Source organism: Stenotrophomonas maltophilia complex sp. Om-AH-Sm3, from assembly GCF_059337855.1.
Genome location: NZ_JBYBLQ010000013.1, coordinates 1 through 55,075, shown reverse-complemented (window position 1 = coordinate 55,075; position 55,075 = coordinate 1). Strand labels below are relative to the sequence as shown.

Genomic DNA, 55,075 nt, shown 5'->3' with positions numbered 1-55,075 from the left:
CGTTGCCGCCGTTCATGTCGGTCTTCACGTAACCCGGATGCACGGTGTTGACCTTGATCGGGGTATTGCGCAGTTCGTAGGCCAGGCTCAGGGTCCAGCTGTTCACTGCGGCCTTGGACGCGTTGTAGGCCGGAATCTTGAAGTCGTAGATGCCCGACGAGGGATCCGCGTGCAGGGTCTGCGAGCCGAGCATGCTGGACACATTGACGATGCGCCCGGACTTGGCCTGCTTGACCAGCGGCAGGAAGGCCTGGGTGACCGCCACCAGCGCATACACGTTGGTGTCGAAAGTGCGCTTCCAGGTATCGAGTGACTGTTCCGACGGTGCCTGCGCCGGGTTCTCGATCATGATGCCGGCGTTGTTGACCAGGATGTCGAGACGACCATGGCGCTGGCGCACCTGCTCGACCGCTTCGGCGATGCTGGCCGCGTCGGTCACGTCCAGTTGCAGGGCTTCGACCGGCAGGCCTTCAGCCTGCAGCTTCAGTGCCAGCTCCACGGCGGTCTCACGCTTGCGACCGGCCAGCAGCGTGTGCACGCCAGCCTGGGCCAGCTGGCGCACAGTTTCCAGGCCGATGCCACGGGTGGCGCCGGTGACCAGCGCGATCTTGTTCTGATGGGTGTTCATGGATGCATGCCTTGTGAGGGGAAAGCCGCCACCGGCCAATGACCGGCGGCGACGGGGTTCCATATCAGTGGTGGATGGTCGGCTCGCCGTGCTGCACCAGCTGTCCACCACCGTTGCGGGTGACGAACTTGCGCAGGGCCACGTAGAACACCGGGGTAAGGAACAGGCCGAACAGGGTCACGCCCAGCATGCCGGCGAACACGGTGATACCGGTCACCGAGCGCACTTCGGCGCCTGCACCGTGCGACAACACCAGCGGCACGGTGCCGGCGATGAACGCGATGGAGGTCATCACGATCGGGCGCAGACGCAGGCGGCAGGCTTCCAATGCCGCTTCAACGATGCCCTTGCCGCCCATCTCCAGCTCTCGGGCGAACTCGACGATCAGGATCGCGTTCTTGCACGCCAGGCCCATCAGCACCACCAGGCCGACCTGCACGAACACGTTGTTGTCACCACCGGTCAACCACACGCCGAACAGCGCGGACAGCAGGGTCATCGGCACGATCAGGATCACCGCCAGCGGCAGCGACCAGCTCTCGTACAGCGCGGCCAGCACCAGGAAGGCCAGCATGATCGCCACCGGGAACACGATGAAGGCGGCCTTGCCCTGGGTTGCCTGCTGGTAGCTCAGGTCGGTCCATTCGGTGGTCATGCCCACCGGCAGCACCTTGCCGGCGATCTCGGTCAGCTTGTTCATCGCCTCGGCGGAGGATAGCAGGCGCGGGTCGGCTTCACCGGCCAGGTCAGCCGCCGGATAGCCATTGAAGCGCAGCACCGGGTCCGGGCCGAAGGTCTGCTTGATGGTGACCATCGAACCGATCGGCACCATCTCGCCGCGGTCGTTGCGGGTACGCAGCTTGCCGATGTCCTCGACCGTCTCGCGGTACGGACCATCGGCCTGGGCGATCACCTGCCAGGTGCGGCCGAACTGGTTGAAGTCGTTGACGTAGGCCGAACCCAGGTAGGTCTGCAACGTGTCGAACAGCTCGGTGAGCTGCACGCCCTGTGCCTTGGCCTTGACGCGGTCCACCTCGGCATCGAGCTGCGGCACGTTGGCCTGGTAGCTGGAAATCGGGAAGGCCATGCCCGGGGTCTGCGCGACGGTGCCCTGCATGGCCTGCACCGCATTCTGCAGCGCGCCGTAACCCAGGTTGCCACGGTCCTCGATGAACATCTGGTAGCCATTGCCATTGCCCAGGCCGAGGATCGGCGGCGGCATCATCGCGAACGCGAAGCCTTCCTGCAGGCCGGCAATCTTCTGGTTGATCTCGGCATTGATCTGCGCCGCGGTGCGGCCATGGCGCTCGGCGAACGGCTTGAGCGGGATGAACGCCACACCGGTGTTCGGCGTATTGGTGAACTGCAGCGCGTTCAGACCGGGGAACGAGATGGTGTGAGCGACGCCATCGGTTTCCTGGGCGATCTTGGCGACCTTGCGCAGCATTTCATCGGTGCGGGCGATCGACGAACCTTCCGGCAGCTTCACACCGGCGATCAGATACAGCTTGTCCTGGGTCGGAATGAAGCCCGGCGGCACCAGCTTGAAGATCACGCCGGTACCGACCAGCAGGATCGCGTAGACCACGAACACCGCCCCGCGGCGGCCGAGGATGCGGGCCACGCCACGCTCGTATTTCTCCGAGCTGGACTTGAAGAAGCGGTTGAACGGACGGAACACCCAGCCGAACAGGCGGTCGATCAGGCGGCTCGGGCCGTCCTTCGGAGCGCCGTGAGCCTTCAGCAGGCGCGCGGCCAGGGCCGGCGACAGGGTCAGCGAGTTGATCGCCGAGATCACCGTGGAAATGGCGATGGTGACCGCGAACTGCTTGTAGAACTGGCCGGTGACACCGGACAGGAACGCCATCGGCACGAACACGGCACACAGCACCAGCGCGATCGCCACGATCGGGCCGGACACCTCGCGCATGGCCTGGTGTGCCGCGGCGGTGGGCGACAGGCCTTCCTCGATGTTGCGCTCGACGTTCTCCACCACCACGATCGCGTCGTCGACCACGATGCCGATCGCCAGCACCAGGCCGAACAGGCTCAGCGTATTGATCGAGAAGCCCAGCAGGTACAGCGCGGCGAACGTACCCACCACCGACACCGGCACCGCGATCAACGGAATGATCGACGCACGCCAGGTCTGCAGGAACAGGATCACGACCAGCACCACCAGGGCGATCGCTTCCAGCAGCGTGGAGACCACGGCCTTGATCGAGTCGCGCACGAAGATGGTGGTGTCATACACCGCTTCGTACTTCACATCGGCCGGCATGGTCTTCTGCATCTCGTCCATCGTCGAGATGACCTGATCGCGGATTTCCAGCGCGTTGGCACCCGGCGACTGGAAGATACCGATACCCACCGCGTTCTTGCCGTCCAGCTGCGAGCGCAGGGTGTAGTCGCCCGCACCCAGTTCCAGGCGGGCCACGTCGGACAGGCGCACGATCTCGCCATCGGTGCCGCTCTTGAGCACGATGTCGCCGAATTCCTTTTCGGTCTTCAGCCGGCCCTGGGCATTGATCAGGGTCAGGAACTTGCTATCCGGCAGCGGTTCGGCGCCGAGCTGGCCGGCCGAAACCTGCACGTTCTGCTCGCGCATGGCGCGCACCACGTCGCTGGCGGTCAGGCCGCGCGAAGCCACCTTGTCCGGGTCCAGCCAGGCACGCATGGCGTAGTCGCCGCCACCGAAGATCTGCGCATCACCGACGCCCGGAATACGCGCCAGCGCATCCTTGACGTGCAGGCGCGCGTAGTTGCGCAGGTACAGGGTGTCGTACTTGCCTTGCGGCGAGGTCAGGTGCACCACCATCAGGAAGGTCGGCGACTGCTTCTGCGTGGTCACGCCCTGCCGGCGCACGTCCTCGGGCAGCCGCGCCTGCGCCTGCGCCACGCGGTTCTGCACCTTCACCGCCGCCGCGTCCGGGTCGGTGCCCGGGCGGAAGGTGACGGTCATCTGCAGCACGCCGTCCGAGCCGGCCACCGACTTCAGGTACATCATGCCTTCGACGCCGTTGATGGCCTCTTCGAGCGGTGTGGCGACGGTCTCGGCAATGACCTTGGGGTTGGCGCCCGGATAGACCGTGCGCACGACCACCGACGGCGGCACCACTTCGGGGTACTCGCTGATCGGCAGGATTGGAATCGTGATCAGGCCTGCGGCGAAGATCACGATCGACAGCACCGCCGCGAAGATCGGCCTGTCGATGAAGAAACGGGAAAAGTCCATGGAGGAATTCCTGGGAAAGGCATTCGGCGGGCAACAGCCACCCTGCCCCTCGTCGATACGACGAAGGCAGGGAAGGCTGCCGCTGGCGCCGGCAGCTAAGCGGGGACGCGGATCAGGAGACGGCGGATCAGTGGTTCAGTGCGGCGGTGGCATCGCGGCCCGGTGCCGGCACGGCCTGCGGCTGCATTGCCACGGCCTTGGCCTGCACCGGCATGCCCGGCATGAAGACCTTCTGCACGCCGTCGATGATCACCTTGTCTCCTGCCGCCAGGCCGTGCTCGACGATACGCAGGCCTTCAGCGGTGCGGCCAAGCTGGATGTCGCGGCGCTGGGCCTTGCCATCCTTGTCGACCACGTAGACGTACTTGCGGTCCTGGTCGGTCAGCACGGCCTTGTCGTCGATCAGCAGCGCCTGGAACTGGCCGCTGCCAAGCAGCTGCACGCGGGCGAACAGGCCCGGCGTGAACTGGCGATCGGCGTTGTCCAGCAGCGCACGGACGCGGATGGTCCCGGTACTGCGGGCCACCTGGTTGTCGAGGAAGTCGACCTTGCCCGTGTGCGGGTAGCCTTCTTCACCGGACAGGCCGACCTTCACCGGCAGCGCGCTGTCACGCTCGCTCGGGCGCTCGCCCTTGCGTGCCATCTGGGCGTAGCGCAGGAAGGTGCTTTCGTCAGCATCGAAGTAGACGAACACCGTGTCCAGCGAGACCAGCGTGGTCAGCACGCTGGCGCTGTCGCCGGCGGTGACCAGGTTGCCGGCGGTGACCATCGCGCGGCCGGCACGGCCGTCGATCGGTGCCCGTACCTTGGTGAACTCAAGATTGAGGCGGGCTGCATCCAATGCTGCCTGCGCGGCCTGCACGGCGGCGCCGGACTGGTCGGCAGCCGCACGGCGCTGCTCGGCGGTCTCGGTGGAGATCGCCTGCTGCTCGGACAGCCGCTTGGCGCGCTCGGACTCGCTGCGGGCCAGCGTGGCCTGGGTACGGGCGCGGGCCAGTTCGGCGGCCGCCCGATCGTACTCGGCCTGGTAACTGCGCGCGTCGATGGTGAAGAGCACTTCGCCCTTCTTCACTTCCTGGCCTTCGACGTAGTTGACCTTGTCGATGTAACCGGACACGCGCGGACGCAGTTCAACGCTCTGCACCGCTTCGACGCGGCCACTGAACTCGTCCCACTGGCTGACCTGCTTGACCAGTACCGGCGCGGCGCTGACCTGCGGCGGCGGCGGTGCACCGCCTTCTTCGGCATGGCCGCCGCTGCAGGCTGCAAGCACGGCCGCAGCGAGGATCGACACGCCGGCCATCGCAATGCGATGGCCGAAACGATGTGGGGTGGTATTGGGGGAAGTCATGGCATGCATCCGTACGGAGGGGTGGTACAGCGATATGAGAACGTGTTGCAAAAATCGGCGGCGAATACTGCGACCTCAACCATGGTCGAGGTCAAGCGATGCCTGCGGTGTCGCGCCACAGCGGAGGAACTTCCAGGTGCAGCAGGCCACGCGGCAATTCGGCATCGCTGCTGTCGCAGCGGACGATGGCGCGGTTGTCGCGGCACCCGTCAAGCAGGGAGACCACACGACGACCGACCAGCAACGAGCTGGGCCACTCGATGCAGGCATTGGCCGCGTTGGCCGGGGTACACACCGGGCTGCAGACTTCCAGCATCTGCGCGCGCACGCCCAGCGCCTGCGCTTCCTGGTGCACCACCTGCGCGTACATGCGCAGTGCGGCGGTGGTGATCGAGGTCTCGCCGTAGCCCGCCCAGGGCTTGGCGTTGGCCGGGCTGCCGATCATCACGTAGCGGCGCGCATGCACGTTGTCCTGCAGCAGCGGCAGCAGGTGGCGCACGGCGTGCACGTGCGGCATCAGGTCGGCCTGCATCGCGCCCAGCAGCTCATCGCCGTTGCGGTCGATCACCCGGCCGCGACGGTAGGGGCCACCCATGGCCGCGATCACGGCGGCCAACGGACGCGGGCGCTGCGCGATGCGTTCGGCCAGCGCGCGTGCCGAGCCGTCATCGCTGAGCGAACCCAGCAGCGTCTCCAGTCCGGGCTCATCCGCGAACTGCTCATGCAGCGCGGCCAGCCGGCCCGGATCGCGGCCAACCACCAGCACCGGGCTGCCGGCTTCCAGCAACGCGCCGACCACGCCCTGGCCGACGGCACCGGTACCGCCAAGGACCAGGACTTCGGGCGTCAGTATCCCATTCACGGGACATTTCCTCCCAAATCCGGGATAGTCCCGATTCGACGCAGGCGGTCGCCCTTGTGCGGGACCAGGCGGATGGCACCGCCACGCTGCTGACGCATGGGCGCGGTAAACTCACGAAAGTCCTTGTGTACCAAGGAACTCGGACGGGCTTCGACGGTCATCGCCAGGTCCAGGGTGTTCTGGCCGGCGTTCCGGAGTCGAGCAAGAATGTTGCGCAGGCTCATGGCGGACGGGCTCCAATTAACGAATGGCGCCACGATAGACCTCAAACCTTTACTTGATTAGTCCTGATTAAGGGGAATAATCATCCCGCTCCCGGTCCAATCGTTCTGTCACGATTGTCCCATCCCCGACGTCCAGGATCCCCGACCATGTCCCACGATCTCAACGAGACGCTGATCTTCGTCAAAGTGGTCGAGCAAGGCAGCTTCATTGCCGCTGCCAAATCGCTCGGCCTGCCCAAGACCACGGTCAGCCGCAAAGTGCAGGAGCTGGAAACGCGCCTGGGCGCGCGCCTGCTGCACCGGACCACGCGCCGCCTCGGCCTGACCGAAGCCGGTTCGATCTATCACGAACATTGCCAGCGCATCGCACGCGAGCTTGAAGAGGCCGAAAGCGCGGTGAGCCAGCTGCAGTCCGGCCCGCGCGGCTGGCTGCGCTTCACTGTGCCCTACTCGATCGGCATCACCTGGATTGCGCCGCTGCTGGGCCAGTTCCATGCGCAGTATCCAGAGATCCGCCTGGACATGCACATGGGTAACGAGAAGCTGGACCTGATCGCCGGTGAAGCGGACCTGGCGCTGCGCGTGGGTGCCCTGCCCGATTCCAATCTGGTCGCGCGCAAGCTGGGCAGCCTGCGCACGCAGGTGTTCGCCAGTCCGGCCTACATTGAGCGCTATGGCGAACCGCTGCATCCGGAAGAGCTGCAGTTCCATCGCATCCTGGCAATGCGCAAGCCGTACCACACCGGCAATTCGCCGCGCTTCACCTGGCAGCTGGGCGAGAACGGCGGCGAGCTGCGCGATTTCCCGGTCACCCCGCTGATGACCGCCAACGACATGTCTGCGTTGAATGGTGCATTGGTCTGTGGCGAAGGCCTGCTGCTGACCGGTGATGTGATGGCCAAGCCGTTCGTCGAATCGGGCATGGTGCGCCGCGTGCTGGCCGGCTGGACCGGCCCGGAAGTGGACTTCAATGCCGTGTTCGCCGGCGGCCGCCTGGTCTCGCCGAAGGTGCGTGCGTTTGTCGACTTCCTGGTCGAGAAGCTCAACTTCGATGCCAACTACATGCTGGCGCAGTGCCCCGGCGCGAAGCTGGCACAGCAGCAGAAGGCACAGGAAGATGCCGCGCTGGAGAACAGTGGCAAGCGGATCCTGGAGAAGGTGGCCGCTTCGGCGGCGTAACCTGCAGCAAGAGCGCCTATCCATCTCCTGGTAGATGCCGACCTTGGTCGGCATGGCTTACAGAGGGAGTCGAGCGCGGCTCGACTCTGCATGCGCTGTCGGTGTGCCGAGCAACGCTCGGCACCCACAAAAATGCCGCCTGCAAGGGCGGCATTTTCGCTCCGGCCGATGGCCGGACCGGCTCAAGCAGTAACGCTACGCGTTATTGCTTGAGCGGAATCACGCGAATCTCGACGCGGCGGTTCTTGGCGCGGCCGGCATCGGTGCTGTTGTCGGCAATCGGGTACGCCTTGCCGGCGCCCAGCGTTTCGATACGCACGCTCTGCACGCCCTGGCCGATCAGGTACTGCGCGACCGAGTCGGCGCGTTCCTTCGACAGGCGATTGTTGACCGCGTCGCTGCCGATGCTGTCGGTGTGGCCAACCACCTCGATCATGGTCTGGTTGTACTCACGCAGCGTACCGGCCACGCCGTTGAGCGAGCCATAGAACTGCGGCTTCAGGGTCGCCTTGCCGAAGTCGAAGGTGATGCCGTCCGGCAGGTTCAGCATGATGTTGTCGCCCTGGCGCTGCACATCGATGCCGGTGTTGGCGGTGCGCTCGCGCAGTGCACGTTCCTGGCGATCCTGGTACTGGCCGACGGCGGCACCGCTGAGTGCGCCGATACCGGCACCGATCAGCGCGTGCTGGCGCCGCTCGGTAGCACTGTCGCCGGTCAGCAGGCCGGCCGCCACGCCGATGGCGGTACCGATCAGTGCGTTGCGGCCGGTCCGGTTCTGCTGTTCGGTCGGGTTGCCGTACTGGTCACTCTGCACATAGGAGCCGCCGGTGGCGCAGGCCGACAGGACGGCCGCACTCATCAGGGCCAGTGCGACGTTGCGGGTGGTGTTGCGGATCATGAGGTTCTCCTTGGTTTCCGGTCGGCCGGCGGCTTGCGGGCGCAGAGAGAATAAACAGCCGAATGCGATGTCGGGATGATGATCCGGTGCGCCGACAGGGCCGCGTTCAGCTAACTGACCGGATCGCTCGCGTCACCCTTTATCCCGCCCCCGACTGGCGGTATGCCGCCAGCGCAGCATCGCGGCCCTCTGCCAGGTCCACCATCGGCGTGCGTGGGTAGTCAGGCGCGTGTGCTGCCAGGAGCAGGGGATGCTGCCACGGCGCAAACCGCGCCTTCACCGGCAGTGCCGCCAGCTCGGGCACCCAGCGGCTGATGTAGCGGGCCTGCGGATCGAACTTCTCGGCCTGGGTGACCGGGTTGAACACCCGGAAGTACGGCGCGGCATCGGCGCCGGTCCCGGCCACCCATTGCCAGCCCATTGTGTTGTTGGCCAGGTCGGCATCGACGAGGGTGTCCCAGAACCAGCGCGCGCCATGCAGCCAGTGCGCGCGAAGGTGCTTGCACAGGTAGCTGGCCACGATCATCCGCACCCGGTTATGCATGTAGCCGGTGTGCCACAGCTCGCGCAGTCCGGCATCAACGATCGGCACGCCGGTGTTGCCGCGCTGCCAGTCGTGCAGTTGCGCTGCAGTCGGTGCCGCCCAGGGGAATCGGTCGAAACGCGGATTGAGGTTGTCCGTGGGCGTCTTCGGAAAGTGATGCAACAGGTGGTAGGCGAAATCACGCCAGCCCAGTTGCCGCAGATAGCCGTCGATGTCGGCATCGGTGCCGGCACTGCGCAGTCTTTCCAGCGCATGCGCGATGCGCCAGGGTGCGATTTCGCCGAAATGCAGGTGCGGCGACAGCCGCGAGGTGCCCACGCGGTCCGGCAGGTCACGCTGCTCGCGGTAACCGCGCAAGGCGCCGTCCTCGAACACCGACAGCGCCTCCAGCGCACCGGCTTCACCCGGCTGCCAGTACTCCCAGAAGCCGGTATCCCAATCCAGCGTCGGTGCAAGCTGGAGATCATCAAGTGCGAGGCTGTCGACCGCGTGCGGCGTCAGTGCCTCCGGTGCGGCCTGCAGTGCCGGCAGGCGCCAATGACTGAGCACGTTGCGCCAGTACGGCGTGAACACCTTGTACGGCTGTCCCTGCTGGGTGGCGATGTCCCAGGGCTCGAACAACAGGCTGCCATTGCAGCTCTGCGCGTCGACGCCCTGCTCGCGCAGCGTGCGCTTGATGGTAGCGTCGCGAGGCTGGGTGGCCGGCTCGTACTTGCGGTTCCAGTACACCGCCTCGGCGCCGGTCTGCTCGATCAGCAACTGCAGGGCCGGCAGGCTGTCACCACTGCGCAGCACCAGCGACGAGCCGCGCGCGCGCAGGTCCGCATCCAGCGCGGTCAGTGAACGGTGGCGCCACGCATCGGAGGCAGCACCCGGCACCCACTCGCCCTCCTCGTGCGGCGCGTGGACGTAGACCGGCACCACATCGTGGCCCGCGTCCAGCGCGGCCTGCAGGGCCGGATTGTCCTGCAGCCGCAGATCACGACGGAACCATACCAACGCTACCGACACAGGCAATGCCTTCGTTGTGGAAGGCGGCCATGATAGCCAGCGGTGGTGAAGGCGATGCGCGCAGACGCCGTCTGCTAGGCTGCATGGCCGCTGCCCGTTGGACTCTGACATGGATGATCTGCACGCCTCATTCGCCCGCTTCGGGCTGCTGCACGCCCAGCACGAGCGTGACTGGCAGGGCCCGTTCCCGCTGCCCCCGGTACTGGCACGCTTCTACGCGCAGGTCGGGCCGCTGGGCGAAGAGATCAATGCCCGGGTAGGCACCGCCGGCATCACCGTTCCCGGCCTTGATGTCTGGATACCGCCGCTGAAACGCCTGTGGAGCCATCAGGCCGGCTATCGATGGCATGGCATCAGCGGCGAACGGATCAACGACTGGCCCTCGAACTGGCTGGTGATTGCCGATCGCAGCGCTGATCCGTTCATCCTCGATCTGGACGACGGCCGTGTGCTGTTCAGCCATCACGGTGCCGGCCTGCTGGATGCCGTCGAAATGACTGCCGACGTGCCGACCCTGATGGCGGCTCTGGCTGCAGCGGGTACGGTGTACCTCGATGCCGGCGATGACCTCTACAACGACGATGACGATGGCGGCATCCGTCCTGAACACCAGGAGGCAGCCGTACAGGCGGTGGCCCGGGTACTGGGCGACCGCCTGCAGGCCGAATCGTTCATCGAGACGTTGCTGGACTGAATCCACGCATGGCGTGGATCTACCTTTCGAAGCGGTTCATCGCTTCGCTGATCAGCGCCCGCGCCTCGGCGGCGTTGCCCCAACCGTTGAGCTGGACCGGGTTGCGCCCGGCCGGCAGGTCCTTGTAGACCCGGAAGAACGCCTCGATGCGCTGTCTTTCGATCTCCGGCAGATCGGCCAGGTCGCGGATGTTGGCGTAGGTCGGGTCAACCTTGTCGGTCGGTACGCCGATGATCTTCTCGTCATGCTCGCCGCCGTCGATCATCTTCAGGTAGCCGATCGGCCGGAAGCGTACGATCACGCCCGGATGCAGGGGTTCACGGGTCAGCACCAGCGCGTCCAGCGGATCGTTGTCGCCAGCCAACGTGCGCGGCATCGAACCGTAGTTGGCCGGATAGGCGACCGGCATCGACTGGAAGCGGTCCACATGCACCAGGCCGTCTTCCTTGATCTCGTACTTGGTGAAGCTGCCGGCTGGAATCTCCACCGCCAGATTCACTTCCTGCGGGGCTTCCCTTGGTTGGGCCACCAGGAACGGATGCAGCACGGTATCGGCAGCGGTCACCGCTGTCGCGAGCAGGAGCAGGGCCCCGCCGATGGCAGCCATGGGGACAAGACGGCGTACGGTTTTCATCTGGATCTCCTCATTCCCAGCAGCGATCGGCGCGGCCCTTGGCAGTCTGCGCACGCGGGCAATCACGCGGCGTGATGCGGCCTTCGGTCAGCTCCATGCGCTGTTTTCCCCCCTTGGCATCGCGGCGCAGTTCGAAGGCATCGTAGAGACGTCCGGTCACGGTGCGCGCTTCATAACGCAGGCGCTGCGGGTCGATGTTCAACACCTGGAACAACTGGGTGTCTTCGGCCACTGGGTTCATCGTCCTGCGCGCTTCATCGGACAGGCGGTACTGCTTCGGTCCGGCTACAGTCACCACGTACTGCGGCGTTGCGGCCTGCCCTTCGCCACGGCGGCCATAGGTGTGGTCGTGGCCCTGCAGCACCAGATCGACGTTGTGGCGGCGTACCACCGGCAACAGCGCGTCACGCAACGCGGCGTTCTCGCGCCCTTCGCGCGGCGAGTAGAACGGCTGGTGCAGCAACACGATGGTCCACGGCTGCGGATTGCCGGTCAGCACCTTGTCCAGCCATTGTGCCTGTGCCGTAGCGGTGCCGAGGTCGAGTGCCGATGTGCCGTCTACCACGGCCACGCGCACGCCCTGCGAATCGAACCAGTAGCTGCTCTGCTGCGCAGCGCTGGCACCATTGCCCGGCAACGCGAACGTGACCGGCCAGTGGCGGCCCAGCACGCGGCGCTCCTGCGGGGTGTCCTCGAATTCCTCGAAGTACTCATGATTGCCTATGGCCGGCGCCACGAACGTTTCCTGCGCCAGCCAGCCGACGGCGGCAAACCATTCGCCCCACTCGCTGTCATCCACGTTGTCGCCGCCGCTGACCAGGTCGCCGGCAAACAGGCTCATGCGTGCCTGCGGTGCGGCCTTCTGCGCGGCACGCACCACGCGACTGACATGGCTGACGTTCTTGTTCTGGGTATCGCCGAAGTAAAGCAGGGTCAGCGGCTGGTCGGTGGCAGCCAGCGTGCGCAGCTGGTTCCATGCACTCCAACTGCCGTTTCCCTGCACACGGTAGACGTACTGGGTATCCGGCTGCAGGCCATCGATATCTGCACGATGGTGGTGCGACAGGCCGTTCTCGGTCTGCAGCGCGCGGGTCGTCGCACGAACCTGGCGGATGCCTTCGATGGCCGGCGAATCTGCGGCCATTGCGATCTCCAGCAGCGGCGCCTGCACGCTGCCATCGGTGCGCCAGGCCACTGCGAACCCATGGCTGGGATCGACCGCCGGCGAGGCGACGATGCGGTCCGGCACCGTCGTCGCTGCGTAGTGGCGGCTACCTGCCGGCACCTGGGTATTCGGTTCGGCCGCCGCGAACGACAGCGACGGCAGCGCCAGCAGCAGACCCAGGGCCAACGTGCGCATCACGCGCTGCCGGCTCATGCGCCACACTCCAGCGGCAACGCCAGTTGCTTGGCGATGCTCTCCCAGTCGAACGCCACCACGCCCTGGTCGTCATGCACGGCATACAGCGCACCGTGCGGGAAGCGCGTGCTGGCTTGCTGCATCATCCAGATGCCATCGGTGTTGGCCACGGTATTGCCCTGGAACGCGCCGACCGGCTTCAGCGTGTGCCGGTCGAACAGATGGAACACGCTGCGCTGCTTGCCCTGTTCGGTGGTGATCCACCAGCCATCCTTGCCGCAGGTGCGCAGGGCCACGCCTTCGGCCTGTGCCTTGAACACGTCGCGGCCGAAGGTGGTGCCGGTGAAGCGGCCCGCGAGGGTGTAGACCTTGAACTCGCTGGCGTAGCTCTCGTCCTCTTCGGCGATCAGCAGGCGGTCGTTCTCGGGATCGCCCCAGATCGACTCGACCACGCGCAGCGCACCAGTCTCGGTGGTATCGCCGATGCTGGCCACCAGCTTCGCGTCGACCTTCTCACCATTGCGGGTCACGTGATACTGACGCACGCGCTTGTCCAGCTCGGCCAGCGGCGGCAGGATGTCGCGCCCCTGTGCATCCTCGCCGTTGTCCCAGGAGTCGGTGACGTAGACGCTGTAGCCATCGGCACGGCGGTCGACCCACAGCCCGTAAGGCTTGCGCAGGTCGTCCGCCGCGAACGTCGCCAGCGGCGCGAAGTCCGGCAGGCGCAGTACCTGCACGCGGCGATTGTCGCGCTCCACGATCCACAGCAGGTCGTCGGTCACCGCGATGCCGTTTGGGCGGTCGAACTGCCCCGGTGCGGTGCCGCTGCTGCCGACGTCACGCAGGTGCTGGCCGGTGCTGCCGTCGTAGACCACCAGCTTGTCGGTGGCCTTGGCAGTGGCGATCAGCCACAGTACGCCGTCCGGCGCGCGCCAGGCCGCCGGCGAATCGATGTTGTCGGCCGGGGTCATCGGTGACAGGAACGCTTCGGCGATGGTGGCCACCTCGCGCTCGCCACTGGCGGCCGGCGAGGCCGCTCCCGCAACCGGATCGTTGCCGGTGGCCGGCGTGCAGCCGGCGACCAGCGTAGCCGCCAGCGCGGCGGCCAGGACAGTGACGCCACGCCCCATCACAGCGCCACCTTCAGGCCCAGCGCATAGGTGCGGCCGTACTCTTCCAGCTGCAGGGTGCGCGAACGGGTGCCCTGGTACAGCTCCAACGGCTTGTCCAGCAGGTTCTGCGCCTCGAAGTACACGCTCACGCGCGGGGTGAACTTGTAGTCAAGCGAGAAATCGAGCTGGGTGTTGGGTGCCACGTAGATGTCGAATGCGCGCCCCTTGCCGATGCTGTCCAGGTACTCGCTGCGGTACACGGCCGCCAGGCGCGTGCTTACACCATACTTTTCATAGCCGATGTGTGCGCTGTAGACATGCTTGGAAGCGCGCGGCAGCGTGAAGTCCTCGCCCGCACGGTCCTTGATGCCGGCATCGAACTTCGTATCCAGCCAGGTGCCACTGGCGCCGACCAGCAGGCCATCCAGGCCGTCCGGCAGGAAGGCCAGCTGCTGCTGCCAGTTGAACTCCGCACCACGCACGGTGGCCTTGCGACCATTGATCGGCTGCGTCACATCGAATCCACCGTAGGCCGGATCATTGGTGCGCACGGTTTCGACGATGTAGCCATCGATCGACTTGTGGAACAGGCCCAGCGAAACGATGCCGCTGCTGCCGATGTACTTCTCCACCGACAGGTCGATGTTCTTCGACTCGTACGGATCCAGTTCCGGGTTACCCAGGCGCACTTCCTCGTCACCACGGCTGTAACCCACGCGCGGCGAGACGTCGCCGAAGGATGGGCGCGATACGGTCTTGTTGGCCGAGGCGCGCAGCACCCAGTCATCAGCCGCGTCATAGCGCAGGTGCAGGCCCGGCAGCACGTTGGTGTAGCTGCTGTTGGCCACGCGCGGGGTGAGGGTGAAGCTGCGGCCGTTGGCGGCCACGTCCACCTGGTTGCCGGTCGCCTTGAAGCGGGTGTTCTCCACGCGCACGCCGCCGATGAGGCGCAGCGCGCCCACGTCCCAGGTACCCATGGCGTAGCTGGCGAAGATGTCTTCGCTGGCCACGTAATCCTCTTCCAGCGACGTCATCGCATTGCCGCCGACGTCCTGCGGGCGGGCGCTGTACTGGCTGCCATTGGCCGCCCAGAAGGCACGCATCGCCGCCGAATCCATGCCGTCGCCGAAATTGCCGTGGCGATGTTCGGGCGAGGAGGTGGTCCAGCCCGCCAGCGCCACCTTCGGGCCGACGCGCAGTTCGCGCTCATCCACATTCACGTCGCGGTCGCGCCAGCGGCCCAGCAGACCGAACTTGATGCTGCTGCTGTCGCCGTCGAAGCGCACGTTGACCTGCGCGCTGTGCTCCTTGTCGTTCACCTGCTTGGGCGATAGCACGAAGCGGTCGAACGCGTAGTTGCTGTTGTCCAGCCACTGCGGGTTGTCGAAGCTGTAGCTGGGCAGCCGGCTGCTCTGGTCCAGGCTGCCGTTGAACGCCTTGCCGTTGAGCTTGAAACGCGCCTCCATCTCGTCGTTCACGCGCTCTTCGGTACGGGTGTAGCCGATCCGGTAATCAACCACGGCGTTGGTCAACTTGTTCTCGCCGCCCAGGCTGGCCGCGAAGGTGTTTTCCTTCTTGGTGCGGTAGCGCATGCGCTTGTCGATCGAGTCCTTCGGCATGCCATCCAGGCGGTACTGGTCGGTGCCGGTCTTGACCATCTTCGCGTCGTCGAAGTTGAAGATCACGCGCTGGCGGGTCTCCGCATCGTCGAACTGGCTGTACAGCGTGCGCAGGTAGTACCTGCTGTCTTCGTCCGGCCGCCAGTCGAGGTTGAGGTTGGCGCCGATGCGCTTGCGCTCGATCTCGTACTTGCGGTGCTGCAGGTTGATCGCGGTCACGTCACCGGGGGCGGCATCGTCCTCGCCGTCGTACTCCACTTCGGTGTTGTCCGACTCGAACCGGCGCTTCTGGTAGTTCACGCCCAGCGCCACGCCGAAGGTGTCGTTGAACACTTCGCTGTAGTTGAAGGCCGCCTTCGGGCTGGTCTCCCCGGACAGCTGCTGGTGGCTGCCCTCGATCTTGCCACGCAGGCTGCGACCGTCGCGGTCGAAGGCCGAGGCCGATTCCACCAGCACGGCACCGCCGATGGCATCACCGGGCATGTCCGGGGTCGGCGACTTCACCACGCGCAGGCGTTCGGTGGAATCGGACGGGATCACGTCCAGCGGCGCGGCACGGCTGGAATCCTCCGGCGTGCCCACGGCGATGCCATCCACGCTGACGCTGTTGAGATTGGCGTCCAGGCCACGGATGACCACGAAACGGCCCTCGCCCTGGTCACGGGTCACGCTGATGCCCGGCAGGCGCTGCAGCGACTCGGCCACGTTCTTGTCCGGGTACTGGCCCAGGGCATCGGAGGACACCGCGTCTTCGATGGCGTCGCTGCCGCGCTTGAGGTCGACCGCGCGGATCTGCGATTCGAGCTGGGCGCGCACCTCGATACGGTCCAGGTCGACCGCGTCGGCCGCCACGGCGCCGGTGGCGGCTACCGCCTGCTGCCCGGCGGCCTGCAGCGGGGCGGCAGCCCCCATCGCCAGGGTCAGGGTGATGGCAACGGCCAACGGAGTCTTGATATGCACTGGGAATCCCCATTCCTGTTAAGAATGGGTCTGCACGGTATGTCCGCAAGGTTGCATGGCCGTGACATGCCTCTGCACATTTCATGTACAGCGGCCCCGGGCCCGGTTTGGGCTTCGCCCCGCCAATCCGGCAAAATGGCGGCCTCTCTCCCTATTCCCCTTCCCCGACCATGAAGATCGTCGAAGTGCGCCACCCGCTGGTGCAGCACAAGATCGGCCTGATGCGCAACGCTGCGCTCAGCACCAAGGATTTCCGCGAACTGGCCAACGAGCTGGGTACGCTGCTGGCCTACGAGGCCACCGCCGACCTGGATACCGAGCCGCACACCCTGGCCGGCTGGGCCGGCCCGGTGACGGTGCAGCGCATTGCCGGCGCCAAGATTACCGTGGTGCCGATCCTGCGTGCCGGCCTGGGCATGCTCAGCGGCGTGCTTTCGCTGATTCCGGCCGCCCGTGTCAGCGTGGTCGGCCTGCAGCGCGATGAAGAAACCCTGCAGCCGGTACCCTACTTCGAGCGCCTGACCGGCCGCCTGGAAGAGCGCGACGCACTGATCCTCGACCCGATGCTGGCCACCGGCGGCACGCTGATCGCCACCATCGACATGCTCAAGCGCGCCGGCGCCCGTCGCATCAAGGGCATCTTCCTGGTGGCCGCGCCCGAAGGCATCGAAGCAGTGAAGGCCGTGCATCCGGACGTGGAAATCTACACTGCGGCCATCGATGCCCAGCTCAACGACAAGGGCTACATCCTGCCCGGACTGGGCGACGCGGGTGACCGCATCTTCGGCACCCGCGTCGGCTGATCCGGCGAACCGTGGTCGGATCCCTCTCCGCAGGAGAGGGCTCTGACCCGACAACCGTTCGCCGGCCCGCTTCGCCGCGTCACGTGAACGCCCGTGGACGCGGGTGTGGCCGACGCGTGATTCTTCACGTGGCCTTACCGGTCGGAAGCGAATGCTCCGCGCACCCGCCACCGCTTGGAGCTCCCGATGAAAGCCTCTTTCCTGCTGGCCGCCGTCCTGCTGGTCGGCCTGCCCCTGACTGCGAATGCCACCACCCCGCAGCAGCAGCGCATGGCCGAATGCTCGGCCAAGAACAAGGGCTTGAAGGGGGATGCCTACAAGACCGCGCAGAGCTCCTGCCTCAGCGGTCATGCCGCCGAAACCAAGCCGGTCAATACGCAGCAGGAACGCATGCGCAAATGCAACGCTGACGCAGGCGCGAAGAAGCTGGCCGGCGATGCGCGCAAGACCTTCATGAGCAGCTGCCTGAAGGCGTCGTAACGACGAGTGATGTAGAGCCGAGCCCACGCTCGGCTCTGCCATTAACCCAGGGCGCGCGCCTTCAGCTCGCCCTGTTCGTGCAGGGTCACGAAACGTCCCTTGTCATCACGGCCCAGCTGCGCCAGCGCCACCTGCGGGTCGTGGGTGAAGAACAGCCGCACGTTGCGCGCCAGCTTGTCTTCAAGGAACTGCCGTTTCTCATCGATCAGCAATTCGGCATTGCGGTCATAGCCCATGGTGATCGGCACGTGCACCCATGAACGACCTGGGATGAGGTCGGCACAGAACACCACGCCACCGTGCGCATCTTCACCGGCATGCGCGTGGCCAACGATCTCGGCCAGCATCAGCCCCGGCGTATGCCCATCGCTGTAGCTGAAGCGCACGCTGCGGCCGAGCGCCTTCGAGTACTCCCCCTCCACTACTTCCAGGCGGCCACTGGCCTGCAGCAGGCCGGGCAGCTCAGGAATGAAACTGGCCCGATCGCGCGGGTGTGGCCGCACGGCGCGCTGCCAATGCTGCGCACCAACCACATAGGTTGCGTTGGGGAACAGCAGTTCGGGCTCACGCCCTTCGCTCCATGCGGCAAGCAGGCCACCGGCATGATCGAAGTGCAGGTGGCTGAGCACCACCACGTCGATGTCCTCGTGCTCGAAACCCGCTTCGCGCAGTGAATCGATCAGCACGTGCTGGCTTTCCTGCACGCCATAACGCTCGCGCATGCGCGGGTCGAAGAACGCACCGATACCGGTTTCAAACAGTACTGTCTTGCCTTCCAGCGGACTGGCAAGCAGCGCACGGCAGGCCAGCTCGATGCGATTGAGCTCGTCCGGAGCCGCCCATTTTTCCCACAACGCACGCGGCGCGTTGCCGAACATCGCGCCGCCGTCCAGGCGCTGCGAGTTTCCACGAATAGACCAGAGTTTCATGCGTCGATTATCGGCGCCGGACTGTTAAATAATCGCTAGAAAGGAAACAGGAAACCCCGCCGGTAGGCGGGGTCCTGGTGATCTGCCAGATTGCCGGCCAGTGGCCGGCACCGCCACATCAGTGGGCCGGCACGACCTGGGCACTGCCCACCGGATTGCGCGGGTCGCTGCCGCCGAACAGCTTGTTCGCCTTGCGGTCCCATTCCACGGTCTGCAGGTTGCCCCACACGTGGCTGGAACCGCGACCGCCGGCGGCGACATTGCCCGGCAGGTCGATCCTGTGGCCCATCGCCTGCAGCTGCTTCACCGTCGCCGCGTCGAACGCATCGTCCTCGGCTTCGATCAGATCCGGCAGCCACTGGTGGTGGTAGCGCGGCAGCGCGGCAACCTGCTGCGCGTCCAGGCCGGCGTCGTAGCCGAGGATGCCCAGCAGCACCATGGTGATGATGCGGCTGCCACCCGGCGTGCCCAGCACGATCACCTTGTCGCTGTTTTCCATGAAGGTCGGCGTCATCGAGCTGAGCATGCGCTTGCCCGGCTTCGGCGCATTGGCCTCGTAGCCCATCACGCCGAAGGCATTGGGCGTACCCGGCTTCAGCGCGAAATCGTCCATCTCGTTGTTCAGCAGCACGCCGGTGCCCTTGGGAATGAGCCCCGAGCCGTACAGCAGGTTGACGGTCTGGGTGGCGCCGACGCGGTTGCCGTCGCGGTCGATGATCGAGAAGTGCGTGGTCTCGTCGTCTTCCAGCGGCGTCGGATTGCCCGACAGCAGGTCGCTGGGCGTGGCCTTCTCCGGATGGATGGTCGCGCGCAGGCCCTGTGCGTAGTCCTTGCTGGTCAGTACCTTCTGCGGGATCTGCACGAAGTCCGGATCGCCGAGGAAGAACGTACGGTCGCGGTAGGCGCGGCGCATCGACTCCACCACCAGGTGGGTACGGTGCGCCGGATCCATCTTCCTGATGTCCCAGCCTTCCAGGATCTGCAGCATGCTGGCCAGCGCGATGCCACCGGACGACGGCGGCGGCGCGGTGGTGATCTTCCAGCCGTTGTAGTTGAACACGATCGGCTCGCGCTGCTTCACGCGATATCCGGCCAGCTCTTCGGCGGTCCACCTGCCGCCAGCCTGCTTGACGCCTGCCAGCAACAGCTTTCCGGTCTGGCCCTTGTAGAAGCCGTCGAAACCTCCAGCGGCCAGGCGCTCCAGCGTCTGCGCCAGCTCCGGCTGCCTGAACAGGTCACCGCTGGCGATCGGCTTGCCGTTGCGCAGATAGACTTCACGCGTGCCGGGATAGCGCTCCATCACTTCACGGCGCGACGCATAGCCCTTGGCCATGCGCTCGTACACCGGGAAGCCTTCGCGCGCGATGCGGATGGCTGGCTGCAGCGATGCAGACAGCGGCAGCTTGCCGTGCTTGGCCGACAGTTCGACCAGCGCTGCGGGCAGGCCGGGAATACCCGCCGACCACGCACCGTTGACCGAGCGGTCGCGGTCGAGGTTGCCCTGCTTGTCGAGGAAGGCCTGCGGCGTGGCCGCCGCCGGCGCGGTCTCGCGCGCGTCCAGCATCACGTCCTTGCCGGTAGCCGCGTCATGCAGCAGGAAGAAGCCCCCACCGCCCAGGCCGGAACTGATCGGCTCGACCACCGCCAGCGTGGACGACACCGCCACCGCAGCATCGAAGGCGTTGCCGCCCTGCGCCAGAATGTCGATGCCGGCCTGGGTGGCCAGCGCGTGGCCGCTGGCAATGGCTGCGCCGTCGGGGCGCTCGGCACGGGCCGGGCTGTCGGCCCAGGCGATCGGACTCAGCAGCAGGCCGAGCAGCAACAGGGGGCGGACGATCAGCGTCTTCATTCGGATGGGGGCTCCGCATAGAGTTCGGGGTGATCGTGCTGCAGTTGGCGCAGCTTGGCCAACAGCTGGTCTTCCGTTTCCACGATCTCCGGATCCGGGTCGATGCACTCGACCGGGCAGACGACCACGCACTGTGGCTCGTCGAAATGACCCACGCATTCGGTGCAGCGCGCAGGGTCGATCACGTAGATGGTTTCACCCATCGCAATGGCCTGGTTCGGGCAGGCCGGCTCGCAGACGTCGCAGTTGACGCAGAGCTCGTTGATTTTCAGCGACATGGCGATACTCCTCGCCCGCGCCTTGGGACAAAGGACCGGCCAGCGCGGGCGCGCGGGCCGGTCAGGTCATCAGCGGCGCCGTTGCAGGACGCCGCCGGGGCCATGCCGGAGCATGGCCGCCATGGCTCGGTATTACTTGGCTTCGACGAAAATGTACTCGGCACCGGTCGGCTGGATCGCAGCCTGCACGCGGGCGTTGTCGGCCGACTGGCCGATGAAGACGACGCGCACGCCCTTCATCGAATCCGGCGACACGTCCTTGAACACGGCCTGGATCATGTCAGCCATCTTGCCCGAGGCCGACGAACCAAAGGCCAGCATGTTGCCCGGCTGCACGCCACGGGCCACGGCCTGGGTCGCGCTCTCGGTCTGGCGCTCGTACTTGGCCTGGAAGTCCGGGTCCGATTCCGGGGAGAGGTAATACAGGAACGGGCTGTTGGTGATGTTGCCCATGTTCTGGATCGCCACTTCCTGCAGGTACTTCTTCCAGCCGGCATCGTCGTCCTTGGACGGAGCGACCAGGGCCTGCTTGGCCTCGTCGATCGGAGCGGCCTCTTCCTTCTTGCAGGCGGTGAAGGCCAGGGCCAACGAAGCGATCAGCATCGCGCGCATGGTGGTGTTCATGGATTTCCTCCCGGAATGGTGCGTGGTGTTGTACGTAATGGGGTGCAGGTACGGCGGGCTTACGACTGTGACGCCTTCGCTTCGCGGACCTTGCGCAGGGCTTCGAGCACCGCAGCCGGCACGAAACCGGACACGTCGCCGCCCAGGCGCGCGATCTCGCGGACCAGCGAGGACGAAATGAAGCTGTGCTGCTCGGCCGGGGTCAGGAACAGGGTCTCGACCTCGGGGATCAGGTGGCGGTTCATGCTGGCCATCTGGAACTCGTACTCGAAGTCGGACACCGCGCGCAGGCCGCGCAGCAGCACCCCGCCCTGGACCGAACGTACGAAATGGGCCAGCAGGGTATCGAAGCCGATGACTTCGACATTGCCATGGTGGGCCAGGGCGCCACGCGCCAGCTGCACGCGCTGTTCCAGCGGCAGCGCCGGGCCCTTCGACGGGCTCTGCGCCACGCCGACCACGACCTTTTCGAACAGCGGCGCGGCCCGGCTCACAAGGTCGATGTGACCGTTGGTGATCGGGTCGAACGTGCCGGGATAGACGGCAATGCGGCGGTTGGCCACGGTCATGGGCGGTAGCAGATGTTCAGATGAGGTCAAAGTGTAGCAGTGGCACGGCGGTACAGGGCAAAGCGCACCTCACGGGTGCTGCCCTCGCGGTGCAGCAGCCAGCCCTGCGGCAGCACCGGCACGTGGCCGGCCGGCGATTCCAGGTACAGCCAGGCATCGGCTGCCAGGTGCCGCAGCAGCTGGGCCAGCACGTCCTGCCACAGGCCATCGGCGAATGGCGGGTCGATGAACACCAGATCGGCCTGCTGCGCCTGCGCACCCTGCAGCCAGCGCAGGGCATCGGCCTGCACGACGCTGATCTGGTCGCTGGCCTGCAGCTTGGCCACGGCGGCGGTCAGGTTGCGTCCCAGCTGCGCATCGCGCTCGACCAGGGTGGCGTGGGCGGCACCGCGCGAGACGGCTTCCAGCCCCAATGCGCCGCTGCCTGCGAACAGGTCCAGGACGCGGGCCCCGCCCAGCTTGGGCATCAGCCAGTTGAACAGGGTCTCGCGCACACGGTCGCTGCTGGGCCGAAGCCCCGGCAGGGTCGGCACCGGCAAGCGGGTATTGCGCCAGCGACCGCCGATGATGCGGACCTGGCCGTCGTTGCCCCCACGGCCGCTCATTGGCGCCCCCGGCGGGGGTTGTTCGAGAAATTCAGCATGAGCGGGATTGTAGTCGTCCGGGCGGCGCCCGGAACCCGCAGAGGCCGAAGCAACAGCCAGAGCAACGGCAAAAGCTGGTTTCCTGGGGGTAGGCGGGGTAGGTCAGGCTGTCGGGGACGCCGTAAACCCGTCCATGGGGGCTTGGCCGCGGCATCCATGCCGCGGACACCCCCACAACCTGACCCACCCCGCCTTCGACAGTTTCCTGCGATCTGTCGGAACGTCATCTTGGGGTCAGATCCGTTTTCCTGCGGAAAACGGATCTGACCCCAGTTTTATTTCGATATCTGACAGATGTGTCGACCAAGGTCGACACCTACCAACAGCCGCGTGAACCTGTCAGAGGCGGGGCACTGTGGGTTCGCGGGGTGTGAGCCGCATGGATGCGGCGACCAAGGCTACATGGACGTACTTGCGCCGTCCCCGCGAACCCACAGTGCCCCGCCATCCCACGGAATGCCCGCTGTTGCTGTTGCTGTTGCTGTTGATCTTGCCTCTGCGGGTGCCGGGCGCAGCCCGGCCGAACAACCCCTTGATTTCGGGACAATCACCCCTACCCCTTGACGAGGCCGCACGCGCTGGCGCGGCATTGCACATGGAGCCCTATCGATGACCGAGACCACCCAGACCGAAACCCTTGGCTTCCAGACCGAAGTCAAGCAACTGCTGCAGCTGATGATCCACTCGCTGTACTCCAACAAGGAAATCTTCCTGCGCGAGCTGGTCTCCAACGCTGCCGACGCCGCCGACAAGCTACGCTTCGAGGCCCTGACCCAGCCGGCGCTGCTGGAAGGCGACAGCGAGCTGCGCGTGCGCGTCAGCTTCGACGCCGCGGCCCACACCATCACCATCGAAGACAACGGCATTGGCATGAGCCGCGCCGAAGCCATCGCCCACCTCGGCACCATCGCCAAGTCCGGCACCGGCGACTTCCTGCGGCAGCTGTCCGGCGACCAGAAGAAGGATTCGCAGCTGATCGGCCAGTTCGGCGTCGGCTTCTACAGCGCTTTCATCGTCGCCGACGAAGTGGAAGTGACCTCGCGCCGCGCCGGCCTGGCTGCGGTCGAAGGCGTGCGCTGGACCTCGCGTGGCGAAGGCGATTTCGAAGTGGCCACCGTCGACAAGGCCGAGCGCGGTACCCGCATCGTGCTGCACCTGAAGGACGGCGAGCACGACTTCGCCGATGGCTGGCGCCTGCGCAGCATCCTCAAGAAGTACTCGGACCACATCGGTTTGCCGATCCAGATGCCGAAGGAAGGTGGCGAAGAAGGCGCCACCGTCGAGTGGGAGACCGTCAACCGCGCCAGCGCGCTGTGGACCCGCCCGCGCACCGAGATCAGCGACGCCGAGTACACCGAGTTCTACAAGCACGTAGCGCACGACCATAGCGACCCGCTGGCGTGGAGCCACAACAAGGTCGAGGGCAAGCTGGAGTACACCTCGCTGCTGTACGTGCCCGGCCGCGCGCCGTTCGACCTGTACCACCGCGATGCGCCCAAGGGCCTGAAACTGTACGTGCAGCGCGTGTTCGTGATGGACCAGGCCGAGCAGTTCCTGCCGCTGTACCTGCGCTTCATCAAGGGCGTGGTCGATTCCAACGACCTGTCGCTGAACGTCTCGCGCGAGATCCTGCAGTCCGGCCCGGTCATCGATTCGATGAAATCGGCGCTGACCAAGCGTTCGCTGGACATGCTGGAGAAGCTGGCCACCGACAAGCCCGAGCAGTACGCCACGTTCTGGAAGGAGTTCGGCCAGGTGCTGAAGGAAGGCCCGGCCGAGGACTACAACAACCGCGAGAAGGTGGCCGGCCTGCTGCGCTTCGCCTCCACCCGTGGCGACGGCGATGCGCAGAGCGTGTCGCTGGCCGATTACATCGGCCGCATGACCGAAGGCCAGGACAAGATCTACTACCTCACCGGCGAGAGCTACAGCCAGGTGCGCAACAGTCCGCACCTGGAAGTGTTCCGCAAGAAGGGCGTGGAAGTGCTGCTGCTGACCGACCGCATCGACGAGTGGCTGATGGGCTACCTGACCGATTTCGACGGCAAGGGCTTCGTCGACATCGCCCGTGGCGATCTCGACCTGGGCGCACTGGAAACCGATGCGGACAAGCAGGCACAGGAAGCGGCAGCAAAGGACAAGCAGGGCCTGGTCGAGCGGCTCAAGACGGTCCTGGGTGACGAAGTGGCCGAGGTGCGCGTGTCGCACCGCCTGACCGATTCGCCGGCGGTGCTGGCCATCGGCGAGCAGGACCTGGGCCTGCAGATGCGCCAGATCCTGGAAGCCAGCGGGCAGAAGGTGCCGGACAGCAAGCCGGTGCTGGAGATCAACCCGGGCCATCCGCTGATCGCCAAGCTCGACGCCGAAGCCGATGGCGCGCGCTTCGACGACCTCGGCCGGGTGCTGTTCGACCAGGCCGCGCTGGCCGCCGGTGACAGCCTGAAGGATCCGGGTGCCTATGTGGCGCGCCTGAACAAGCTGCTGCTGGAGCTGTCGGCCTGATCGAGGCGGTGGTCGCCGGGCATGGCCCAGCGGTGCCTTGGTAGAGGCCAACCTTGGTTGGCGCCCCAAAAGCGTGCCAACCAAGGTTGGCACCTGCCAGGGCGGGTAAGCATGCCAACCAGGGTTGGCACCCACCAGGGGCGGCGGTTCGCGCCTGCCGAGGGGCTCAGGCTTCCCGATCCAGCAGCGAACCCAGCAACGGGTCCTGGCGGCGGATCACCGAGGCATTGGCGGCGAAGGCCACTACCTCGGCTTTCGCCGCCAGCAGATCTCCCAGCGGTGCACCGACATCGGCGCCGGCGGCAGTCACCGAGGCCTGCACCCCGCCCTGTCCAGTGGCACCGCGCTGCAACTGCAGGCGCTGCGCATCGGGGGTGGCCAGATCGGCCACGTTGTGCGCTGCCACCTGCACGCCCTGCTGGGCCGCACGCATCCCGCCGAGGGCGATTCCCATCACGTTGTTCATGGCGGTCTCCGGGCCGCTCCGCGCAACCCTCCGGACCGGTTAACGGCCGGCCGGCCGCGACCTTGAGTCCACATCGGCCCGACAGGCCCGAGTGGTAGCATATCCCTCTGATTTCAGCGCCTTTTGCCAATGCTCAGTTTTTTCCGCCGCAAGAAGCCCCAGGATGCCCCCACCACGGAGGCGCCCAAGACCCAGCACTACTCGGCTGAAGAGCTGGCGGCGGCGTTCCCGTCGGCCGCCCCGGCCGAAGACGCACCCACCGCTGCGGTGGTCGAAGCCGATGCACCCGCACATGCACCGGAACCGGCCCCGGTCGCCGAAGTGCCTGCCGTGCCAGCTGCGCAGCCGGCCACCGCGCCCGAGGACGTCCAGGCTGAAGCGCTCGCTGCGGCCGCTGTGCTGGCTCCTCTGGCTCCGGTCATTCCGGTCGAGGAACCCACCGCCCCGGCCACCGACCTGCCTGCGCTGGTGGATGCCCCGCCGGCGCCCGCCGGCAAGCCCGGCTGGCGCGAGCGCCTGCGCAACAGCGTCATCGCGCGCAGCTTCGGCGGCCTGTTCTCGCGCAACCCCAAGCTCGACGACGATCTGCTGGACGAGCTGGAAACCGCCCTGATCACCGCCGACGTCGGCGTGGGCGCCACCACCGATCTGGTCGAGGGCCTGCGCAAGCGCATGAAGTCGCGCGAGTTCGCCGACGCCAATGCGCTGCTGGCCGCGCTGCGCGCCGAACTGATCGCGATCCTGCAGCCGGTGGCCAAGCCGCTGGTGATCGACCGCAATGCCAAGCCCTTCGTAGTGCTCACCGTCGGCGTCAACGGCGTCGGCAAGACCACCACCATCGGCAAGCTGGCCAAGCGCTTCAAGGATGACGGCCACAGCCTGATGCTGGCTGCCGGCGATACCTTCCGCGCCGCCGCCGTGGCCCAGCTGCAGGCCTGGGGCGAGCGCAACGGCGTGGCCGTGGTTGCGCAGGGGCAGAACGCCGATGCCGCTTCGGTGGCATTCGACGCGCTGCAGGCCGGCAAGGCCCGCGGCACCTCGGTGCTGATCGCCGATACCGCCGGCCGCCTGCACACCCAGTCCGGGCTGATGAACGAGCTGGGCAAGATCCGCCGCGTGCTCGGCAAGATCGACCCCACCGCCCCGCACGAGGTGCTGATGGTGATCGACGGCACCACCGGCCAGAACGCGCTGTCGCAGCTGCGCCAGTTCAATGCCGCAGTGAACGTGACCGGCCTGGTGGTGACCAAGCTGGACGGCACCGCCAAGGGCGGCGTGGTGTTCGCACTGGCCCGCGAGTTCGGCATTCCGATCCGCTTCGCCGGCATTGGCGAGCGCCCGGAAGACCTGCGTGTATTCGACCCGGAAGCCTTCGTCGACGCCCTGCTGCCCGAAGCATTGGGCGCCTGATACACCGTGCAGCCACGCATGGCGTGGCTCTACTGCGATCTGGTAGAGCCACCCCATGGGTGGCTGCCTCCTTCCGGAACACTCATGCCCCGCCAGCCGCACGCCAGCGCCGACACTGCCAAGGAAGACGACTTCGTCGCCCGCCTGCTGCACTGGTTCGACGACCACGGTCGCCATGACCTGCCCTGGCAGCACCCGCGCAGCCCCTATCGGGTCTGGTTGTCGGAGATCATGCTGCAGCAGACCCAGGTGGCCACGGTCATCCCGTACTTCCAGCGGTTCCTGCAGCACTTCCCAACCCTGCCCGAGCTCGCCGCCGCCAGCAATGACGCGGTGATGGCGCAGTGGGCCGGGCTCGGCTACTACGCCCGCGCACGCAACCTGCATGCCGCCGCAAAGCGCTGCGTGGAACTGCACGACGGCGACCTGCCGCGCGATTTCGATGCATTGCATGCCCTGCCCGGCATCGGCCGCAGCACCGCCGGTGCGATCCTCAGCCAGGCATGGAACGATCGGTTCGCGATTCTCGACGGCAACGTCAAGCGCGTGCTCAGCCGCTACCACGGCATCGACGGCTTTCCCGGCCTGCCGGCCATCGAGAAACAACTGTGGGCGATTGCCCAGGCGCACGTCGCGCAGGTGCCGGCCGGGCGCATGGCCGATTACACCCAGGCGCAGATGGATCTGGGCGCGACGGTATGCAGCCGGGCCAAGCCGGCCTGCGTGATCTGCCCGCTGCAGGACGCGTGCGTGGCGCGGCGCGAAGGCCGCACCACTGAACTGCCCACGCCCAAGCCCAGCAAGACCCTGCCCGAACGCGAAGCGGTCGCCCTGCTGCTGCGCGACGCCCAGCAACGCGTGCTGCTGCAGAAGCGGCCGGACACCGGCATCTGGGCGCAGCTGTGGACGCTGCCGCAGGCCGAGGCCGGCAGCGACCTGCAGGACTGGTTCGACGCACATGTCGACGGCTCGCTGGAAGATGCAGAGGAACTGCCGGTGCTGCAGCACACCTTCAGCCACTACAGGCTGCACCTGCAGGTATTGTCACGGAAGGTGCGCGGCCTGCGTGTGGAAGAACCCACGCTGCGCTGGGTCGCCAACGACGAGCTACCCGCATTGGGCCTGCCGGCACCGATCCGCAAACTGCTCGACGGCGCCACGATCAAGACGCCGAAACGAAATTCCAGCAAACCCCGCAACCACGAGTGAATGCCATGCCCCGAACCGTCTTCTGCCAGTACGAACAACGCGATGCCGAGGGCCTGGACTTCGTGCCCTACCCCGGCGAGCTGGGCCAGCGCATCTTCAACAACATCGGCAAGCAGGCCTGGGCCGCGTGGCTGGCCCACCAGACCATGCTGATCAACGAGAACCGGCTGTCGCCGCGCACGCCGGAACATCGTGCGTTCCTTGAAGGCGAACTGGTCAAGTTCCTGTTCGAGAAGGACGCGGAAAAGCCGGCCGGCTTCACCCCGGAAACCTGACAACCCAAAAGGGGACGGAGGGGATTAAGTCGTTTGTGGCACAAACGACTTAATCCCCTCCGTCCCCTTTTTCGATCATTTCGCCGGTGCGGTGTTTTCCTCGCGCTCCTGCACCTGCGCCTGGCGCAGCTCCTGCTCGGACGCGCGCAGCGCCTTCACATCCAGCTTGCGGATGCTGTTGATGAAGCACGGCAGGCGCGGGCCGCCGGTGGGGTCGCGCACCAGCACTTTGTCAAAGCGCGACGACACACGGCCCATGCTGCTGGTCAGACCGATGGCGGTCGCATACGGCAGGTCCTGGCAGGGACCATTCAACTCCAGCAGATAGGCTTCGCTGGGACGGGTCCACACCGCCAGCGCACTGTCGCCCAGCTCGGTCCAGCCATTGAGGCTGCCAAAGAACTGCATGTCGTTCTGCGGCGCGCCGGCGTGGGCACGGTACAGATCCAGTTTCTCGGTACTGCTGAGCCGGCCGGTCGTCGCACAGGCGGCCAGTGCCAGGCAGAGTCCGGCCATCAGGATCGGGGTCTTCATGGCGATCTCCTCGGGGAACTGTCGCCATCATGCGCCTGGGCTGGCAACGCCGGCGCGACGGCTCGCGCCCCATTCAGCCGCCGGTCGGCGGCTACTGGCCGGACCACGGTAGACGCCAACCTTGGTTGGCGCTTGCCCTGCAGGAGCAGCCGACCAAGGCCGGCCTCTACCAAAGCGGTCCCAGCACTCAGACGTCGGCGTGGGCCAGCGCGTGCAGGCGCCCTTCGCGCAGCTCCAGCACCCGGTCCAGGCGCCGCGCCAGGCTGCGGTCGTGGGTCACCAGCACCAGGCTGGTATGGCGCGCGCGGTTGAGTTCCAGCATCAGCTCGAACACGGTGCCGGCGGTGCGGTCATCCAGGTTGCCGGTCGGCTCGTCGCCGAGCACGCAGGCCGGATGGTTGACCAGCGCACGCGCCACTGCGGCACGTTGGCGTTCGCCGCCGGACAGCTCGCCCGGCTTGTGGTCCAGGCGATGGCCGAGGCCGACCGCTTCCAGCAGCGTGGTCGCCCGGCTGCTCGCCTCGGCCACGGCGGTGCCGGCCAGCAGCACCGGCATCATCACGTTTTCCAGCGCGGTGAATTCCGGCAGCAGGTGATGAAACTGGTAGACGAAGCCCAGCGCCTGGTTGCGCAGCAGACCGCGCGCGGTATCCGACAGCGCCGACATGCGCTGGCCGGTCACATACACTTCGCCGGCAGTCGGAATGTCCAGGCCGCCCAGCAGGTGCAGCAGCGTGCTCTTGCCGGCACCGGAGGCACCGATGATCGCCACCGTCTCGCCAGCAGTCACGGTCAGGTCCAGCCCATCGAACACCGGCGTCTGCATGCGCCCTTCGGCATAGGTCTTGCCCAGCGCTTCGGCGCGGATCACTTCATCGCCGCGGTTGACGACCTTATTCATAACGCAGGGCCTCCGCCGGCTGGGTGCGTGCTGCCCGCCAGGCGGGATACAGGGTGGCCAGGAAGCTCATCAGCAGCGCGACCACTGTGATCGCCACCACGTCGCCGGTCTGCATGTCGGTCGGCAGGCCGGTGATGTAGTACACATCCTCCGGCAGCAGCTTGACGTTGAACACGCTCTCGATGGCGCCGAGGATGCGTTCCAGGTTGAGGGTCAGGGTGATGCCACCGATCAGGCCGGCCAGCGTGCCGAAGATGCCGATCAACGAGCCCTGCACCATGAACACCTGCATCACCCCGCCCGGGGTCAGGCCCAGGGTGCGCAGGATGGCAATGTCGGCCTGCTTGTCGGTCACCAGCATCACCTGCGAGGACACCAGGTTGAAGGCCCCCATGGCGATGATCAGCGACAGCAGGATGCCCATCACCACCTTCTCCATGCGCAGCGAGTGGTAGAGATTGGCGTTCTGCTGCGTCCAGTCACTCACGCGATAGGCGCCACCGAGGCTCTGCGCCAGATCCACGCCCACTTCCAGCGAACGGTCCATGTCGTGCAGCTTCAGCCGCACGCCGGTGGCGCCGTCGCTACGCAGCACGCGCTCAAGGTCCTGCATGTTGGCGAAGCCGACGCCGCGATCGACCTCGTTGTACCCGGCCTCGAAGATGCCGCTGACGGTGAAGCGCTTCATCCGTGGCACTGCACCGGCAGGCGTACCCTGCACTTCGGCAAAAGTCACCAGCACCTGGTCGCCAACGTCCACGCCCAGCCAGATCGCCAGCTCCTTGCCCAGCAGCAGGTTGAAGCTGCCCGGCTTGAGGCTGTCATAGCTGCCCTTGGTGACCTTCCTGTCGATCACCGAGACTTTCGGCTCCAGGGCCGGATCGATGCCCTGGATGATCGCACCCTGCACGCGCGGGCCGCTGATCATCGACTGGATCTCGATGTACGGCGCGGCACCCGCCACGCGCGGATCCTTGCGGGCGACATCGACCACGCGCATCCAGTCCGGCATCGGTTCACCGTCGCGGCTGATGGTGGTGTGTGCGGTCATCTGCAGCAGGCGACTGCGGATTTCCTTCTGGAAACCGCTCATCACCGCAAGAGTGGTGATCAGCACCGTAACGCCGAGCGCGATGCCCAGGATCGATGCCATCGAGATGAAGGAGATGAAGCCGTTGCGGCGCTTGGCGCGCAGGTAGCGCAGGCCAATGGCCACGGGAATGGGTTTGAACATGCAGGCACGCCGGTCAATTCAGCTTATGGTGCCATCGACCGGGGCTGACGGGAAACGCTGCGTGCGGCCACGGCCAGTCGCAGTTCACGTCGCTGCCCGGAATCGAGCACATCCGGCCAGAACAGCAGGCGCCGGCGGCGCCGATCCTCACGCCAGAGCAACAACAGCCATGGGCCACGCACCACCAGCCTTGGCGTATCGACGTCCCGCCCGGCCACCTGCAGTGGCCCGGGAAGCGGAGGCAGAAGCACCTGCACGCGCGGCCGGCGCTGGCGCCAGGCCAGTTCGGCCAACCCGACGCCCCAGGCCAGCAGCAGCGCGGGCATCAGCAGCCGCGCAGGCAGATCGGAGGCACGCAGCAACCAGGGGGCGGCCAGCAGCACCACGACCTGGGCGGCGGCCTGCAGCCGCGAGGGGCGCCACTCAAGGCTTGAGGGCGAGGATCTTCTGCATGAGGGGGATCGCGTGCGCATGCGGGCAGGCCTCATAGCCCATGAACCAGCGCCACAACTTATCGTCCTCGCAGTCGAGCAGGAACAGGAAAACCTCGCGCTCTTCGGTCGGCGCAGTGCGCCATTCGTGGTCCAGGTAGCGGCCAAACAGCTGGTCCAGTTCTCGCATGCCGCGGCGGCAGCGCCAGCGCAGCTTCTTCAGCAGGACATCGTCTTCCATCGTGCTTCTCCAGATACAGCAAAGCCACGCATGGCGTGGCTCTACTGGGTGGTGCAGCCTCGCGTGGCGTGGCTCCACCGGGTACTGCCAGGCCTGTATCAGGCGCGGCGCTCCATCATCAGCTTCTTGATCTCGGCGATCGCCAGCGCCGGGTTCAGGCCCTTCGGGCAGGTCCGGGCACAGTTCATGATGGTGTGGCAGCGGTACAGCTTGAACGGATCTTCCAGATCGTCCAGGCGCGCGCCGGTGTCCTCATCGCGCGAGTCGATGATCCAGCGATAGGCCTGCAGCAGGATCGCCGGGCCCAGGTAACGCTCGCCGTTCCACCAGTAGCTCGGGCAGCTGGTCGAGCAGCAGGCGCACAGGATGCACTCATACAGGCCGTCGAGCTTCTTGCGGTCTTCCGGCGACTGCAGGCGCTCACGGTCCGGCGGTGCCGGGGTCTGGGTGCGGATCCACGGCTTGATCGAGGCGTACTGCGCGTAGAAGTGGGTCAGGTCCGGAACCAGATCCTTGACCACGTTCATGTGCGGCAGCGGGTAGATCGGCACTTCCTTCTTGCCGCAGTCCGAGATGGCTCGGGTGCAGGCCAGGGTGTTGGTGCCGTCGATGTTCATCGCGCACGAACCACAGATGCCTTCGCGGCAGGAGCGGCGGAAGGTCAGGGTCGGGTCGATCTCGTTCTTGATCTTGATCAGGGCGTCCAGGACCATCGGGCCACAGGCGTCCAGATCGACTTCATAGGTATCGGTGCGCGGGTTGCTGTCGTCGTCCGGACTCCAGCGGTAGATCTTGAAGGTGCGCACATTCTTGCCGCCGTTCTTGACGGGGAAGTGCTTGCCCTTCGTGATCTTGGAATTCTTGGGGAGTGAAAACTCGGCCATGGCTGCTCTCGTTGGCTCAGGCGGCCCGCGCCCGTGGGCGCGGATTGCATGGTAGGCGGGGTCGGATCAGTACACGCGCGGCTTCGGCGGCACCACGGACACGTCGTCGGTCAACGTGTACATGTGCACCGGACGGTAGTCGAAGCTGCACTTGCCCTTCTCGTCGACGCTGACCAGGGTGTGCTTCTGCCAGTTGACGTCGTCGCGGTCCGGATAGTCCTCGTGCGCATGCGCACCGCGGCTTTCCTTGCGCTGTTCAGCCGAGTTGATCGTCGCCACCGCGTTGAGCAGCAGGTTGTTCAGCTCGTAGGTCTCGATCAGGTCCGAGTTCCAGACCAGCGAACGGTCGGAGACCTTCACGTCCTGGAACGAGTCGAAGATCTTGTCCATCTTCTCGCAGCCTTCCTTCAGCGTCTGGCTGGTGCGGAAGACGGCCGCGTCGGCCTGCATGGTGCGCTGCATGCGGTCGCGGATGACCGAGGTCGGGGTATCGCCGTTGGCGTGGCGCAGCTTGTCCAGCAGGCCCAGCGCCTTGTCGCAGGCATCGGCCGGCAGCGGCTTGTGCGCGGCGCCCGGCTTGATGGTCTCGGCGCAGCGGTTGGCCACCGCACGGCCGAACACCACCAGGTCGAGCAGCGAGTTCGAGCCCAGGCGGTTGGCGCCGTGCACGGACACGCAGGCCGCTTCGCCGATGGCGTACAGCCCCGGCACCACGGCGTTGTCGTTGTCGCCGACCTTCTGCACCACTTCACCGTGGTAGTTGGTCGGGATGCCGCCCATGTTGTAGTGCACGGTCGGAATGACCGGGATCGGCTGCTTGTGCACGTCGACGCCTGCGAAGATGCGGGCGCTCTCGGCGATGCCCGGCAGCTTCTCGTCGATCACGCCCGGGCCGAGGTGGGTCAGGTCGAGCAGGATGTGATCCTTGTGCTCGCCGACGCCGCGGCCTTCGCGGATCTCGATGGTCATCGAACGGCTGACCACGTCGCGCGAGGCCAGGTCCTTGTAGTGCGGTGCATAGCGCTCCATGAAGCGCTCGCCGCTGCTGTTGCGCAGGATGCCGCCTTCACCGCGGACACCCTCGGTGATCAGGCAGCCGGCGCCGTAGATGCCGGTCGGGTGGAACTGCACGAACTCCATGTCCTGCATGGCGATGCCGGCACGCATGGCAAGGCCGCCACCGTCGCCGGTGCAGGTGTGCGCCGAGGTAGCGCTGAAGTAGGCACGGCCGTAGCCGCCGGTGGCCAGCACCACGCCCTGGGCGCGGAACAGGTGCAGCGTGCCATCGGACATGTCCAGGGCCAGCACGCCGCGGCAGGCGCCTTCGTCGTCGAAGATCAGGTCGAGCGCGAAGTACTCGATCATGAAGCGCGCATCGTGCTTCAGCGACTGCTGGTACAGGGTGTGCAGCATCGCGTGGCCGGTACGGTCGGCCGCCGCGCAGGTACGCTGCGCCGCCGGGCCTTCGCCGTACTTGGTGGTCATGCCACCGAACGGACGCTGGTAGATCTTGCCTTCGGCGGTGCGCGAGAACGGCACGCCGTAGTGTTCGAGTTCGATGATGGCCGGGATGGCCTCACGGCACATGTACTCGATGGCGTCCTGGTCACCCAGCCAGTCCGAACCCTTGATGGTGTCGAAGAAGTGGTAGCGCCAGTCGTCCTCGCCCATGTTGCCGAGTGCGGCCGAAATACCGCCCTGGGCGGCGACGGTGTGCGAACGGGTCGGGAAGACCTTGGTCAGGCACACGGTCTGCAGGCCCTTGGCGGCCAGGCCGAACGTGGCGCGCAGGCCGGCACCGCCGGCGCCGACCACGACCATGTCGTACTTGTGTTCGGTGATCTTGTAAGCGGACATCTAATCTGGATTCCTGTGTAGGTGCCTGGGCTCAGGCAACGCCGAGGGCGATGCGGCCCACCGCAAACACACTGACGATCATGCCGAGCACGGCGACGAACTTCACCGCGGTCTGCAGCACCAGGGCCAGCAGCGATTCGTGGATGTAGTCTTCCAGCACGACCTGCATGCCGAGCTGCGCGTGCCAGAACATGGCGATCAGCAGGCCGATCAGCGGCACTGCATTCCACGGCTTGGCCACGGCGGCGGCGGCGGTCGCGTAATCCGAGCCCAGCAGGCCCAGTACGAAGACCAGGAACCAGATGCCCAGCACCACCAGCGCGGCGGCGGTCAGGCGCTGGTGCACGAAATGCTCGGTGCCGGTCTTGGCCGAGCCCAGGCCGCGCACGTTCTTCAGCGGGGTACGGAACTTGCTCACGCGGCACCTCCGAACATCACATAGGCCCACACCAGCAGGGTGATCACCAGGCTGCCGATGACCGACAGCCAGCTGCTGCGGATGAAGGCAGGGATGCTGAAGCCGATGGCGAAGTCCTGCACTACATGGCGGATGCCATTGCACAGGTGATAGGCGAACGACCATGTCCACGCGAACAGGAACACGCGGCCATACCAGGCCCCGGCATGGCCGGTGAAGCAGTTCCAGGACTCGGGCCCCATCATCAGGGCCAGCAGGCCGGCAGCGATGATGAGGGCACCAACAGACAGAAAGATGCCAGTGGCTCGATGCAGGATCGAGGTGGCCATCTGAATCTGCCAGCGATACACCTGAAGGTGCGGGGAAAGTGGGCGTTGTCTGGTCGCCATTCGCTGGGCTCGTTGTCTCGGCTGGGCGGCACGCGGCCGCGTTGGCTCAATGCTGATCAGAAATCGATGCAGCGTCCGTTTTTCTCCCAATCGCCATACCGCACCGGATCAAGTCCGCCGCGGCCGCCGAATTCCTCTGCTTTTTCCTGTTCCACGGGCACGGGTGCCGCGGGGACCAGCGGGGCTTCAGATTCGTCGTCGGGAGTGGGGGTTGTTTGGCCTATCATGTTCGGTCTCGCAACGCACAAATTTTAGACCTCGTTCACGTGCCTGACAACCTGCCCCCTGCTTTCGTCGGATATCCGCGCCTGCCCGGCCACCAGCTGCTGAGCCTGCAGGGCCCGGATGCGGCCGCCTTCGCCCACGCCCAGTTCAGCAGCGATGTCACCGCCCTGCCCCTGCTGCACTGGCAGTGGAGCGCCTGGCTGAGTGCCAAGGGCCGCACCCTGGCAGTGTTCCAGCTGCTCCGGCTGGCCGACGATCACGTGATGCTGGTGCTGGCCGACGGCGATGCCGATGCGATTGCGTCGCAACTGCAGCGCTTCGTGTTCCGTCGCAAGGTGCAGGTACAGGTGCGCAGCGATCTGGCCGTGGCCGGTGCGTTCACTGCGCCCGAGGCTGCCAGCGGCGCCGCGATCGCGCACGCTGCAGGTGACGGCTGGGAGCTGGACCTGGGCAGCGACGCCCTGCCGCGCACCCTGCGCATCGGGGCGGCGGCTGCCGTTGCATCCGGCAGCGAAACCGATGAGGCCGCCTTCGCCCTCGCCTGGCGCCAGGCCGACCTGCGCTACGGATTGCCGCGCTTGGACGAAAGCCAGCGCGAAGTGTGGACCCCGCAGCAGCTGGGCCTGGACCGCCTGAATGGCTACAGCGTGAAGAAAGGCTGCTACCCGGGCCAGGAAATCGTCGCCCGCACCCACTTCCTCGGCAAGGCCAAGCGCGCGGTGCAGCTGCTGCATACTGCGGCACCGGCACAGGCCGGCGATGGCGTGCTGCAGGACGGCGCGACGCTGGGCACGATCGCCAGCGTAGCCGGTGACCTGGCGCTGGCGGTGCTGCCGCTGGAAGCTGGCGACGCCGAGCTGCAGGTGGGTGATGCCATTGCGCAGCGCGTGCCGCTGCTGGATGGCCTGGCCCGCTGAATCTGACGCGCCCTCATCCACGCACGGCGTGGATCTACTGACCGACCCGGTGGGTGCGGACCGTTGGTCCGCACTGCAACGAAGTAGCCGAGCATGGGCTCGGCTCTACAGAATCAGAGCCGCTCGCCGGTTTCCGGGTTGAAGAAATGCAGGCCCTGCGGGCGAATCGCCACGCGGATCTGCTCGCCCACTGCTGGCAGCGACTGCGGTGCCACGCGCATGGTCAGCGCATGCTGGCCACTGCTCAGATTGACGAAGATCTCGTTGCCGACCGGCTCGATGCCTTCGATGCGCGCGGTGAATGCATGCGCATCATCGGCAGCCGCCGGCTGCAGGTGCTCCGGGCGCACGCCCACCGCGATCGGCTTCTGCAGCCACGCCGGATCGATCGTCGCCTGGCCCAGCGGTGCACGCCATTCGCCGTCGACCACGCTCACGCCGCCGGCATCGCCCTGCAGCGTGCCACGCAGCACGTTCATCGCCGGGCTGCCGAGGAAACCGGCCACGAACAGGTTGGCCGGGCGATCGTACAGCGCCATCGGCGTATCGATCTGCTGGATGATGCCGTCCTTCAGCACCACGATGCGCTGGCCCAGGGTCATCGCTTCGACCTGGTCGTGCGTCACGTAGATCATGGTGGTGCCCAGCTTGCGGTGCAGCTGCGCGATCTCGGTACGCACGCTGTGGCGCAGCTTGGCGTCGAGGTTGGACAGCGGCTCGTCGAGCAGGAACACCGCCGGCTCGCGCACCAGCGCCCGGCCCAGTGCCACGCGCTGGCGCTGGCCACCGGACATCGCCTTGGGCAGCTTGTCCATCATCTCGGTCAGGCCCAGCGTCTGCGCCGCCTCGGCAATGCGCTTGTCGATGGTCGCCTTGTCATGCCCGCGCAGCTTCAGGCCGAAGGCCAGGTTCTCGGCCACGGTCATGTGCGGATACAACGCGTAGCTCTGGAACACCATGGCGATGTCGCGATCCTTCGGCGCCACGTCGTTGACCACGCGATCACCAATGGTCAGCGTGCCACCGCTGATCTCTTCCAGGCCCGCCACCATCCGCAACAGGGTCGACTTGCCACAGCCGGACGGACCGACCAGCACCATCAGCTCGCCATCGGCGACCTCGAAGGTGGCGTCCTTCACCGCGACCTGGCCGTTGTCATAGACCTTGCGCACACCCTGCAACTGCACTTTTGCCATATCACCTATCCGGTCCGCCCGAAGCCGGGCTGTCTTTTGGGACTGCCTCGGCCCTCCCGATGGCAGTGATGATTGCGCGCCTGCCGCATGACGGCGAGCACTGCAATCGAATACAGTTGCCCATTCTGCCATGTAAACGTTTTCACGTGGCACTATCCGATGATCGGTGCGCACCGATCTGCGTCGGCGGTTGAACGAAGGTTCCGCCGAGGTAGTGGTTTCGAATGGAACGGTCTTCCGCAACCCCGGAGATCGCCCCTGACGAACCTCGGACAGGCAGTTGCGCGGATGTCCCCCGAACCCAGCCATGAAGCGATTGACAACGATGTCACCCGGATCTGAAACTCGAGCGATGCACGACACCCTCTTCCTGTTCGGTGCCACAGGTGATCTGGCCCAGCGCTACCTGTTCCCTTCGCTGCTTCGCCTGCTTGGCGACGGCCTGCTGCCGGAGGACTTCCGCATCCGCGCACTGGCCCTGTCCGGGCATGACACCGAAGCCTTCCATGACATCCTGCGGCCGCGCCTGCAGCAGGCCATGCCGATGGCCACGCAGGACGACATCGCTGCCCTGCTGCGCCGTATCGACTACCGTTCGGTGGACCTGCGCGACGTCGACTCGGTTGCCGCTGCGGTCTCCGACCTGGTGCACCGCAAGTGCGTCAGCTACCTCGCCATTCCGCCGGGCCTGTACATTTCCACCTGCGAAGGCCTGGCCAAGGGCGGCGCCCTCGCCGCGCCGGCACGCCTGATGCTGGAGAAGCCGATCGGCAGCGACAGCGAGAGCGCCGAGGAAATCATCAGCACCATCGGCCAGTGGATCGACGAGGACCGCGTGTTCCGCCTCGACCACTACCTTGGCAAGGCGGCAGTGCAGAACCTGATCGCGCTGCGCTTCGGCAATACGCTGCTGGAAGCGGTGTGGAACCGCAACTACATCGAATCGGTGCACATACTGGTGGCCGAGAGCGAAGGCGTGGACGGCCGTGACGCCTACTACGCCCGCTCCGGCGCGCTGCGCGACATGGTGCAGAGCCACATCCTGCAGCTGCTGTGCATGGTGGCGATGGAACCGCCGGCGTCGCTGGAGGCCGACCGCATCCGCGACGAGAAGGTCAAGGTGCTGCGCGCCCTTCGCCCGCTCGACGCGAAGCACGCCGCGCGTGACAGCATCCGCGGCCGCTACACCGCCGGCACCATCAACGGCCAGCCGGCGCAGGCTTACCAGCCGCCGGAAGGCAGCGACGTGGAAACCTTCGCCGGTGTCACCGCGCATATCGACAACTGGCGCTGGAGCGGCGTGCCGTTCCATCTGGTCACCGGCAAGCGCCTGCCCGAGCGCACCACCCGCGTGGTGGTCACGCTGAAGCCGGTCACCCATTGGCTGTTCGAGCGCCCGCAGCGCGCGCAGGCCGCACCGAACCGCCTGGTGTTCCAGCTGCAGCCGCAGGAAAACATCGAACTGGGCCTGATGAGCAGCCTGGCCGGCCCGGAATGGGGCGCGCTGGAACTGCATCCGCTGGAACTGGAACTGTCAGTGCCAACCGGCCTGCATCGCCGCATCGCTTACGAGCGCCTGTTCCTGGATGCCTTCAATGGCAATCACACGCTGTTCGTGCGCGACGACGAAGTGCGTGCCGCGTGGGCCTGGATCGACAGCGTCGCCGACGCGTGGAAGGACGCCAAGCTGCCGCTGGAGCCCTACCCCGCCGGCCAATGGGGCCCGAGCAATGCCGGCGAGTTCCTGCCGCAGGGCGTGGACGCACCGGACAGCGGAGCGTCGGCATGAGCGCCAGCTCGCAGCCGGTGCTGGTGGCCGACATCGGCGGCACCAACGCCCGCTTCGCCCTGGCCGACACCTCGCAGGACGCGCCGCTGCGGAAGGACAGCATCCGCGAATACGCGGTGGCGGAGTTCCCTTCGCTGGGTGATGCCGCGCGCCACCATCTGGAACAGATCGGCGCCAGCGCAAGCCGCGGCGTGTTCGCAGTGGCCGGTCGCGTTGATGGCGATGAAGCGCGCATCACCAACCATCCGTGGGTGATCTCGCGCAACCGCACCGCAGCGATGCTCGGTTTCGACGAACTGCACCTGATCAACGACTTTGCCGCACAGGCGATGGCGATCTCACTGCTGCAGCCCGAGGACGTGGTCCAGGTCGGCGGTGCCGCCTGGGTTCCGGGCAAGCCGGGCCAGCCGCGCAACTACGCAGTGATCGGGCCGGGTACCGGCCTCGGCGTGGGCGGCCTGATCATGCGCCACGGCCGCTGCTATCCGCTGGAAACCGAAGGCGGCCATGTCAGTTTCCCGCCGGGAACTCCGGAAGAGATCCGCATCCTCGAGATCCTGTCCGAACAGTTCGGCCGCGTCTCCAACGAGCGCCTGATCTGTGGCCCCGGCCTGGTCAACATCCACCGCGCCGTGTGCGAGATGGCCGGTATCGACCCGGGCCAGCTGCAGCCGGTGGACGTGACCGCCCGTGCCCTGCACGGTGATCCGCAGGCAATGCGCACCGTGGACGTGTTCTGCGCCGTGTTCGGCGCCATCGCCGGTGACCTGGTGCTCACCCAGGGCGCCTGGGATGGCGTGTTCCTGACCGGTGGCCTGACCCCGAAGATGCTCGATTCGCTGCAGCACTCCGGTTTCCGCCAGCGCTTCGAACACAAGGGCCGCTTCTCCTCGATCATGGCGCGCGTACCCTCGTTGGCGGTGATGCATCCCCACGCCGGACTGCTGGGCGCCGCCGCCTATGCCACCGACGCCGAACGTGACGCACCAGGAGTTGCCGCATGAACCCCAGCTTCCACGACAACCGCATCGAGTTCATCCAGCACAGCGACGCCGACGGCTGGATCGAAGCGGTGGCCGCTGAGATGGCACGCACCCTCAACCACGACATCAATGAAGTGGGCCGCGCCCGCATCCTGTTGTCCGGCGGCACCACGCCGGCCCCGGTCTACCAGGCACTGGCCGAGCTGGACGTGCACTGGGACCGGGTTGAAGTGAGCCTGGCCGACGAGCGCTGGCTGTCGCCGCAGGACCGCGACAGCAACGCCTGGCTGGTGCGCGAGCACCTGCTCAAGCGTACCGAGGGCGCCCACTTCGATCCGCTGGTACGGATCGGCAAGCCACTGCCTGAATGCGTGTACACCGCCAACCTGCAGGCGCAGCACAGCCAGCCGCCGAGCCTGGTAGCGCTGGGCATGGGCAACGACGGGCACACCGCCTCGCTGTTCCCGGGCTCGAAAGACCTCGCACGCGCACTGGAAAGCACCCTGCCCTATGCCGCGCTGGATGCCACCGGCTGCCCAGGCGCGAACCAGTGGCCGCTGCGCATCACGCTGACCCCGCACGGCCTGCGCCAGTGCCGCCAGCGCCTGCTGCTGCTGCGTGGCAAGCAGAAGCTGCAGGTACTGCGCCAAGCGCTGGACAGCAACGACGCCCAGCAGTATCCGATCCTCAATGCGATCAACCTGGAAGGCGCGCGCCTGCGCGTCCACTGGGCTGATTGATGTCGGCGGCGGCGCCGTGCCGCCGCTTGCCTCTCGCCACCATGAACGCCGGTAGCCAATGAGCCTCCATCCTCAACTGCAAGCCATCACTGAGCGCGTCATCCGCCGCAGCGCCGCCTCGCGCGCCGCCTATCTGGCCGCGATCGATGCCTCCCTGCGTGAGGGCCCGTTCCGCAGCCGCCTGAGTTGCGGCAACCTCGCCCACGGGTTCGCCGCCTGCGGCGGCACCGACAAGAGCCGCCTGCGCGGCGGCGTGACGCCGAACCTGGGCATCATCACCGCCTACAACGACATGCTGTCGGCCCACCAGCCGTTCGAGACCTATCCCGAACAGATCCGCGACATCGCCCGCGAGCTGGGCGCCACCGCACAGGTCGCCGGCGGCGTCCCTGCGATGTGCGACGGTGTCACCCAGGGCCGTGGTGGCATGGAGCTGTCGCTGTTCTCGCGCGATGTCATTGCCCAGGCCACGGCCATCGGCCTCAGCCATGACATGTTCGATACCACCGTCTACCTCGGCGTGTGCGACAAGATCGTGCCGGGCCTGCTGATCGGTGCGCTGGCCTTCGGCCATCTGCCGGCGGTGTTCGTACCGGCCGGCCCGATGACCCCGGGCATCCCGAACAAGCAGAAGGCCGAAGTGCGCGAGCGCTACGCCGCCGGTGAGGCCACCCGCGAGGAGCTGCTGGAAGCCGAGTCCGCGTCGTACCACGGTGCGGGCACCTGCACCTTCTACGGCACGGCCAACTCCAACCAGGTGCTGCTGGAAGCCATGGGCGTGCAGTTGCCGGGCGCATCGTTCGTCAATCCGGGCACGCCGCTGCGCGACGCCCTGACCCGCGAGGCAACCGAACGCGCGCTGGACATCACCGCACTGGGCGACGACTTCCGCCCGCTGGGCCGGATCATCGACGAGCGCGCGATCATCAACGCGGTCATCGCGCTGATGGCCACTGGCGGTTCGACCAACCACACCATCCACTGGATCGCGGTGGCGCGTGCGGCCGGCATCGTGCTGACCTGGGACGACTTCGACGAACTGTCGCAGCTGATTCCGCTGCTGGCCCGTGTCTACCCGAACGGCGAGGCCGACGTGAACCGTTTCGCGGCCGCTGGCGGCCCGGCCTTCGTGTTCGGCGAGCTGATCAAGGCGGGCCTGATGCACGGCGATCTGGTCAGCGTCGCGCGTGGCGGCATGTCCGACTATGCGCGCGAGCCGCAACTGCGTGACGGCCGGCTGGTCTACCTGCCGGGCCTGGAACACAGCGCCGATGACGAAGTGGTTCGTGGCGTCGACAATCCGTTCGAGCACCAGGGTGGCCTGCGCCTGCTGCGTGGCAACCTCGGCAAGTCGCTGATCAAGCTGTCGGCGGTGAAACCGCAGTACCGGACGATCGAAGCACCTGCGGTGGTGGTCGATGCACCGCAGGTATTGAACAAGCTGCACGCCGGTGGCCTGCTGCCGCAGGACTTCGTGGCGGTGGTGCGCTACCAGGGCCCGCGTGCCAACGGCATGCCCGAACTGCATTCGCTGGCACCGCTGCTGGGCCTGCTGCAGAACCAGGGCCGGCGCGTGGCGCTGGTCACCGACGGCCGCCTGTCCGGTGCGTCGGGCAAGATCCCGGCGGCCATCCATGTGACGCCGGAAGCGGCGCGTGGTGGCCCGCTGGCCAAGGTCCGCGAGGGCGACATGATCCGCCTCGACGGCGAGGCCGGCACGCTGGAAGTGCTGGTGGACGCGGCGGAATGGGCAGCACGTCCGCTGGCGCCGAACACCGCGCCGGCCGCGCATGACCTGGGCCGCAACCTGTTCGCGATCAACCGTCGCGTGGTGGGCCCGGCCGACCAGGGCGCGATTTCGATTTCGTGCGGGCCGGCGGCGGCCGATGGCGGGCCGTGGGAGTACGACGCGGAGTATGAGCTGGGGCACGATGCCGCAGCGGCGGCGGCGCCGCATGAGGCGAAAGACGCCTGACGCGAAAAGCCGCGGCAGGCTTCCCGGCTTGGGCAGTAGAGCGCCCTGGCCGGGACACGCCGTAAACCCCCTACGGGGCCGGCCCAACCGCTGGCGGTTGGGCGTTCGGGCGCTTGCAAAGCGGTGCTTCGCAAGCAAAGCGCCCTCACCCATGGGGGCTCGATCGCGGCATTCATGCCGCTCACAGTCCCGGCCAGGGCGCTCTACTGCCCTTGGACAATTCCCGGCGCGTCATTTGCGCTGCGGCCACTGAATCAAGAAGAGCAAAGGCAAGGGCAAAAGCATGGGTATCGAACAACATCAGGTGAAGGCGGCGGAGCTGTTGCATGCGGCGGGCATCCTGCCGGTGGTGACGATTCATACGCTGGACCAGGCGCGAGCGGTCAGTGCGGCGCTGCTGGAAGGTGGTCTGCCGGCGATTGAGCTGACGCTGCGCACGCCGGTGGCGATGGAAGCGCTGGCAATGCTCAAGCGCGAGCTGCCGGACGTGGTGGTGGGTGCCGGTACGGTGCTGACCGTGGAGCAGATGCAGCAGTCGATCGATGCGGGTGCTGACTTCCTGGTGACCCCGGGGACGCCGCCGGCGCTGGCTGATGCACTTGCCGCTGCGCCGCTGCCGGTGGTGCCGGGTGCGGCGACGCCGACCGAGCTGCTGTCGCTCTACGCCCGCGGTTTCCGCGTGTGCAAGCTGTTCCCGGCCACAGCCGTGGGCGGGCTGGCGATGATCAAGGGACTGGCCGGCCCGGTTGCCGACCTCAAGCTGTGCCCGACCGGCGGCATCACCGAGAACACCGCCGCCGAGTACCTCGAGCAGAAGAACGTGGTCTGCATCGGTGGTTCGTGGATGGTGCCGGGCAACTGGATTGCCGACGGCGAATGGGACAAGGTGCGCGCCAGCGCCGCCGACGCCGCGAAGATCATCAAGCGCGTGCGCGGCCACTGACATGAAGATCGGGGTCAGAGCCCTTTCCCGCCGGGAAAGGGATCCGACCCCAGGCTGCGAGCGCGCACAGCGCGCGACCCGCTCCTGCTCTTCAATCTTCATTCCGCGGTGGCGGCGCACGGAAACTGTCGGTGGCCCTGCGGAGGGATTGCGCAGGGGCGTAAGCGCCATGGATGGCGCGCCGAGCCTTCAGGGATGGATTCACGGCGTCCCCTGCGCGGTCCCTCCGCAGGGCCAACCCCAGAAATCCAACCGCACCACCGCGAGGGGCTCAGCCGTTGGCCGAAACCCTTACAACGGCCGCGCCGGATCCACCAGCCCGTACTGGCTGGCCATGCGCGCCAGCGCGATGTTGTCGTGGATCCCCATCTTCTCGAACAACCGCGCCTTGTGCGTGTTCACCGTCTTCGCACTCAGGCTCAGGCGCCGCGCGATGTCTTCCTGGCGCAGGCCCTGGGTCAGCAGCAAGGCTACTTCCAGTTCGCGCGGCGACAGGCTGTCGAACGGCGATCCATTGCCCTCCACCGTCGACAGGGCCAGGTTCTGCGCGATGCTGGTGCCCAGGTAGCGACGGCCCATGGCCACATCGCGCACCGCGCGCAGCAGCTCCTGTGCATCGCAGCCCTTGCCGATGTAGCCCGCGGCCCCCGCCTCCAGCAAGCGCTTCGGCAGCGGCCCGTCTTCCAGCACCGATACGATCACCACGCGGGTGTTGCGGTGGCTGCGGACGATGCGCTCGGTCACTTCCATGCCACTCACACCGGGCAGGTGCAGGTCGCACAGCACCACGTCCGGCAACAGCTGGCGGACGTCGCGCAGTGCGTCTTCACCCGTCTCGGCTTCGCCCACCACCTCGATGTCGGTCTCCCCCGACAGGATCATCTTCATCCCGGTGCGGACCAGCGCATGGTCATCCACCAGGTAGACTCGAATCGTCATTCACGTACCTCTTCGAATGCGGCCATTGCAGGTCAAGCTAGGCAGGGCGCCGATACCCCTGCAAGCGCGTCCGGGACGCGATCCAGGCGTTCTGCCTTGCGCATCACAGTAACGCGCGTTGTGCTTGCCCCCTGTCTTGCAGAATCTGCTGCAACGAAACAACTGATCTATTACGTAGACGCCCCGGAAGGGTCATCCACGTCACCCCCCTGTGATGATGCTTCGCTGGCCGTCGCTGGCGGCGAATCCCGACGTCGCCAAGGATGCCGGCGACTGAACATGACCAGATAGCACCCTACCACCCAAACCAGCGCGGCACACCATCCGGCCAGGATGTCCGAGGGATAATGCACGCCCAGATAGACCCGTGAGACGCTCACCAGCAGGCTGAACGGGGGCGCCAGCAGCAGTACCGGCCAGCGCCAGCGGGTATTCCAGGCCAGCAGCACCAGGGTCGCGGCGAGGGTCATCGAGCCCATGGCGTGCCCGCTGGGGAAGCTGAACGTCGATTCCGGCGCAATCGACTCCCACAGGCTGGGGCGCTGGCGCTGGAAGAAGTGCTTGCTGCCCATGTTCAGCAACGCCGATCCCACGAAACTGACCGCGACGAAGGTCGCCTCGCGCCAGCGCCGGTAGCCCAGCAGCGCACCGATGATCAGCACGTCAGCAGGGATCAGGAACCACTCGTAGCCCAGTTTCGAGATGAGCACGAAGAAGCGGTCCAGCCATGGCGAATGCAGGCCATGCATCTGCCACAGCAGCGGCGCATCGAAATGGAACGATTCAAATTCGTGCACTTCGTCAGCCAGGGCGACGAAGCCCGCCAACGGCAGCAGTACGCCACCGAACAGCAGGACCAGGCGCCAGGCGTTGCGCGCCATCCAGTGGCGGAAACCGGAGGCCGACTCCAGAGCGGCGAGGATCGCAGGCTTATCCGGCGCTTCGGACATATTTGTGTTCGACGTAATCGTCGATCAGGGCGACGAACTCCTGGGCGATGTTGTCGCCACGCAGGGTCACCTTCTTCTCGCCATCGACGAATACCGGTGCTGCCGGCGTCTCGCCCGTGCCCGGCAGGGAGATGCCGATGTTGGCATGGCGCGACTCACCCGGCCCATTGACGATGCAGCCCATCACCGCCAGGGTCATGTTCTCCGCACCCGGGTGGTGGATCTTCCACAGCGGCATCTTCTCGCGCACATGGTTCTGCACCACTTTGGCCAGTTCCTGGAAGAACTCGGAGGTGGTGCGGCCGCAGCCCGGGCAGGCCGTGACCAGCGGCGTGAAGGCGCGCTGGCCGGTGGTCTGCAGCAGTTCCTGGGCGACGATCACTTCCTGCGTGCGCGACTGGCCCGGTTCCGGGGTCAGCGAGATGCGGATGGTGTCACCGATGCCTTCCTGCAGGAGCACGCTCAGCGCTGCCGACGAGGCGACGATGCCCTTGCTGCCGATACCGGCTTCGGTCAGGCCCAGGTGCAGGGCGAAGTCCGAGCGCTGGGCCAGGTCGCGGTACACCGCGATCAGTTCCTGCACGCCACTGACCTTGGCCGACAGCACGATCCGATCGCGCGGCAGGCCCAGTTCCACGGCCTGCTCGGCCGAATCCAGCGCCGAACGGATCAGCGCCTCACGCAGCACGCGGCCGGCGTCCCAGGGCTGCTCGCGCAGGTTGTTCTCGTCCATCAGCCTGGTCGCCAGGGCCTGGTCCAGCGAGCCCCAGTTGGCACCGATGCGCACCGGCTTGTTGTAGCGGATCGCGAACTCGATCAACTGGGCGAACTGCAGGTCCTTCTTCTTGCCGAAGCCGACATTGCCCGGGTTGATGCGGTACTTGGCCAACGCTTCCGCACATGCCGGTTCGGCGGTGAGCAGCTGGTGGCCGTTGTAGTGGAAGTCACCGATCAGCGGTACATCGATACCCATCATCGCCAGCTTGTCGACGATGCGCGGAATGGCCGCAGCGGCTTCCACGGTGTTGACGGTCAACCGCACCATCTCCGAACCTGCACGCCACAACTCGGCCACCTGCTTCACGCTGGAGGCCACGTCGGAGGTATCGGTGTTGGTCATCGACTGCACCACCACCGGCTTGCCTCCGCCTACGGTGACCCCGCCGATCTGGACGGCATGGGTCTGGCGACGGGGCCAGGCGGTGGCATCGGAGGGGGGAGTCGGGCGGGTGACGGCGTCGTGCATGGGCGCATTCTACCGCCCACTCCCGCATTCGGGGTGACTCGCATTCAGCCTGCGGCACGGCTGCGGCCGATTGTCGCAGGCATGTACACGCATGAACGCATACGATGAGCGTGAATGACCGGTCCCGACGCCCCGTTTCTCCGTACCCTGTGCAGCCTGCGCTGGCTTGCCGTAGGCGGCCAGGCCGCCACCATCCTGGTCGCGACCTGGGTGCTGGGCCTGCCGTTGCCGCAGCTGCCGTTGTGGGCCGGCGTGGCGGTGCTGGCCCTGTTCAACGTCTATACCCAGCTGCGCCCGGAAGCGGCCGACACTGCGCCGCTGACCGCATTCGGCCATATCCTGGTGGACGTGATCATCCTGACCTGGATGGTGGGCTGGAGCGGCGGCATGGCCAACCCGTTCAGTTCACTGTTCCTGATCCTGATCGCGCTGGCCGCCTTCGCCCTGCCCCTGCGCTGGGCATTGGCGGTCGCGCTGGCCTGCCTGCTCGGCTACGCCGCCAGCGGCATTTTCGGGCAGGCGCTGCCGGACGGCTACTTCCGCTCTCAGGACCTCAATCGCTGGGGCGTGGTCGCAAACTTCCTGATTTCCGCCACAGTGGTGCTGGCCTTTTCCACCCGCCTGGCACTGGCCCTGCGGGAGCGCGAACTGGAACTGTCGGCGCTGCGTGAGCGCTTCGCCCGCAACGAGGGCATCGTCGCCCTGGCCACCCATGCCGCCTCGGTCGCGCATGAGCTGAACACACCGCTGGCGACCATGACCCTGCTTGCCGACGATGTCGCCGAGCGCAGCGAAGAGCCTGAAGTGCGCGAAGACATGGAAACCCTGCGCGAGCTGCTGGTGCAGTGCCGGGAACGTGTGCTGGCGCTGGCCGCACCAGCCTCGGCCGACGCGCCGGGCCGCAGCCATTCCAGCGCCCAGCAGGTACTTGAACAATGGCGCCTGGTGCGGCCGACCATCGACCTGCACCGCAATGACGATGCGCCGCTGCGGCTGCCGCTCGACCCGGGCGTAGGCCATCTGTTGATGGTCCTGCTCAACAATGCCGCCGATGCCGGCGAGAAGGCCGGCCGGCCGCGCGTGGACCTGGACCTGCGCATCGAGGGCGACGACCTGATCGGCGAAGTACGCGACTACGGCCATGGTTTCGACGCCCGTGCCGCCGTGCTGCCGGGCAAGCTGTTCGGCAGCAGCAAGAGCGAGGGCATGGGCGTCGGCCTGGCCCTGTCCCATGCCACCATCGAACGCCTCGACGGCGAGATGTGGATGCGCCCGGCCCAGGGGGCCGGCAGCCGCGTCGGCTTCCGCCTGCCGCTGGCCCCACGCGAGGAAACCCCATGAGCGCCTCAACCCTTGGTCTGCTGGTCGACGACGACGAGCTGTACCTGCGCACCCTGCAGCGCAGCCTGGCCCGCAAGGGCCTGGAAACACAGACCGCACAGGATGCCGCCAGTGCCCTGGCACTGGCCCGCCAGCATCCGCCGGCGTTCGCGCTGATCGACCTGAAGCTGGGCAGCGATTCCGGCCTGGCGCTGATCCAGCCGCTGCGCGCACTGCGCGCGGACATGCGCATCCTGCTGGTGACCGGCTATGCCAGCATCGCCACCGCAGTGGAGGCGATCAAGCTGGGCGCGGATGATTACCTGCCGAAGCCGGCCACGGTGCCGATGATCCTGCGCGCCCTCGGTGAAGAGGACGACGGCCCGGCCGACGATGGCGAAATGGAAGTGCCCGATGCGATGACGCCGATCAGCCGCCTGCAGTGGGAACACATCCAGCAGGCGATGCACGAAACCGGCGGCAATGTCTCGGCCGCCGCGCGCCTGCTCGGCATGCACCGGCGTTCGCTCCAGCGCAAGCTGGCCAAGCGGCCCAGTCCGGAACGCGATCCGAGCCGGTGAGACGCCACGCCACGCGCCGGTAGTGCCGGCCGCTGGCCGGCAACCTCATGAACGCTGGACACGTCACCGGAATGCCGGCCAGCGGCCGGCACTACCCGGGCATCAGCGCTTCAGCTGCGCCAGGATCTCGCGGGTCATCGGGTCGGCAACCGCCACATCCTCGCCCTGCAGCGCCGGCAGCAGGCCACTGGCCAGCTGCTTGCCCAGTTCGACACCGAACTGGTCGAAGGCGTTGATGTTCCAGATCACCGACTGCACGTACACAGCGTGCTCGTACATGGCGATCAGTGCACCCAGCGCCTGCGGGGTCAGCGCGTCGAGCAGGATCAGCGTACTCGGCCGGCCCCCCGGGTAGTCGCGGTGCGGATCTTCGCTGCCCTGGCCATTGGCCAGCGCTTCGGTCTGCGCCAGCAGGTTGGCCAGCAAGGCCTGGTGATTGATCGTATAGGGATCATCGTTGTGCACACAGCCGATGAAGTCGGCCGGAACGACGCTGGTGCCCTGGTGCAACGCCTGGAAGAAGCTGTGCTGCACATCGGTGCCCGCCCCACCCCACCACACCGGCACGGTGTCGACGGTGACCGGCTGGCCGTCGCGCTGCACGCGCTTGCCCAGGCTTTCCATCACCAGCTGCTGAAGGTAAGCCGGCAGCAGCGCCAGGCGCTGGTCGTAGGTCATCACCGCGTGCGTGGCATGGCCCAGCAGGTTGCGGTTCCAGATGTCGGTGAGGCCATGCAGCACCGGCAGGTTGTGCTCCAGCGGTGCATCCAGCGCATGCGCATCCATCTGCGCCGCGCCTTCCAGCAGCTGTTCAAAGCGCTCGAAACCGATCGCCAGCGCGATCGGGAAACCAACCGCCGACCACAGCGAATAACGGCCACCGACCCAGTCCCACATCGGCAGCACGCGATCGGCGGCGATCGCGAAGGACTTGGCAGCGCGCTCCGGATTGGCGCTGACCGCATACAGACGCTCGCTGCCGCCCAGCCAGTCGTGCAGGATCTGGCCGTTGAGCAGCGTTTCCTGCGTGCCGAAGGTCTTGGAGATGAGGATGCCGGCGGTCTTCGCCGGATCCAGCGTGGCCAGCGTGCGCTGCATGGCGGCGCCGTCCACGTTCGACACGAAATGCACGCGCAGGCGCGCACCGCTGACCGGGCGCAGCGCATCGGCTACCAGGCGCGGGCCGAGGTCGGAACCCCCGATGCCGACACTGACCACATCGGTCACGCCGCTGTCTTCCAGCGCGCGCACCAGCACGCCCATGCGCTGGCGGATGCCACGCGCGGTGGCATAGGCCTCGGCTGCCACCGGCGCATCGACCACGTCGCCACGCAGCGCGGTATGCAGCGCGGCGCGGCCTTCGGTCAGATTGACCTGCTCGCCACGGAACAGCCGGGTGATGGCGCCACCGACATCACGCTCGGCAGCCAGCGCCAGCAACGCCTGCAGCGCCGCGGCATCGTATTTCTGCCGGGCGAAGTTGACGTACAACGGACCGACCCGCAGCGCCAGGTCCTGCACGCGGCCGGGTTCGGCGGCGAGCAGGCTGGGAATGCTTGCGCCCTTCAGGCGCTGGGCGTGGGAATGCAGCGAGTCGAATCCGTTGTTCGTTGTCATGCGGCCTGGGTCGGGATCGTGTCGTTGGTGTGGGTGATCTGGTTCTTGCCATCAACGTACACCAGCTTCGGCTTGAAGCTGTCAGCTTCCTGCTCGGTCATGCTGGCGAACGCGGCGATGATGATGATGTCACCGACCTGCACGTGGCGCGCGGCGCCACCGTTGAGCGAGACAACGCCGCTGCCGGCTTCGGCGCGGATGGCATAGGTCGAGAAGCGCGCACCGTTGGTCACGTCCCAGATGTGCACCTGTTCGAACTCGCGGATGCCAGTGGCAGCCAGCAGGTTGTCATCGATGGCGATCGAGCCTTCGTAGTTCAGCTCGGAATGGGTGACGGTGGCGCGGTGGATCTTGGTCTTGAGCAGGGACAGGTGCATGGGGGCGCTGCAACGGCAAAGGAAAGAGCGGATTCTAGCACCCGCACAGCGCCGGGCATTACGGCCGGCAACCTGTTCAGGTAGGCGGTGAAACCAGGGGCGGATCCCTTTTCCCCTGGGAAAGGGATCTGACCCCAAGCATCGCGCGGCGCCGCCGGAACTCAGAACTCCAGGTTGTCGATCAGCCGGGTGGTACCCAGCCGTGCGGCGATCAGCGCCACCCGGCCGCCGCCGTCGAAGGTCGGCTCGGCCAGCTCCGGAGTGCGCAGCACCGCGTAGTCAACCTGGAAACCGGCCGCCTGCAATGCGGCAGTGGCCTCAGCCTCGATGCGATCACGTGCCTGCCCGGCCACGTAGCCTTCGCGCATGCCCAGCAGGGTCCGGTGGATGGTGGTCGCGACCGGACGCTGTTCGGCGCTCAGGTACTGGTTGCGCGAGCTCTTGGCCAAGCCATCCTCGTCGCGCACGATCTCCGCACCAACAATCTGGATCGGGAACGACAGCTCGGCCACCATCTGCCTGATCACGGCAAGCTGCTGGTAGTCCTTGCGACCGAACACGGCCACCTCCGGCTGCACCTGCAGGAACAGGCGCGCCACCACCGTGCAGACGCCATCGAAGTGCCCCGGGCGGCTGGCACCTTCCAGCACTTCACTCACGCCCGGCGCGTGCACGCGCGTGGTCTTGTCCACGCCCAGCGGGTACATCGCCTCCACGCTGGGCAGCCACACCGCATCGCAGCCAGCCTGCTCCAGCCCGGCAACGTCGGCCTCGGGCGTGCGCGGGTAGCGGCTGAAGTCCTCGTTCGGCCCGAACTGGGTCGGGTTGACGAAGATGCTCGCCACCACCTTGTCGGCATACTGGCGGGCCAGGGCCACCAGCGAATGGTGGCCCCCATGCAGGTTGCCCATGGTCGGCACCAGCGCCACGCGCAGGCCCTCGCGCTTCCACTGGGCGATCTGCCCGCGCAACGCGCCGAGCTCGTTGAAGGTCTGGATCATTGGGCGTAGGCGTGCTGTTCGTCGGGGAAGCTGCCGTCGCGCACGGCGTCGGCAAATGCGCGGGTGGCACCGGCCACCGAGCCGCCTTCGGCAAGGAAATCCTTGACGAACTTGGGACGGCGATGGCCACTCTCCAGGCCAAGGAAATCGTGCAGCACCAGCACCTGGCCATCGCACTGCGGGCCCGCACCAATGCCGATGGTCGGCACATCCACCGCAGCGGTCACTTCGGCAGCGACCGGGGTCGGCACGCATTCAAGCACCATGATGCTGGCGCCTGCGGCGGCCACGGCCTTGGCATCCTCCACCAGCTGGCGCGCAGCATCGCCGCGGCCCTGGATCTTGAAGCCGCCCAGGCGCAGCACCGATTGCGGGGTCAGGCCCAGGTGCGCGCAGACCGGAATCTCGCGCTCGACCAGGTAGCGGATGATGTCGACCTTGAAGCCGGCACCTTCGATCTTGACCATCTCGGCACCGGCCTGCAGCAGCTGCAGCGAGGCATCCAGCGCGCGTTCCGGGGTGGCATCGGCACCGAACGGCAGGTCGGCCACCAGCAGCGCACGCTGCAGCACGCGGGCCACGGCGCGGGTGTGGTAGACCATGTCGGCCACGGTCACCGGCAGGGTCGAATCATGACCCTGCACGACCATGCCCAGCGAATCGCCGATCAGGATCAGGTCAACGCCGTTTGCGTCGAAAGTGCGGGCGAAGCCGGCGTCGTAGGCGGTCAACATGACCAGCTTCTGGCCATTGCGCTTGGCCTCGGCCAGGGCGGGAACGGTCCAGGGCTTGCTGTCTGCGTGGGTGCTCATGTGCTGATAACCGGGGAGATAACCCGGTCATTATCACCCTATCGGCGCAATCCCGCAGGCATCCACCCGCACCACTGCATCCCGCACGCTGCCATGACCGGGAATGGCCAGATCAGGCGCGATTTCGGCCAGTGGCACCAACACGAAGGCACGCTCGTGCAGGTAGGGATGAGGTACCTGCAGGCCGGGCAGGTCGATCACCTGCGTGCCGTACAGCAGCAGGTCCAGGTCCAGCGCGCGCGGCCCCCAGTGCACCGCCGGATCGCGCACGCGGCCAAAGCCCCGCTCCAGCGCCAGCATGGCATGCAGCAACTCATCGGCTGCCAAGGTGGTTTCGACCGCAGCCACGGCATTGACGAACGGCGGCTGGTCTTCATTGCCCCAGGCCGGGGTTGCATAGAGCCGCGAGGCCTGTCGCAGGCGCGTTCCCGGCAGGCCGTCCAGCGCGGCAATCGCCGCGCCCACGGTCGCGGCCGCGTCGCCAAGGTTGGCGCCGAGGCCGATCCAGGCGAGGGTCATCGCTTACTCGCCCGCCGCAGCAGCACCGGGACGTCGACGGCGACGGCGGCGCTTGCGCGGTGCCCCGCTCTCGTCATCGCCGTCTTCACTGTGCATCGCATCCAGCGACGACTCCAGCTCGCGACCGGACTGCGCCTGTACTTCGCGCCAGAACTCGACATCCACTGCATGCTCGGACGAAGCGACCTGGCGCAGGCTGAGGAAATCGAACGCGGCGCGGAAGCGCGGGTGGGTCAGGGTACGGAATACGCGCTTGCGCTGGCGCGAGCTGAAGCGCGACTGCAGCAGCCAGATCTCCTGCATCGGCAGCGAGAAGCGGCGCGGCAGCGCGATGGTGCTGAGCTGCTGCACGGTGACCCGGTCGGCGGCGCGGCGCTGCGCCTCTTCCGGTGCCACTCCCTGCTTGAGCAGGGTCGCCTGTGCGCGGCAGAACGCCGGCCACAGCAGCAATGCGAACAGGAACGCCGGCGAGACCGGCTCGTCGTTGGCCACGCGAGCATCGGTGTTGGCCAGGCCCTCGACCAGCATGCGGCGCAGCGCGCCGGTGCGGTTGGACTTCAGCGCCCTGGCGCTCTCCGGGAACAGCACGTCGAGCAGGCCGTAACGTTCAAGGCCTTCGAAGCTGGCCACGCCGTGCCCGGACAGGAACAGCTTGAGCACTTCCTCGAACAGGCGCGCCGGCGCGGCTTCGTTGAGCAGGCCGGCCAGGTGCGGGATGGGCGCGGCGGTACCCTCTTCGATCTGGAAGCCGAGCTTGGCCGCCAGGCGCACCGCACGCAGCATGCGCACCGGGTCTTCCCGATAACGCTGCTCGGGATCGCCGATCAGTTTCATCAGGCGCGCCTGGACGTCTTCGAAGCCGCCGGTGTAGTCGCGCACCGAGAAGTCCTCGATGGCGTAGTACAGGGCGTTGCAGGTGAAGTCTCGGCGGACCGCGTCGTCTTCGATGGTGCCGTACACGTTGTCGCGCACGAGCATGCCGTTTTCCATCTCGCGGTCGCCGCTGCCGTCATCGCTGTTGGCACGGAAGGTGGCGACTTCGATGATTTCGCGGCCGAACACAACGTGGGCGAGGCGGAACCGACGACCGATCAGGCGGCAGTTGCGGAACAGCTGCTTGACCTGTTCGGGCGTGGCATCGGTGGCCACGTCGAAATCCTTGGGTTGGCCATTGACCAGCAGGTCGCGCACCGCGCCGCCGACAAGGTAGGCGCCGAAGCCGGCATCGCGCAGGCGATAAAGCACGCGCAGGGCGTTCGGGCTGATGTCCTTGCGGGAGATCGTGTGCTGGTCGCGCGGGATGACGCGCAGGCTGAACGGTGATGTAGCAGGGGAAATGATGTTGGCGCTTCCGGTTGAAGTTTCGGGATTGCCCAATGGCATCGAGGTGCATATACTAGCGCTCCTGCCTCGGCAGCGACACAGTTACGCTCCCTTCGTCTAGTGGTTAGGACGTGGCCCTCTCAAGGCTAAAACAGGGGTTCGAGTCCCCTAGGGAGCGCCAGTCGCCGCAGCAGGAACCGAAAAAGCCCGCCTTGTGCGGGCTTTTCTGTTTTCCGGGATTTGCATTGGCATCGATCGGTTTGGTCGCAGTAGCGCCTCCCTTTTCCTGCGTTGAGGGGGCGGGCCACCCTGGCCTGGACACGCAAAAGCCCATCCATGGTGCTCGATGGCGCCATCCATGGCGCCAACGGTCCAGGCCAGGGT

At 66.6% G+C, this 55,075-nt stretch carries 54 protein-coding genes and 1 tRNA gene (1 of these 55 cut by a window edge); 17 read left to right on the top strand and 38 right to left on the bottom strand.

Features of this window, described 5'->3' with window-relative positions:
- From AC10QF_RS15480 to AC10QF_RS15460, 5 genes are all read right to left on the bottom strand, one after another.
- Positions 1–628: the 5' portion of an SDR family oxidoreductase gene (locus tag AC10QF_RS15480; RefSeq protein WP_033833092.1), read on the bottom strand. Its footprint begins 110 nt before the window's first position; only the first 628 of its 738 coding nucleotides appear in the window; the start codon lies at positions 626–628; the stop codon falls past the left edge of the window.
- Positions 629–692: 64 nt separating this feature from the next.
- Positions 693–3,863 (bottom strand): efflux RND transporter permease subunit, encoded by a 3,171-nt coding sequence (locus AC10QF_RS15475; RefSeq protein ID WP_019338348.1) that lies wholly within the window; start codon positions 3,861–3,863, stop codon positions 693–695.
- Between the two features lie 127 nt (positions 3,864–3,990).
- Positions 3,991–5,214, bottom strand: a complete 1,224-nt coding sequence (locus AC10QF_RS15470; RefSeq protein WP_262221490.1) for an efflux RND transporter periplasmic adaptor subunit — start codon at positions 5,212–5,214, stop codon at positions 3,991–3,993.
- Positions 5,215–5,305: 91 nt separating this feature from the next.
- Positions 5,306–6,076 carry an SDR family NAD(P)-dependent oxidoreductase gene (locus AC10QF_RS15465; RefSeq protein WP_053499154.1) on the bottom strand — a complete coding sequence of 257 codons (771 nt, stop codon included), beginning with the start codon at positions 6,074–6,076 and terminating at the stop codon, positions 5,306–5,308.
- Entirely contained in the window at positions 6,073–6,300 is a 228-nt protein-coding gene (locus AC10QF_RS15460) for a hypothetical protein (RefSeq protein ID WP_049414419.1), read from the bottom strand. The genes AC10QF_RS15465 and AC10QF_RS15460 overlap by 4 nt, the downstream gene beginning before the upstream one ends.
- A gap of 147 nt (positions 6,301–6,447) precedes the next feature.
- Here AC10QF_RS15460 and AC10QF_RS15455 point away from each other — a divergent pair, with 147 nt between their 5' ends.
- Entirely contained in the window at positions 6,448–7,479 is a 1,032-nt protein-coding gene (locus AC10QF_RS15455; protein ID WP_061477953.1) for a LysR family transcriptional regulator, read from the top strand.
- Between the two features lie 202 nt (positions 7,480–7,681).
- Here the strand turns inward: AC10QF_RS15455 and AC10QF_RS15450 are convergent, their stop codons facing one another.
- Together AC10QF_RS15450 and AC10QF_RS15445 are read right to left on the bottom strand one after the other, a co-directional pair.
- Positions 7,682–8,377: a YiaD family glycine zipper/OmpA-like lipoprotein gene (locus AC10QF_RS15450; RefSeq protein WP_005416156.1), complete on the bottom strand. Its 696-nt coding sequence runs from the start codon at positions 8,375–8,377 to the stop codon at positions 7,682–7,684.
- Between the two features lie 139 nt (positions 8,378–8,516).
- Positions 8,517–9,932, bottom strand: coding sequence for an FAD-binding domain-containing protein (locus tag AC10QF_RS15445; protein WP_188248731.1), 1,416 nt, complete (start codon positions 9,930–9,932; stop codon positions 8,517–8,519).
- A 109-nt stretch (positions 9,933–10,041) separates the two neighbouring features.
- Between AC10QF_RS15445 and AC10QF_RS15440 the strand changes: the two genes are divergently transcribed.
- Entirely contained in the window at positions 10,042–10,626 is a 585-nt protein-coding gene (locus AC10QF_RS15440) for an SMI1/KNR4 family protein (protein ID WP_005416154.1), read from the top strand.
- 19 nt (positions 10,627–10,645) lie between these two features.
- Here AC10QF_RS15440 and AC10QF_RS15435 read toward each other — a convergent pair whose 3' ends face one another.
- From AC10QF_RS15435 to AC10QF_RS15420, 4 genes are read right to left on the bottom strand one after another with little or no spacing between them, the layout of a single operon-like run.
- Positions 10,646–11,260, bottom strand: a complete 615-nt coding sequence (locus AC10QF_RS15435; RefSeq protein WP_069137875.1) for an inorganic diphosphatase — start codon at positions 11,258–11,260, stop codon at positions 10,646–10,648.
- Positions 11,261–11,270: 10 nt separating this feature from the next.
- A complete protein-coding gene (locus AC10QF_RS15430) occupies positions 11,271–12,620 on the bottom strand; it encodes a purple acid phosphatase family protein (protein ID WP_494542487.1) in 1,350 nt (449 codons plus the stop codon).
- 14 nt (positions 12,621–12,634) lie between these two features.
- Positions 12,635–13,750: a phytase gene (locus tag AC10QF_RS15425; protein ID WP_494542469.1), complete on the bottom strand. Its 1,116-nt coding sequence runs from the start codon at positions 13,748–13,750 to the stop codon at positions 12,635–12,637.
- Positions 13,750–16,263 carry a TonB-dependent receptor gene (locus tag AC10QF_RS15420; protein WP_494542486.1) on the bottom strand — a complete coding sequence of 838 codons (2,514 nt, stop codon included), beginning with the start codon at positions 16,261–16,263 and terminating at the stop codon, positions 13,750–13,752. Before AC10QF_RS15420 ends, AC10QF_RS15425 begins: the two co-directional genes overlap by 1 nt.
- A gap of 218 nt (positions 16,264–16,481) precedes the next feature.
- On the opposite strand from AC10QF_RS15420, the gene upp reads away from it, so the two are divergent.
- The gene (gene upp / locus AC10QF_RS15415) at positions 16,482–17,114 is read left to right on the top strand and encodes a uracil phosphoribosyltransferase (RefSeq protein WP_005416149.1); all 633 of its coding nucleotides are present in this window, start codon (positions 16,482–16,484) and stop codon (positions 17,112–17,114) included.
- Between the two features lie 186 nt (positions 17,115–17,300).
- On the top strand, positions 17,301–17,594 hold the full coding sequence (locus AC10QF_RS15410) for a PsiF family protein (protein WP_065179494.1): 294 nt from the start codon (positions 17,301–17,303) through the stop codon (positions 17,592–17,594).
- Positions 17,595–17,635: 41 nt separating this feature from the next.
- Here the strand turns inward: AC10QF_RS15410 and AC10QF_RS15405 are convergent, their stop codons facing one another.
- From AC10QF_RS15405 to rsmD, 6 genes are all read right to left on the bottom strand, one after another.
- On the bottom strand, positions 17,636–18,523 hold the full coding sequence (locus AC10QF_RS15405; RefSeq protein ID WP_005416147.1) for an MBL fold metallo-hydrolase: 888 nt from the start codon (positions 18,521–18,523) through the stop codon (positions 17,636–17,638).
- A gap of 118 nt (positions 18,524–18,641) precedes the next feature.
- Complete coding sequence (gene ggt, locus AC10QF_RS15400) at positions 18,642–20,372, bottom strand: gamma-glutamyltransferase (RefSeq protein ID WP_111176681.1); 1,731 nt, start codon at positions 20,370–20,372, stop codon at positions 18,642–18,644.
- Positions 20,369–20,650 (bottom strand): YfhL family 4Fe-4S dicluster ferredoxin, encoded by a 282-nt coding sequence (locus AC10QF_RS15395; protein ID WP_004153175.1) that lies wholly within the window; start codon positions 20,648–20,650, stop codon positions 20,369–20,371. The genes ggt and AC10QF_RS15395 overlap by 4 nt, the downstream gene beginning before the upstream one ends.
- A gap of 132 nt (positions 20,651–20,782) precedes the next feature.
- Positions 20,783–21,274: a hypothetical protein gene (locus tag AC10QF_RS15390; protein ID WP_494542468.1), complete on the bottom strand. Its 492-nt coding sequence runs from the start codon at positions 21,272–21,274 to the stop codon at positions 20,783–20,785.
- A gap of 59 nt (positions 21,275–21,333) precedes the next feature.
- The gene (gene coaD / locus AC10QF_RS15385) at positions 21,334–21,843 is read right to left on the bottom strand and encodes a pantetheine-phosphate adenylyltransferase (RefSeq protein ID WP_139726975.1); all 510 of its coding nucleotides are present in this window, start codon (positions 21,841–21,843) and stop codon (positions 21,334–21,336) included.
- Positions 21,844–21,869: 26 nt separating this feature from the next.
- On the bottom strand, positions 21,870–22,448 hold the full coding sequence (rsmD, locus tag AC10QF_RS15380; protein WP_494542467.1) for a 16S rRNA (guanine(966)-N(2))-methyltransferase RsmD: 579 nt from the start codon (positions 22,446–22,448) through the stop codon (positions 21,870–21,872).
- Positions 22,449–23,096: 648 nt separating this feature from the next.
- On the opposite strand from rsmD, the gene htpG reads away from it, so the two are divergent.
- Positions 23,097–24,989: a molecular chaperone HtpG gene (gene htpG / locus AC10QF_RS15375; RefSeq protein ID WP_494542466.1), complete on the top strand. Its 1,893-nt coding sequence runs from the start codon at positions 23,097–23,099 to the stop codon at positions 24,987–24,989.
- A gap of 166 nt (positions 24,990–25,155) precedes the next feature.
- Here htpG and AC10QF_RS15370 read toward each other — a convergent pair whose 3' ends face one another.
- Positions 25,156–25,455 (bottom strand): hypothetical protein, encoded by a 300-nt coding sequence (locus AC10QF_RS15370; protein WP_494542465.1) that lies wholly within the window; start codon positions 25,453–25,455, stop codon positions 25,156–25,158.
- Positions 25,456–25,584: 129 nt separating this feature from the next.
- Between AC10QF_RS15370 and ftsY the strand changes: the two genes are divergently transcribed.
- The 3 genes from ftsY (at position 25,585) to AC10QF_RS15355 (ending at position 28,349) form a co-directional block, all read left to right on the top strand.
- Complete coding sequence (ftsY, locus tag AC10QF_RS15365) at positions 25,585–26,865, top strand: signal recognition particle-docking protein FtsY (protein ID WP_494542464.1); 1,281 nt, start codon at positions 25,585–25,587, stop codon at positions 26,863–26,865.
- Between the two features lie 84 nt (positions 26,866–26,949).
- The gene (gene mutY, locus AC10QF_RS15360) at positions 26,950–28,074 is read left to right on the top strand and encodes an A/G-specific adenine glycosylase (RefSeq protein ID WP_069137883.1); all 1,125 of its coding nucleotides are present in this window, start codon (positions 26,950–26,952) and stop codon (positions 28,072–28,074) included.
- A gap of 5 nt (positions 28,075–28,079) precedes the next feature.
- Positions 28,080–28,349 (top strand): oxidative damage protection protein, encoded by a 270-nt coding sequence (locus AC10QF_RS15355; protein WP_005416139.1) that lies wholly within the window; start codon positions 28,080–28,082, stop codon positions 28,347–28,349.
- Between the two features lie 75 nt (positions 28,350–28,424).
- On the opposite strand, the gene AC10QF_RS15350 is transcribed toward AC10QF_RS15355, so the two are convergent.
- The 10 genes from AC10QF_RS15350 to AC10QF_RS15305 all read right to left on the bottom strand — a co-directional run bounded on the left by AC10QF_RS15350 (position 28,425) and on the right by AC10QF_RS15305 (position 35,465).
- On the bottom strand, positions 28,425–28,883 hold the full coding sequence (locus AC10QF_RS15350) for a DUF6491 family protein (RefSeq protein WP_005416138.1): 459 nt from the start codon (positions 28,881–28,883) through the stop codon (positions 28,425–28,427).
- A 187-nt stretch (positions 28,884–29,070) separates the two neighbouring features.
- On the bottom strand, positions 29,071–29,784 hold the full coding sequence (gene lolD / locus AC10QF_RS15345) for a lipoprotein-releasing ABC transporter ATP-binding protein LolD (protein WP_032954095.1): 714 nt from the start codon (positions 29,782–29,784) through the stop codon (positions 29,071–29,073).
- Positions 29,777–31,018: a lipoprotein-releasing ABC transporter permease subunit gene (locus tag AC10QF_RS15340; RefSeq protein WP_053500548.1), complete on the bottom strand. Its 1,242-nt coding sequence runs from the start codon at positions 31,016–31,018 to the stop codon at positions 29,777–29,779. The genes lolD and AC10QF_RS15340 overlap by 8 nt, the downstream gene beginning before the upstream one ends.
- Positions 31,019–31,041: 23 nt before the next feature.
- Positions 31,042–31,491: a hypothetical protein gene (locus AC10QF_RS15335; protein WP_095377449.1), complete on the bottom strand. Its 450-nt coding sequence runs from the start codon at positions 31,489–31,491 to the stop codon at positions 31,042–31,044.
- Positions 31,442–31,690 (bottom strand): FAD assembly factor SdhE, encoded by a 249-nt coding sequence (locus AC10QF_RS15330; protein WP_005416134.1) that lies wholly within the window; start codon positions 31,688–31,690, stop codon positions 31,442–31,444. Before AC10QF_RS15330 ends, AC10QF_RS15335 begins: the two co-directional genes overlap by 50 nt.
- Before the next feature lie 98 nt (positions 31,691–31,788).
- Positions 31,789–32,574 carry a succinate dehydrogenase iron-sulfur subunit gene (locus AC10QF_RS15325; RefSeq protein WP_005409079.1) on the bottom strand — a complete coding sequence of 262 codons (786 nt, stop codon included), beginning with the start codon at positions 32,572–32,574 and terminating at the stop codon, positions 31,789–31,791.
- 66 nt (positions 32,575–32,640) lie between these two features.
- Entirely contained in the window at positions 32,641–34,431 is a 1,791-nt protein-coding gene (gene sdhA / locus AC10QF_RS15320) for a succinate dehydrogenase flavoprotein subunit (protein ID WP_014036803.1), read from the bottom strand.
- A gap of 31 nt (positions 34,432–34,462) precedes the next feature.
- Complete coding sequence (gene sdhD / locus AC10QF_RS15315; RefSeq protein ID WP_005409077.1) at positions 34,463–34,849, bottom strand: succinate dehydrogenase, hydrophobic membrane anchor protein; 387 nt, start codon at positions 34,847–34,849, stop codon at positions 34,463–34,465.
- Entirely contained in the window at positions 34,846–35,238 is a 393-nt protein-coding gene (gene sdhC / locus AC10QF_RS15310; RefSeq protein WP_005416132.1) for a succinate dehydrogenase, cytochrome b556 subunit, read from the bottom strand. Before sdhC ends, sdhD begins: the two co-directional genes overlap by 4 nt.
- A gap of 56 nt (positions 35,239–35,294) precedes the next feature.
- Positions 35,295–35,465 carry a DUF1674 domain-containing protein gene (locus tag AC10QF_RS15305; protein ID WP_005409075.1) on the bottom strand — a complete coding sequence of 57 codons (171 nt, stop codon included), beginning with the start codon at positions 35,463–35,465 and terminating at the stop codon, positions 35,295–35,297.
- Positions 35,466–35,504: 39 nt separating this feature from the next.
- On the opposite strand from AC10QF_RS15305, the gene ygfZ reads away from it, so the two are divergent.
- The gene (gene ygfZ / locus AC10QF_RS15300; protein ID WP_494542463.1) at positions 35,505–36,380 is read left to right on the top strand and encodes a CAF17-like 4Fe-4S cluster assembly/insertion protein YgfZ; all 876 of its coding nucleotides are present in this window, start codon (positions 35,505–35,507) and stop codon (positions 36,378–36,380) included.
- Positions 36,381–36,493: 113 nt separating this feature from the next.
- On the opposite strand, the gene AC10QF_RS15295 is transcribed toward ygfZ, so the two are convergent.
- Positions 36,494–37,576, bottom strand: a complete 1,083-nt coding sequence (locus AC10QF_RS15295) for an ABC transporter ATP-binding protein (protein ID WP_494542462.1) — start codon at positions 37,574–37,576, stop codon at positions 36,494–36,496.
- A 352-nt stretch (positions 37,577–37,928) separates the two neighbouring features.
- Between AC10QF_RS15295 and zwf the strand changes: the two genes are divergently transcribed.
- The 5 genes from zwf to eda all read left to right on the top strand — a co-directional run bounded on the left by zwf (position 37,929) and on the right by eda (position 44,006).
- Positions 37,929–39,365, top strand: coding sequence for a glucose-6-phosphate dehydrogenase (gene zwf, locus AC10QF_RS15290; protein ID WP_005416129.1), 1,437 nt, complete (start codon positions 37,929–37,931; stop codon positions 39,363–39,365).
- The gene (glk, locus tag AC10QF_RS15285) at positions 39,362–40,369 is read left to right on the top strand and encodes a glucokinase (protein WP_005416128.1); all 1,008 of its coding nucleotides are present in this window, start codon (positions 39,362–39,364) and stop codon (positions 40,367–40,369) included. The genes zwf and glk overlap by 4 nt, the downstream gene beginning before the upstream one ends.
- A complete protein-coding gene (gene pgl, locus AC10QF_RS15280; protein ID WP_005416127.1) occupies positions 40,366–41,088 on the top strand; it encodes a 6-phosphogluconolactonase in 723 nt (240 codons plus the stop codon). The genes glk and pgl overlap by 4 nt, the downstream gene beginning before the upstream one ends.
- A gap of 58 nt (positions 41,089–41,146) precedes the next feature.
- Entirely contained in the window at positions 41,147–43,063 is a 1,917-nt protein-coding gene (gene edd, locus AC10QF_RS15275; RefSeq protein ID WP_005416126.1) for a phosphogluconate dehydratase, read from the top strand.
- Between the two features lie 283 nt (positions 43,064–43,346).
- Positions 43,347–44,006, top strand: a complete 660-nt coding sequence (gene eda, locus AC10QF_RS15270; RefSeq protein WP_049429315.1) for a bifunctional 4-hydroxy-2-oxoglutarate aldolase/2-dehydro-3-deoxy-phosphogluconate aldolase — start codon at positions 43,347–43,349, stop codon at positions 44,004–44,006.
- A gap of 291 nt (positions 44,007–44,297) precedes the next feature.
- On the opposite strand, the gene AC10QF_RS15265 is transcribed toward eda, so the two are convergent.
- The 3 genes from AC10QF_RS15265 to ispG all read right to left on the bottom strand — a co-directional run bounded on the left by AC10QF_RS15265 (position 44,298) and on the right by ispG (position 47,141).
- The gene (locus tag AC10QF_RS15265) at positions 44,298–44,945 is read right to left on the bottom strand and encodes a response regulator (protein WP_005416124.1); all 648 of its coding nucleotides are present in this window, start codon (positions 44,943–44,945) and stop codon (positions 44,298–44,300) included.
- Between the two features lie 170 nt (positions 44,946–45,115).
- Positions 45,116–45,895: a phosphatase PAP2 family protein gene (locus AC10QF_RS15260; RefSeq protein WP_494542461.1), complete on the bottom strand. Its 780-nt coding sequence runs from the start codon at positions 45,893–45,895 to the stop codon at positions 45,116–45,118.
- The gene (gene ispG / locus AC10QF_RS15255) at positions 45,876–47,141 is read right to left on the bottom strand and encodes a flavodoxin-dependent (E)-4-hydroxy-3-methylbut-2-enyl-diphosphate synthase (protein ID WP_494542460.1); all 1,266 of its coding nucleotides are present in this window, start codon (positions 47,139–47,141) and stop codon (positions 45,876–45,878) included. Before ispG ends, AC10QF_RS15260 begins: the two co-directional genes overlap by 20 nt.
- Positions 47,142–47,255: 114 nt before the next feature.
- Here ispG and AC10QF_RS15250 point away from each other — a divergent pair, with 114 nt between their 5' ends.
- Together AC10QF_RS15250 and AC10QF_RS15245 are read left to right on the top strand one after the other, a co-directional pair.
- Positions 47,256–48,482 (top strand): ATP-binding protein, encoded by a 1,227-nt coding sequence (locus AC10QF_RS15250; protein ID WP_005416121.1) that lies wholly within the window; start codon positions 47,256–47,258, stop codon positions 48,480–48,482.
- On the top strand, positions 48,479–49,042 hold the full coding sequence (locus AC10QF_RS15245) for a response regulator transcription factor (RefSeq protein ID WP_005409063.1): 564 nt from the start codon (positions 48,479–48,481) through the stop codon (positions 49,040–49,042). The genes AC10QF_RS15250 and AC10QF_RS15245 overlap by 4 nt, the downstream gene beginning before the upstream one ends.
- A 102-nt stretch (positions 49,043–49,144) precedes the next feature.
- Here the strand turns inward: AC10QF_RS15245 and pgi are convergent, their stop codons facing one another.
- The 6 genes from pgi to pcnB form a co-directional block, all read right to left on the bottom strand.
- A complete protein-coding gene (gene pgi, locus AC10QF_RS15240; RefSeq protein ID WP_494542459.1) occupies positions 49,145–50,659 on the bottom strand; it encodes a glucose-6-phosphate isomerase in 1,515 nt (504 codons plus the stop codon).
- Positions 50,656–51,036, bottom strand: a complete 381-nt coding sequence (panD, locus tag AC10QF_RS15235; protein WP_005409061.1) for an aspartate 1-decarboxylase — start codon at positions 51,034–51,036, stop codon at positions 50,656–50,658. Before panD ends, pgi begins: the two co-directional genes overlap by 4 nt.
- Positions 51,037–51,197: 161 nt before the next feature.
- Entirely contained in the window at positions 51,198–52,037 is an 840-nt protein-coding gene (panC, locus tag AC10QF_RS15230; protein ID WP_171958211.1) for a pantoate--beta-alanine ligase, read from the bottom strand.
- Entirely contained in the window at positions 52,034–52,849 is an 816-nt protein-coding gene (gene panB, locus AC10QF_RS15225; RefSeq protein ID WP_494542458.1) for a 3-methyl-2-oxobutanoate hydroxymethyltransferase, read from the bottom strand. Before panB ends, panC begins: the two co-directional genes overlap by 4 nt.
- Before the next feature lie 33 nt (positions 52,850–52,882).
- Positions 52,883–53,368 (bottom strand): 2-amino-4-hydroxy-6-hydroxymethyldihydropteridine diphosphokinase, encoded by a 486-nt coding sequence (gene folK / locus AC10QF_RS15220; RefSeq protein ID WP_069137889.1) that lies wholly within the window; start codon positions 53,366–53,368, stop codon positions 52,883–52,885.
- A gap of 3 nt (positions 53,369–53,371) precedes the next feature.
- Positions 53,372–54,745, bottom strand: a complete 1,374-nt coding sequence (gene pcnB, locus AC10QF_RS15215; RefSeq protein ID WP_069138026.1) for a polynucleotide adenylyltransferase PcnB — start codon at positions 54,743–54,745, stop codon at positions 53,372–53,374.
- A gap of 52 nt (positions 54,746–54,797) precedes the next feature.
- Between pcnB and AC10QF_RS15210 the strand changes: the two genes are divergently transcribed.
- Positions 54,798–54,872, top strand: a tRNA-Glu gene (locus AC10QF_RS15210).
- Positions 54,873–55,075 lie beyond the last annotated feature (203 nt).

Excerpts from the sequence above, each read along its gene's own strand:
- AC10QF_RS15470 (WP_262221490.1), bottom strand. The coding sequence starts at position 5,214 with ATGACTTCCCCCAATACCACCCCACATCGTTTCGGCCATCGCATTGCG.
- htpG (WP_494542466.1), top strand. The coding sequence starts at position 23,097 with ATGACCGAGACCACCCAGACCGAAACCCTTGGCTTCCAGACCGAAGTC.
- pgl (WP_005416127.1), top strand. The coding sequence starts at position 40,366 with ATGAACCCCAGCTTCCACGACAACCGCATCGAGTTCATCCAGCACAGC.
- AC10QF_RS15430 (WP_494542487.1), bottom strand. The coding sequence starts at position 12,620 with ATGCGCACGTTGGCCCTGGGTCTGCTGCTGGCGCTGCCGTCGCTGTCG.
- AC10QF_RS15390 (WP_494542468.1), bottom strand. The coding sequence starts at position 21,274 with ATGAACACCACCATGCGCGCGATGCTGATCGCTTCGTTGGCCCTGGCC.
- eda (WP_049429315.1), top strand. The coding sequence starts at position 43,347 with ATGGGTATCGAACAACATCAGGTGAAGGCGGCGGAGCTGTTGCATGCG.
- AC10QF_RS15455 (WP_061477953.1), top strand. The coding sequence starts at position 6,448 with ATGTCCCACGATCTCAACGAGACGCTGATCTTCGTCAAAGTGGTCGAG.
- panD (WP_005409061.1), bottom strand. The coding sequence starts at position 51,036 with ATGCACCTGTCCCTGCTCAAGACCAAGATCCACCGCGCCACCGTCACC.
- edd (WP_005416126.1), top strand. The coding sequence starts at position 41,147 with ATGAGCCTCCATCCTCAACTGCAAGCCATCACTGAGCGCGTCATCCGC.
- rsmD (WP_494542467.1), bottom strand. The coding sequence starts at position 22,448 with ATGAGCGGCCGTGGGGGCAACGACGGCCAGGTCCGCATCATCGGCGGT.
- mutY (WP_069137883.1), top strand. The coding sequence starts at position 26,950 with ATGCCCCGCCAGCCGCACGCCAGCGCCGACACTGCCAAGGAAGACGAC.
- AC10QF_RS15305 (WP_005409075.1), bottom strand. The coding sequence starts at position 35,465 with ATGATAGGCCAAACAACCCCCACTCCCGACGACGAATCTGAAGCCCCG.
- AC10QF_RS15350 (WP_005416138.1), bottom strand. The coding sequence starts at position 28,883 with ATGAAGACCCCGATCCTGATGGCCGGACTCTGCCTGGCACTGGCCGCC.
- AC10QF_RS15420 (WP_494542486.1), bottom strand. The coding sequence starts at position 16,263 with ATGGGGGCTGCCGCCCCGCTGCAGGCCGCCGGGCAGCAGGCGGTAGCC.
- AC10QF_RS15450 (WP_005416156.1), bottom strand. The coding sequence starts at position 8,377 with ATGATCCGCAACACCACCCGCAACGTCGCACTGGCCCTGATGAGTGCG.
- AC10QF_RS15395 (WP_004153175.1), bottom strand. The coding sequence starts at position 20,650 with ATGTCGCTGAAAATCAACGAGCTCTGCGTCAACTGCGACGTCTGCGAG.
- sdhC (WP_005416132.1), bottom strand. The coding sequence starts at position 35,238 with ATGGCGACCAGACAACGCCCACTTTCCCCGCACCTTCAGGTGTATCGC.
- AC10QF_RS15340 (WP_053500548.1), bottom strand. The coding sequence starts at position 31,018 with ATGTTCAAACCCATTCCCGTGGCCATTGGCCTGCGCTACCTGCGCGCC.
- AC10QF_RS15335 (WP_095377449.1), bottom strand. The coding sequence starts at position 31,491 with ATGCGCACGCGATCCCCCTCATGCAGAAGATCCTCGCCCTCAAGCCTT.
- upp (WP_005416149.1), top strand. The coding sequence starts at position 16,482 with ATGAAGATCGTCGAAGTGCGCCACCCGCTGGTGCAGCACAAGATCGGC.
- glk (WP_005416128.1), top strand. The coding sequence starts at position 39,362 with ATGAGCGCCAGCTCGCAGCCGGTGCTGGTGGCCGACATCGGCGGCACC.
- AC10QF_RS15425 (WP_494542469.1), bottom strand. The coding sequence starts at position 13,750 with ATGGGGCGTGGCGTCACTGTCCTGGCCGCCGCGCTGGCGGCTACGCTG.
- AC10QF_RS15410 (WP_065179494.1), top strand. The coding sequence starts at position 17,301 with ATGAAAGCCTCTTTCCTGCTGGCCGCCGTCCTGCTGGTCGGCCTGCCC.
- AC10QF_RS15245 (WP_005409063.1), top strand. The coding sequence starts at position 48,479 with ATGAGCGCCTCAACCCTTGGTCTGCTGGTCGACGACGACGAGCTGTAC.
- AC10QF_RS15330 (WP_005416134.1), bottom strand. The coding sequence starts at position 31,690 with ATGGAAGACGATGTCCTGCTGAAGAAGCTGCGCTGGCGCTGCCGCCGC.
- pgi (WP_494542459.1), bottom strand. The coding sequence starts at position 50,659 with ATGACAACGAACAACGGATTCGACTCGCTGCATTCCCACGCCCAGCGC.
- AC10QF_RS15355 (WP_005416139.1), top strand. The coding sequence starts at position 28,080 with ATGCCCCGAACCGTCTTCTGCCAGTACGAACAACGCGATGCCGAGGGC.
- AC10QF_RS15405 (WP_005416147.1), bottom strand. The coding sequence starts at position 18,523 with ATGAAACTCTGGTCTATTCGTGGAAACTCGCAGCGCCTGGACGGCGGC.
- sdhA (WP_014036803.1), bottom strand. The coding sequence starts at position 34,431 with ATGTCCGCTTACAAGATCACCGAACACAAGTACGACATGGTCGTGGTC.
- panB (WP_494542458.1), bottom strand. The coding sequence starts at position 52,849 with ATGAGCACCCACGCAGACAGCAAGCCCTGGACCGTTCCCGCCCTGGCC.
- folK (WP_069137889.1), bottom strand. The coding sequence starts at position 53,368 with ATGACCCTCGCCTGGATCGGCCTCGGCGCCAACCTTGGCGACGCGGCC.
- AC10QF_RS15295 (WP_494542462.1), bottom strand. The coding sequence starts at position 37,576 with ATGGCAAAAGTGCAGTTGCAGGGTGTGCGCAAGGTCTATGACAACGGC.
- ftsY (WP_494542464.1), top strand. The coding sequence starts at position 25,585 with ATGCTCAGTTTTTTCCGCCGCAAGAAGCCCCAGGATGCCCCCACCACG.
- AC10QF_RS15265 (WP_005416124.1), bottom strand. The coding sequence starts at position 44,945 with ATGACGATTCGAGTCTACCTGGTGGATGACCATGCGCTGGTCCGCACC.
- AC10QF_RS15250 (WP_005416121.1), top strand. The coding sequence starts at position 47,256 with ATGACCGGTCCCGACGCCCCGTTTCTCCGTACCCTGTGCAGCCTGCGC.
- AC10QF_RS15325 (WP_005409079.1), bottom strand. The coding sequence starts at position 32,574 with ATGGCCGAGTTTTCACTCCCCAAGAATTCCAAGATCACGAAGGGCAAG.
- AC10QF_RS15260 (WP_494542461.1), bottom strand. The coding sequence starts at position 45,895 with ATGTCCGAAGCGCCGGATAAGCCTGCGATCCTCGCCGCTCTGGAGTCG.
- AC10QF_RS15370 (WP_494542465.1), bottom strand. The coding sequence starts at position 25,455 with ATGAACAACGTGATGGGAATCGCCCTCGGCGGGATGCGTGCGGCCCAG.
- ggt (WP_111176681.1), bottom strand. The coding sequence starts at position 20,372 with ATGAAGACGCTGATCGTCCGCCCCCTGTTGCTGCTCGGCCTGCTGCTG.
- lolD (WP_032954095.1), bottom strand. The coding sequence starts at position 29,784 with ATGAATAAGGTCGTCAACCGCGGCGATGAAGTGATCCGCGCCGAAGCG.
- panC (WP_171958211.1), bottom strand. The coding sequence starts at position 52,037 with ATGATCCAGACCTTCAACGAGCTCGGCGCGTTGCGCGGGCAGATCGCC.
- ispG (WP_494542460.1), bottom strand. The coding sequence starts at position 47,141 with ATGCACGACGCCGTCACCCGCCCGACTCCCCCCTCCGATGCCACCGCC.
- coaD (WP_139726975.1), bottom strand. The coding sequence starts at position 21,843 with ATGACCGTGGCCAACCGCCGCATTGCCGTCTATCCCGGCACGTTCGAC.
- AC10QF_RS15435 (WP_069137875.1), bottom strand. The coding sequence starts at position 11,260 with ATGAAAACCGTACGCCGTCTTGTCCCCATGGCTGCCATCGGCGGGGCC.
- AC10QF_RS15460 (WP_049414419.1), bottom strand. The coding sequence starts at position 6,300 with ATGAGCCTGCGCAACATTCTTGCTCGACTCCGGAACGCCGGCCAGAAC.
- zwf (WP_005416129.1), top strand. The coding sequence starts at position 37,929 with ATGCACGACACCCTCTTCCTGTTCGGTGCCACAGGTGATCTGGCCCAG.
- AC10QF_RS15475 (WP_019338348.1), bottom strand. The coding sequence starts at position 3,863 with ATGGACTTTTCCCGTTTCTTCATCGACAGGCCGATCTTCGCGGCGGTG.
- AC10QF_RS15440 (WP_005416154.1), top strand. The coding sequence starts at position 10,042 with ATGGATGATCTGCACGCCTCATTCGCCCGCTTCGGGCTGCTGCACGCC.